The sequence below is a fragment of the Streptomyces gobitricini genome (genome assembly GCF_039532985.1).
GTDB classification, from domain to species: domain Bacteria; phylum Actinomycetota; class Actinomycetes; order Streptomycetales; family Streptomycetaceae; genus Streptomyces; species Streptomyces gobitricini.
On record NZ_BAAASR010000003.1, the window covers coordinates 90,373 to 147,342 of the forward strand.

The window sequence follows — 56,970 nt, forward strand, 5'->3', positions numbered from 1 at the left end:
CGCGTAACCCGCGTACGCGGGCGGGCCCGGCCACCGTCACGGTGGCCGGGCCCGCCCGCCTGCTTACGCCTGCTTACGCCTGCTTACGCCTGCTTACGCCTGCTTACGCCTGCTTACGCCTGCCCGGGGCCGCGCACCGGGATCGACGTGAACGTCGGGGCGGGGGCGGGATCCTGGAAGAAGTCGTTGCCCTTGTCGTCCACCACGATGAACGCCGGGAAGTCCTCGACCTCGATCCTCCAGACCGCCTCCATGCCGAGCTCCTCGTACTCGACGACCTCGACCTTCTTGATGCAGTCCTGCGCCAGGCGGGCGGCGGGGCCGCCGATCGAGCCCAGGTAGAAGCCGCCGTGCGTGCCGCACGCGTCCGTGACCTGCTTCGAGCGGTTGCCCTTGGCCAGCATCACCTTGGAGCCGCCCGCCGCCTGGAACTGCTCCACGTACGAGTCCATGCGGCCGGCCGTCGTCGGGCCGAAGGAACCGGAGGCGTACCCCTCGGGGGTCTTCGCCGGGCCGGCGTAGTACACCGGGTGGTCCTTGAGGTACTGCGGCATCTCCTCGCCCGCGTCCAGCCGCTCCTTGATCTTGGCGTGCGCGATGTCGCGCGCCACGACCAGGGGCCCGGTCAGCGACAGGCGGGTCTTGACCGGGTGCTTGGCCAGCTCGGCGAGGATGTCGTCCATCGGCTGGTTCAGGTCGATCCTCACGACGTCGCCCGACTCGTCGAGCTGCTCGTCGGTGGTGTCCGGCAGGAAGCGCGCCGGGTCGGTCTCCAGCTGCTCCAGGAAGACGCCCTCGGCGGTGATCTTCGCGACGGCCTGGCGGTCGGCCGAGCACGACACGGCGATCGCGACGGGCAGCGAGGCGCCGTGGCGCGGCAGGCGCACCACGCGCACGTCGTGGCAGAAGTACTTGCCGCCGAACTGCGCCCCGATGCCGATCTTCTGCGTCAGCTCGAAGACCTTCTTCTCCAGCTCCTCGTCGCGGAAGCCGTGGCCCAGCTCCGAGCCCTCGGACGGCAGGGCGTCCAGGTAGTGGGCGGAGGCGTACTTGGCGGTCTTCAGCGCGAACTCGGCGGACGTGCCGCCGACGACGATCGCCAGGTGGTACGGCGGGCACGCGGCCGTACCGAGGGAGCGGATCTTCTCCTCCAGGAACCTCATCATGGAGGCCTCGTTGAGGACCGCCTTGGTCTCCTGGTAGAGGAACGACTTGTTGGCGGAGCCGCCGCCCTTCGCCATGAAGAGGAACTTGTACGCGCCTCCGTCGGTCGCGTACAGCTCGATCTGGGCGGGGAGGTTGGAGCCGGTGTTCTTCTCCTCCCACATGGTGAGCGGCGCCATCTGCGAGTAGCGCAGGTTCAGGTTCTGGTACGCGTCGTGGATGCCGCGCGAGAGGGCCTTCTCGTCCTCGCCCTCGGTGAGGACGTTCTGGCCGCGCTTGCCCATGACGATCGCCGTGCCGGTGTCCTGGCACATGGGCAGCACACCGGCGGCCGCGATGTTGGCGTTCTTGAGCAGGTCGAGCGCGACGAACTTGTCGTTGCCCGACGCCTCCGGGTCATCGATGATCTTGCGCAGCTGGGCGAGGTGCGCCGGGCGGAGGTAGTGCTGGATGTCGTGGATCGCCTCTTCGGCGAGCGTGCGCAGCGCCTCCGGCTCGACCTTGAGGAACGTACGGCCGTCGGCCTCGAAGGTGGAGACGCCCTCGGTGGTCACCAGGCGGTAGGGCGTGGTGTCCTCCCCCAGCGGCAGCAGATCGGAGTACGCGAACGCAGGGTTGGGCGGGCGGGAGACAGGGGGCATTACGGCCATTCCTCACTCGGCAGACGGCGACGCGGCCTCCGTTGGCAGCGCGCCCCCAAGCGTAGAACGCCCGGAGCCGCCCCCACCTGTGAGGTAAGGCTCAGTTCCGGGTGCGTACGTCTGGTCGCGATGTATCGCGTTTGGCTAGGCTGGAGGCGTGGACCTCGAGAAGCAGCCCCAGAAGCCGCCCGCGCCCGCCGACCCCGCGTTCCGGGACTCGGACGCCGCGCTCCGCGCCTCGGACGCCGACCGGGACCGGATCGCGGACATCCTCCGGGACGCCCTGGCCGAGGGCCGGATCGACGCGGAGGAGCACGGGGAGCGCATCGACGCCGTCTACCGGGCCAAGACGCTCGGTGAACTGGGACCGCTCGTGCGGGACCTGCCCGCCGCCCGCCCGCGCCCCGAGGCGCCGGGGCGCCAGTCGTACGCGTACGCCGCCGAGGACCCGGCCGCCCCGGCCGACAAGCTGATCGCCGTCTTCTCCAGCGCCACCCGCAAGGGGCGCCGGCGGCTCGGTCGGCGGACCCACGCGTTCTCGCTCTTCGGCAGCGTCGAGATCGATCTCACCGAGGCGGTCTTCACCCAGCGCCTGACCACCATCGACGCCGTCTCGGTCTTCGGCAGCGTCGAGGTCCGCGTCCCCGAGAACATCACGCTGAGGGGCGGCGGTACCGGTGTCTTCGGCAGCTTCGAGGTGGACACCCTGGAAGCCGCGGACCCCGAGGCCCCGGTCGTCGTGGTCAACGGATACGCCGTCTTCGGCAGCGTGGAGGCCCGGCCAGGGCGCGGGCGTCGCATCGCCGACCTCCATCACAAGTTCCGTAAGCACTTGGGTGGTTGATGAGCCACGGCCGGTTTCCTCCGGTCGGAATCCCGCCCCCTGGACCGGGGCGCCACGCAGTGCATAGGCGCGCGCACAGCGGGTAGGGCTTGCTGCATCGTCTCTCGCTCGCGAAGCCGTCGTCAGGAGTAGACCGTGCTGCAACTGCCGCCCCAGCCCCTCCAGGTCGCCGCCGCCGCCCCCTCCCAGCGTCTTCCGGCGCGGGAGGACCAGGCCGGTCCGTGGCACTCGGAGGCGGTGTGCCGCCGGGACGAAGCAGGCCTGTTCTTCGCCCCGTCCAAGGAGCCCACGGCCGCCCGGCTGGCGCGGGAGGAAGCCGCGAAACGGGTCTGCGCCCGCTGTCCGGTCATGGTCGAGTGCCGGGAGCACGCGCTGCTCCAGCCCGAACCGTACGGCGTGTGGGGCGGCCTGACGGCGGCCGAGCGGCGCGTCGTGCTGGCCCGGCGCAGGCGCCGCGAGGTGGAGCTGAAGAAGGCCTCCTCGACCGGTCCCCGCATCGCCGCCGCCGGCTGACCCCGGCTGGTCTCCTCCGCACCCCCGGCTCTCCTCGGCACCTCCGGCCGGTCCGGCACCTCCGGCTCTCCTCCGCACCTCCGGCCGATCCCGGCACCTGCGGCCGGTACCGGCTTCCTTCCGAGGGCTTCCGGCTCTCCTCCGGCACCTCCGGCTCTCCGCCCGATCCGCCCGGTTCGGCCGTGCGGCTCGTCCCCGGCGTACGGGAGAGGGGCGCCCCCACCGCACATGGGGGCGCCCCTCTCCGTGTCCGTACTCCCGCGCGTACCGCGGCCGCGGGCTACTTCGCGCGGTCGAAGTCGATCTGGCTGTACGCGCGCAGCTTCGACAGCCGGTGCGTCGAGTCGATCTGCCGGATCGTGCCCGACTTCGAGCGCATGACCAGCGACGAGGTGGTCGCCGTCTCGGCGCGGTAGCGCACCCCGCGCAGCAGTTCGCCGTCCGTGATGCCGGTCGCGACGAAGAACACGTTGTCGCCGCTGACCAGGTCGTTCGTGGACAGGACCCGGTCCAGGTCGTGGCCCGCGTCGATGGCGCGCTGGCGCTCCTCGTCGTCCTTCGGCCAGAGCTTGCCCTGGATGACGCCGCCCAGGCACTTGATCGCGCAGGCGCTGATGATGCCCTCGGGCGTACCGCCGATGCCCATCAGCAGGTCCACGCCCGTGCCCTCGCGCACCGCCATGATCGAACCGGCCACGTCACCGTCCGAGATGAACTTGATGCGCGCACCCGTCTCGCGGATCTCCTTGACGATGCCCTCATGGCGCGGGCGGTCCAGGATGACGACCGTGACGTCCTCGGGGGAGGAGTGCTTCGCCTTGGCGACGCGGCGGATGTTCACGGACACCGGGGCGTTGATGTCGACGTAGTCGGCGGCCTCCGGGCCGGTGACGAGCTTGTCCATGTAGAAGACCGCGGACGGGTCGAACATGGTGCCGCGGTCGGCGGCCGCCAGTACGGCGATCGCGTTCGGCATGCCCTTGGCGGTGAGCGTGGTGCCGTCGATGGGGTCCACGGCGATGTCGCACTCGGCGCCGGTCCCGTCGCCGACGCGCTCGCCGTTGAACAGCATCGGGGCTTCGTCCTTCTCGCCCTCACCGATCACGACGACGCCGTTCATGGAGACGGTGGACACCAGGGTCCGCATGGCGCGTACCGCCGCGCCGTCGGCGCCGTTCTTGTCCCCACGGCCGACCCAGCGGCCGGCGGCCATGGCGGCGGCCTCGGTGACCCGGACCAGCTCGAGGGCCAGGTTGCGGTCGGGGGCCTCGGGAGAGACCTCGAGCTCGGACGGCAGATGATTGTCGGTCATCGGAACGCACCTTTCTGTACGGCGACGGCCGCAAGTGAAGAGGGTGCTGCGACTCTATCGGTAGGTCGACATATTGAGCAGAGGGGCCCACGTATGAGCAGGCCACCCTGATGCGACCATAGGGGGCGTGGCAGGTATGCGTGGCAAGCAGACAGTGCGCGGGATGTTCCAGTCGATGGCGGTCATCTGCGCCGCAGCGGGCGTGATCTATCTCTTCGTTCCGCACGACGACAAGGCGGACCCGATCAAGCCGGTCGACTACCGGGTCGAGCTGGTGACCGCGCAGCGCGCGGCCCCCTACCCGGTGCTGGCGCCGGAGGGCCTCCCCGGCGGCTGGACGCCGACCTCGGTCGCGTACGACCGCGAGGGCGGCAACGCCTGGCATCTCGGTTTCCTGACGCCGGACCGGCAGTACGTGGCGGTGGAGCAGTCGACGGCGGTGCCGGAGAAGTACGTCGTCGAGGTGACCCACGAGGCGCGGGACACCGGCCGGACGCGGCAGGTGGCGGGCAGGGCCTGGCAGTACTGGGAGGGCCCGAAGTACGACGCGCTGGTCCTGCGCGACAAGGGCGTCACGACGGTCGTGACCGGGACGGCGACCCAGGAGCAGCTCGGGCGGATGGCGGCGGCGCTCCAGCCGGCGAAGAAGGGCTGAAGGGCTGAAGGGCCGGCGGGCGGACTCCGCCCGGCGCGGCCGGCCCGGCGAACGGCGACGGCCCCGGGCACCAGGGGGGATGGTGTCCGGGGCCGCCGGTCGGTGGGCCGTCGGGTCAGACGGTGGTGATGACCTCGTCGTAGGCGAGACGGGGGCTGCGCGGGAACGAGGCGCCCTCGCCCGGCTTGCCGATGTTGACGATCATCAGCGGGGTGTGGTCGCCGTCGAGGAACTCCTTCTGGACGCCCGCGAAGTCGAAGCCCGTCATGGGGCCTGCGGCGAGGCCGGCGGCGCGGATTCCCACGATGAAGTACGCGGCCTGCAGCGCGGCGTTCAGGCCGGCGGCCTGCTCGCGGGCCGGGCGCTCGGCGAAGAACACGTCCTTGGCCTGCGGGAAGTGCGGGAACAGGCTCGGGAGCTCCTCGTGGAACTCGTTGTCGGCCGCCAGGATCGCGACCAGCGGGGCCGACGCGGTCTTGGCCTGGTTGCCCTCCGCCATGTGCGGGATCAGGCGCTCGCGGGCCTCCGCGGAGCGGACCAGGACGACGCGCAGCGGCGACTGGTTGAAGGCGGTCGGCCCGTACTTGACCAGGTCGTAGATCGCCTGGACCTGCTCCTCGGTGACCGGCTCGTCGGTGAAGGTGTTGGCGGTGCGGGCCTCGCGGAAGAGGAGGTCCTGGGCGGCGGGGTCAAGAACGAGGGACATGCTGGTGCCTTTCGGACGTGCAAAGGATCAAGCGATGTGCTCCACCGTACGCCCGAGATAGGTTAACTTTCAACTAAGCGGGGTCGGGGCGCCTCGTGAGACCCCTCACACGCCGGTCCCGGGGGCTCACTCCCCCTGGTCCACCGGGGCCTCCTGCTCGGCCAGCGCCGCGTCCAGACGGGCGCGGACGCCCTCCAGCCAGCGGCGGCACACCTTGGCCAGCTCCTCGCCCCGCTCCCACAGCGCCAGCGACTCCTCCAGCGTGGTGCCACCCGCCTCCAGCCGGCGGACGACCTCGATCAGCTCGTCACGTGCCTGCTCGTACCCGATCGCGGTTTCCGTCGTGTTCGCTGCCATGCGGACCACCCTACGGGCGGGGTACGACAACGTCGGCGGCCACGCGCACGGACAACTCCCCCTCGGCGACCCGCGCCCGCAGCTCCTCGTCCGGTGAGACCTCCTCCGGCGACCGCACCACCGACCCGTCCGCCCGCTGGAGCACCGCGTACCCCCGCTCCAGCGTCGCCGCCGGCGAGAGCCCCACCACGCGCGCGTGCGTGTGCCTCAGCTCGGAGTCCGCCCGGTCCAGCAGGTGGCCCAGGACACGGCGGCTCCGCGCCAGCAGGGCGTCCACCTCCGTCTCCCGCTCCTCCACCATCCGCTGAGGGTGCTCCATGACCGGCCGGGCAAGCGCGTGCGCCAGGCCCCGTTCCTCACGGTCGAGCAGGCCCCGCACCGTGCGCAGCGCCCGGTCGCGCAGGCCCCGCACCCGGTCCAGCTCCTCGCCCACGTCCGGGACGACCTTCTTGGCGGCGTCGGTCGGGGTGGACGCCCGCAGGTCCGCCACCAGGTCCAGCAGCGGGGAGTCCGGCTCGTGCCCGATCGCCGACACCACCGGCGTACGGCACTCGGCGACGGCCCGGACGAGCTGCTCGTCCGAGAACGGCAGCAGGTCCTCCACGCTGCCACCGCCCCGAGCCACGATGATCACGTCCACGTCCGGCAGCTCGTCCAGCTCCTTGACCGCCCCCACCACCTGCGGAACGGCGTGGACGCCCTGCACCGCCACGTTCCGCACCTCGAAGCGGACGGCCGGCCACCGCCGCCGTGCGTTCTCCAGCACGTCACGCTCGGCGGCCGACGCGCGGCCGCACACCAGGCCGATCAGCTGCGGCAGGAACGGCACCGGCTTCTTGCGGTCGAGCGCGAACAGCCCCTCCGCGCCCAGGGACCGCTTCAGCATCTCCAGCCGGGCCAGCAGCTCCCCGATCCCCACCGGCTTCATCTCGGTCGCCCGCAGCGACAGCTGCCCGCGCGGGGCGTACCACTCGGGCTTGGCGCGCACCACGACCCGGGCGCCCTCGGCGACCACGTCGGCGACCGCGTCGAACACCTGCCGGTAGCAGGTGACGCTCACGGAGATGTCGTACGACGGGTCGCGCAGCGTCATGAACACGACGCCCGCGCCGGGCCGCCGCGACAACTGGGTGATCTGCCCCTCCACCCAGACGGCACCGAGCCGGTCGATCCATCCCCCGATGAGCCGCGACACCTCACCGACGGGCAGGGGAGCTTCGGCAGACGTATTGAGACCCATGGAGCGAGCGTACGCGCCCGCTACGACAACGCCCCCGCCCCGGCCGGGACAGGTCCGCGCCACGGTCCTGCGCCGGCAGGCGGCTCCGCCGCACCCCTGCCGTGACCGTGCGGCCACGCTCGTGGAGCGCCGCGCCGCCACGTCGGCCTCGCCCGTGTCGCAGGCCCCCAGCCGCCCCCGCGCCCACCGGCCCCCGCCCGCCCGTCCGCGCCCATCGGCCCCCGCCCGGACGCCCGCGGCCGCGCGGCCTACACCGCCCGGTTCCGCCGTCCCCGCCGCACCGCGAGCACCAGCAGGCCCACCGCCAGCCACAGCGCGCCCACCACCAGGGCCGGGGCGGCCGCCTCGACGATGACGGCGACCAGGATCACCGCGCCCACCACCGGCAGCACCACGTGCCTGAGCCGGTCCGGAGGCGCCCCCGTCCCCGACCTCCGTACCGCGAACCACCCCACCACGCTCGCGTGGAGCAGCACGAACGCCGTCAGCGCCCCGATGTTCACCACCGACACCAGGCGGTCCATCCCGTCACCGCGCCGCGCCGCCCACACGGCCGCCACCATCGTGACCGTGGCCGCCAGCAGCAGTGCCACGCGCGGCACGCCCCCATCCGTACGCGCCAGCACGCGCGGCAGCCGCCCGTCGCGCGCCATGGCGAACAGCAGCCGCCCGGCCGCCGCCTGCCCCGCCAGCGCCGCGAACGCCGCGCCGATCGCCTTGCTCGTCGCCACCAGGTCGTGCAGCCACCCGCCGACCGAGGCGTTCACCGCGTCGTAGAACGCCGACCCCTGCCGCGCCGGATCCGCCGCCAGCTCCGCCGACGACACCGGCTCCAGCAGCGCCACCAGGTACGTCTGCGCCACGAACAGCACCCCTGCCAGCGCCAGGCAGCACAGCACCGCCCGCGCCACCTTCGCCGAGCCCCCCGTCACCTCCTCCGCGAACGAGGCGATCGCGTCGAAACCCAGGTACGACAGCACCGCCACGGACACGGCCCCCAGCACCGCGGCCGACGAGAACCCGGCGTCCCCGGTCAGCGGTGACAGCCATCCGCGCTGCGCCCCGTCCCGTACCAGCACCACGACCGCCGACACCACGAACACCAGCAGCACCACGAGCTCCAGCCCCAGCACCGCGAACCCCACCCTGGCGGCCGCCCGCACGCCCCCCAGGTTGAGCAGCGTGGTGAGCACCACCGCGAGCGCCGTCCACACCCACCGGTTGACGGCCGGTACCAGCGCCTCCATGGCGATGCCCGCGAAGAGGTACGCCACAGCCGGGATGAGCAGGTAGTCGAGCATCACCATCCAGCCCGCGACGAACCCCGGACCTTCCCCCAGCCCCTTGCGCGCGTACGCGAAGACCGACCCCGCCTGGGGGGCCACCCGGACCATCTGGGCGTAACTGAACGCGGTGAACGCCATCGCGACCGTCGCCACCAGATAGACCAGCGCGACGGCGCCGTGCGACCGGGCGTCCAGGGTGCCGAAAACGCCGACCGGCGCCATGGGGGCGATGAAGAGCAGCCCGTAGACCACGAGGTCCCGGAAGCCCAGCTCCCGCCGCAGCCCGGTGTGCTCGTCCGTCCTCCGCGTACGGGTGGTGCCGGTCATGCCCCCAGTCTCAGCCGCCCGGCGGATCTCCCGCTCCTTATGAGCGCCCTTACGATGGGGACATGACTGCTACGCCTGCCAGCCCGTCGTCCGACAAGCGCGTCCTCCTCGCCGCTCCCCGTGGCTACTGCGCGGGCGTGGACCGTGCCGTGATCGCCGTGGAGAAGGCTCTGGAGCAGTACGGCTCGCCGATCTACGTCCGGCACGAGATCGTGCACAACAAGTACGTCGTACGGACCCTGGAGAAGAAGGGCGCCATCTTCGTCGACGAGACGGCGGAGGTCCCCGAGGGGTCGATCGTGATGTTCTCCGCGCACGGCGTGGCGCCGACCGTCCACCAGGAGGCCGCCGAGCGCCGGCTCGCGACGATCGACGCGACCTGCCCCCTGGTCACCAAGGTCCACAAGGAAGCGGTCCGGTTCGCGGGGGAGGACTACGACATCCTCCTGATCGGTCACGAGGGACACGAGGAGGTCATCGGCACCTCCGGCGAGGCCCCGGACCACATCACCCTGGTGGACGGCCCGGACGACGTGGAGAACGTGACCGTGCGGGACGAGTCGAAGGTCGTCTGGCTCTCCCAGACCACCCTCTCGGTCGACGAGACCATGGAGACGGTCGACAAGCTGAAGGAGAAGTTCCCGAAGCTGATCTCCCCGCCGAGCGACGACATCTGCTACGCGACGCAGAACCGCCAGACCGCCGTCAAGCAGATGGGCGCCGAGGCGGACCTGGTCATCGTCGTCGGTTCGAAGAACTCCTCCAACTCGGTCCGCCTCGTCGAGGTCGCCCTCGGCGCGGGCGCGAAGGACGCCCACCTGGTGGACTTCGCCGAGGAGATCGACGAGGCGTGGCTGGAGGGCGTCTCCACGGTCGGTGTCACCTCCGGTGCCTCCGTCCCGGAGGTACTGGTCGAGGGCGTCCTGGAGTGGCTGGCGCGGCGCGGCTTCGAGGACGTGGAGATCGTGAAGGCCGCCGAGGAGTCGATCACCTTCTCGCTGCCCAAGGAGCTCCGCCGCGACCTGCGCGCCGAAGCGGCCGCTCTCAGCGAAAAGCAGTGAGCGAAAGGCGGTAACCGTCAGCGCCTCGCCGTAACGTTGAGTCCATGAACGTCTTCGGAGTGGACATCGGCGGGTCGGGGATCAAGGGCGCTCCCGTGGATCTGGAGCGCGGAGATCTGGCCGAGCCCCGCCACAAGGTACTGACACCGCACCCCGCGACACCCGACCGTGTCGCGGGGTGCGTCGCTGAGGTCGTCGAGCATTTCGGCTGGTCGGGCCCGGTCGGCGTCACCTTCCCCGGTGTCGTCACCGGCGCCACCATCCGCACGGCGGCGAACGTCGACAAGGGCTGGGTCGGCGTCGACGCCGCGGCGATGCTGGGTGAACGGCTGGGCGGGATGCCGGTCACCGTCCTCAATGACGCCGACGCCGCCGGAATCGCGGAGATGACCTTCGGCGCGGGACGCGACCGCAAGGGCACGGTGATCATGCTGACCTTCGGTACGGGCATCGGCAGCGCGGTCTTCACCGACGGCGGGCTGGTGCCCAACACGGAGCTGGGGCACCTGGAGCTGGACGGCCACGAGGCGGAGAAGCGCGCGTCGACGAAGGTCAAGGACGACAAGGACCTGAGCTGGGAGGACTGGGCGCAGCGGGTGCGGAAGTACCTGGCCCACGTGGAGATGCTCTTCTCGCCCGAGCTCTTCATCGTGGGCGGAGGCGTCAGCCGCAAGGCGGAGAAGTTCCTGCCGCTGATCAAGGACATCCGCGCCGAGATCGTCCCGGCGGAGCTGCAGAACAACGCGGGGATCGTGGGCGCGGCGATGGCCGCCGCGGCCCGCTGAGGCGCCGGAGGCCGGAGGCCGGAGCGCCGGAGACCGGACCGCCGGCGCCGAACACGACCCGGGCGGTGGGGCGGACGGGCGGCCGTGCCCGGGCGGCCGGAGCGTCAGCGCTGGGTGGCCCGGGCGGCGGTCGTGGTCCGCTGCCGCCGCCCCATCTGCCGCACCTTGCGTACGGAGGCGATGAGGCCCGCCACCAGCGTGCCGCCGTACAGCCAGCCGGCGTGCACGGCGAGCGTGGTGACCACCGCCATGATCCGGCCGCCCAGACCGCCGGTGCCCCCGGCGATCGGTACGACGCCCGCGGCGAACGCGATGGGCACGCTGATCGGCGCGGTGACCAGGTCGGCCTCCCGTACCCACAGCGCGGTCAGGGCGCTGACGGGCAGGAAGAGCAGCCCGTACACCAGCGGGGAGCCGTCGAGGAGCAGCCGGTCGAGGCAGCCGAGCAGGAACATCGTCGCGGCGGCGAACAGCCCGGCGCCGAGTCCGGTCAGGCGGGGCGCGGGCAGCCTGCGCAACGCGAGCACCACGGGCGGCACGGCCCGCCCCCGGGGCCGGCCACCCGGCCGCCGGGGCCGACCGCCGGGCGTGCCGGGCCCGCCGGACGAGCCCCCCGTGCCGCCGGCCCGGCCACCGGGCGCGGCCTTGCCGCCGGGGGGCCGGGCGGGAGACCGCGCCGGACGTGTCCCGACGGGGCGGGTACCCGTGCCGTCGATGAGCGCGCCCTGCGGCACGGCGCCCGGGGCCGCGGGGGCCACGGGGGCCACGGGGGCCGTCGGGCCCGCCGGGGCCTGCGCCCGCTGCCGGCGCTGGGGGGAACTGTTCCTGTGCTGCTCCACCCGCACAACGTAGGTCGGAATGGGCCGGGAGTCCGGCATGGGACACGCACTTTGAGTGACCTTGGCCAAGAGTTCGCCCAACGGCCGCCGTCACTGCCCGCTCCGCCACGCCCGTAAACTGGGGGGTCGGCCCACCATCCTCACTTCTAGGGAAGTCGCCAACGTGTCGCTCACGATCGGAATCGTCGGCCTGCCGAATGTCGGCAAGTCGACCCTGTTCAACGCCCTGACCAAGAACGACGTGCTGGCGGCCAACTACCCGTTCGCCACCATCGAGCCGAACGTCGGCGTCGTCGGCGTGCCCGACACCCGTCTCACCAAGCTGGCCGAGATCTTCAGTTCGCAGCGGGTCCTCCCGGCCACGGTCGACTTCGTCGACATCGCGGGCATCGTTCGCGGCGCGAGCGAGGGTGAGGGCCTGGGCAACAAGTTCCTGGCGAACATCCGCGAGTCGGACGCGATCTGCCAGGTCATCCGTGCCTTCAAGGACGAGAACGTCGTCCACGTCGACGGCAAGGTCTCGCCGAAGGACGACATCGAGACGATCAACACCGAGCTGATCCTCGCCGACCTCCAGACCATCGAGAAGGTCCTGCCGCGCCTCCAGAAGGAGTCCCGGATCAAGAAGGACGTCGCGCCGAAGGTCGCGGCGGTCGAGGCGGCCAAGGAGATCCTGGAGAGGGGCGACACCCTCTTCTCGCAGGGCATCGTCCAGGGCTCCGAGAAGGCCGAGCTGCTGCACGACCTCCACCTGCTCACCACCAAGCCGTTCCTCTACGTCTTCAACGTCGACGAGGACGAGCTCACGGACGACACCTTCAAGGACGAGCAGCGCGCCCTGGTCGCCCCGGCCGAGGCGATCTTCCTCAACGCCAAGCTGGAGGCGGAACTCGCCGAGCTCGACGACGAGGACGCCATGGAACTCCTCCAGTCCGTCGGCGCCGAAGAGCCCGGCCTGGCCACCCTGGCCCGCGTCGGCTTCGACACCCTGGGCCTCCAGACCTACCTGACGGCCGGCCCCAAGGAGTCCCGCGCCTGGACGATCAAGAAGGGCGCGACGGCCCCCGAGGCGGCCGGTGTGATCCACACCGACTTCCAGAAGGGCTTCATCAAGGCCGAGGTCATCTCCTTCGCCGACCTCGTCGAAACCGGCTCGGTCGCCGAGGCCCGCGCGGCGGGCAAGGCCCGCATGGAGGGCAAGGACTACGTCATGCAGGACGGCGACGTGGTGGAGTTCCGCTTCAATGTGTAGCGGGTGACTTAGCGTCACTCCGCTGACCTGGCAAACATGCAGGTCAGAGAGGGCCCAGCTCTTCGGAGGCGGGCCCTTTCTACTTTCCCGTGCTGGGATGGTGCTGGGTTGGGATGAGGACTCCCGTGCCGAGTTCCGCACGGCGTGCCTCGTGGCGGACGTGAGGTGGCGATTGCTGCGTCGGTCGGCAGGTGTGGACGGAGGAGGCGCCTCGGCTGCTGGCACTTGCTGGTGTCGCGTACGCGCAGGCGATCGAGCATGCGTGACTGGGCGCCGGCTTCGACCTGTGTGAGGGTGCTGGGTATGGGTGCTCTGCCGGGAGGTGCACCCGGCTCAGAGATATCCAGAGGCATTGCCCCGCGTGAAATGGTCGCAGCGTCGCTAGCCTTGTGCTGCTGTCCCCCTGATGCCGGCAGATGTCAGACGTCTTTGATCCGTACGCGATCACCGCACAATTTCGACCAGTCGTCGCGATCCGAGGTCAGTACGAGGACGGGTGCCGGGGAGCGAAGCGCCATCGCGGTGACGAGGGCATCAATGGCGTACTTGTGGCCATGTAGGCCGCCGGCGTCGCTCAGCAGTTGCACCGAGGTGAGGCTGTCCGCCTGGGTGACGTCTTGGACCTGAAGGCGGGAGAGGAGCCAGCGCAGCCGGGCGGTATCCGTCTTCCCGTAGTCGGCCTCCACCACCGTCAGGGCCGACACGAGGACGGGCACGCCCACGCGCCGAGCAGCCTCGATCCGGATGATCATCTGGCGGTCGTTACGCAGCAGCAGCGACAGTGCCTGGGAGTCGAGCACCAGGGACCTGACCGCGGGTTCCTTCACGCGGCGCTGTCGTTCGACGCGTAGGGCGCTGGTGCGTCACCGAACAATTCGCTCTGCGCGGCCTGCACTTCGGCCTCGCTCAACGGCTCGTGCTCGTCTTCGTAGGCGGCCACGATCTCGGCGAGGCCGTCCATGGCCAGCTGATGCCGTACCGCCGCCGTTACGTACGCGGACACGCCGCGCTTGCCGGTACGTGTGCGCAGAGCACCGAGGAGCTCCGAGGGCATCGAGACGGAGATGTTCTCCGTGCCGCCGGGGCGGGGTGACTTCATGGGATCAATCTAGTACAGAAATTATTACAGCGCCGAGGTTCTGTGCGGCTTGCATGCTTGACGCATAGTGTTGGCGCTCTGGATCTTCTTGTGCTGTGTCGAGAATCCCGTGCTGGGATGGTGCTGGGGTGCGCCCACAGAACCGCAGGTCAGGCCGGTTGTGGGGGAGTTCCGCTTCAACGTGTGAGCGGATCGTTGCCATGCGCTAGGTGACTCGTCAAGTGCGCAGACGGTAGGGGGCGACCTCCGAGGAGGTCGACGCCTACGTCACGTCGTCACCGTGCCGGATGGGTGCTGGGGAACCTGGCGCTGAGTCAGTTGGAGTCAGGTGCCGTAAACGGTGGAGCGATGTCCGACGTGAATGACCCAGACCACCAGTTCTCCGTTGTCGATCGTGTAGACGACGCGGTAGTCGCCGACTCGCAGCCGGCGACGCTCGGGCTGGGACACCAGAGCGGTGGTGTTGAAACCGAGGGGGTCGCTCTCCAGCTCGGTCAGCTTGGCCAGGATGCGGAGCGCCATGTCGCGGGGGATCTTGCGTAGCTCCGCCTGGGCTTCGGGTCGGAAGGCGGTGCGGTACTCACTCACCGCGTGCCAGCGTCTCCCTCATGATGTCCTCGATCGGGATGCCGGGCGCCGGGTTGGCCATGCGCTTGTCGATGATCCGGTTGATCTCGCGCTCTTCCCATTCCTGGTACTTGCGCAGCACCTCGATGGACACCACTGCGGCGACTTCCTTGCCTCGGCGCGTGATGACCGTGGGTACGTCGTCGCGGTCCGCGCGCTCCACGACCTCGGCCAGGTGGGCGCGCACGTCGCGGATGGACTCTATGGGCAGCGGCTGTGTCATGAGCCCAAGGGTACCGAGTGTCGCATGTGTACACAACGTCCACGGCGCCTCTGTGGCGCTCTGTCGCTCACGCTGGTTGCGCTGGTTGTGCGCGCACCGTGCTGGATTGGTGCTGAGATTTCCCGAAGAACCGCCGGACCCCTGAATCTTTCGACAGGTGGCCGCTCCGCCCGGGAGTGCTGATAGTGGTACGTTATCCAGTACCGCTACTGGGAAGGGCAGGTCATGTCCATAACTGCGAGCGAAGCCCGCAAGGCGCTCTTTCCGCTGATCAAGAAGGTCAACGACAACCACGAGGCCATCGAGATCGTCTCCAAGCACGGTAATGCGGTGCTCGTCTCGGCCGAGGACTATGCGGCGCTACGTGAAGGCTCCTACCTCCTGCGCTCTCCAGCGAACGCTCGCCGGTTGCTCAAGGCGTACGAGAACGCTCTGACCAACATCAACGTGTCCGAGCGGGAGCTGATCGACCCCGACTCGCCGGATGCGGCACATGAGGGTGCCGGATGAGGCTCGTCTTCGAGGGCCAAGGCTGGGAGGACTATACGTCCTGGCTCAAGCACGACCGCAAGATGCTCGCTCGTATCAACAAACTTATCGAGGACGTCAGGCGTGATCCCTTTTCGGGAATCGGCAAGCCTGAGCCGCTTAAGTACCACTTGCCGGGGGCCTGGTCGCGACGGATCGATGACGAGCACCGCCTCGTCTACCTGGTGACGGACAAGGAGATTGTCATCCTCGCCGCCCGGTACCACTACTGATCGGTGAGCGATCGGTCTGGCTCTTTGCGCGATATCGCGATCTGCCCTAAGGGCTCATTTTCGATTCTCCGTTTCTCATGGCTGCGAGGACTGGCGAGCGGGGGCGGGCGGACCAGGGAATGGTCTTGCCCGAGTCCCAGGGCAGCAAAAGGCCCCCCTGTCGCGGTGTGCGGCGAAGGGGAGCCTCGTAGAGCCGACCGTTTACCGGATTAGATTCCGTTCTGGTCGTCCTCGTCCCATGAGCGGGGTTCGGCGGGCCGGCGCGGGCTGTGTGAAGAGTCCCAGAAGTGGGGAGACTGCGTGCCGTCCTCGCTCGTCTCCCACCTGTCCTGGCCCCGGTCCCATTCGTTTGCGCTGCTCTCCGCCGTCCTCGGCGTGAACGTGCTCGCACCCGGGTCCACGTCCGTATCGGTGAACGGCGGGCCTCCCGGGGCCGGGGGACGGGGCGACCAGGCACCCGTGGTGTTCCCCTCGCCCGAAGGCTCATCCTCCGGGCCCTCGTCGGGGGCCAGGCCAAAGACCCGCCTGATCTCGTCGGCGGCCTCGTCCAGCCCTTCCGATTTCAAGAACCGCATCACGCGGTGTGCGAGCACCGTGTGCCCGTCCATGTCCGGCTTCAGGCCCGCTTCCGTCAGCAACAGGCGCAGTCGATCCGAGACCCCTACTTCCTCCTCGCGGTCGAACACCCCTCCTCCGTGGCCGTCCCCGCCCCACAGCGGGCCCCCGACAGTCGCTTCGTCCCGCGCGCCCACGGGTGGGACGAGCAGGTGGCGGAAGAGCTCGGGCACCTCCTCGTCGTTGGCCGCCGCCGCGACCCGGGCGAGCGGGCCGATCATGTCGACCGCCTTCTCGATCTCGTTCTCGTGGCGGGCGAGCCACCACACCACCGCGCTGCCCGCGCTCTTGAGCACGTCGTCACCGAGGTAGCGCCGCTTGTTGCGCTCGTGCTGTCGCTCGTACTCCCAGATCTCCTCGTCCTTGCGAAGGTCGTTCAGCTTTCGCAGGCGTTCGCGGTCGGCGGGGGCGAGGGTCAGCGTCACATCGGCCGCCATAGCCTTCACCCTTCCGCTCAGGTCCGGGAGCAAGATGCCCAGCTGCCCCTCCAGGAGGTACCGCGCGAAGCTCGCCCGGTCGGGTTCCTCGTGGCGGACGACCGCCAGGGCCCGGCTGACGACCGAGGACGCGGCGAGGGCCGGGGAGGCGCTGTCGGACCGGCCGGCGTGGTCGGGGACCGGCTTCCACCACACGGTGGCGGAGAAGAGGAAGTCGTAGCCGTCCGTCGCGCTCGGCAACGCCGCGTCGATCACCCGTGTCTCCTGGTACGGCTGCTCCGTCGGTGCCGCGGGCGGCTCGGGTTCCCCGGGCTCGTCCGGGTCGGCCGACGCGCGGCCACCGCTGAGGACCGTCATCACGAGCAGGAGGGAGCCGGAGGCCGTGACCATGGACATGAAGCCCCACAACCACGCCGACCAGTGCAGAAAGCTTCCGAGCACAACCGGTGCGAGGCCGCAGAGAGCGACGAACAGCAGGCTGGGAGAACGGTGTTTCATCGTTCCTCTTCCGTGGTCCGTGGTTCGGCGCCCGCACGCTCCGTACTCTCCGTGCGGGCGTACTGCGCGTGGTCGATGTGCTGCCAGAAGAGGGTGGCGACGGCTGCCCGGGACGGGTGGCGCGCGGGCCGTGCCCAGTCGCAGGCGATGACGTAGAGGCGGTGGAGAGCGGCCGTGCGGCCGTGCGTCGCCCCGACCATCACGTCCAGCGCCATCTCCTGCGTACGGTCGTCCGCCACGGTGTCCAGCCAACTGCTCACCAGCGGGTTCCAGAGATCCGTCGGCGGTTGGGAGAACACCGTCTTCCAGCCCAGGAACAGGTCCGACCAGCGGGGCGGGTACGGTGCTCGGTCGCTCCTCAACAGCTCTGTGAGCAGGCGGAGATGGAGATCTCCCCCGGGTGGCCCCCGACGCGTCCGGTCCCGCAGGCGGTCGATCAGCAGCCGGTAGAGCCGACGGTCGCGGCTGGCGAGGTCGAGAAGCGCTTCCCGGGCCCCGTGCGCTGCCTCCCCCCTCCGTACGGCGAGGTGGTGGAGTCGCACCATCGCTTGATCCGGGTGCGTCGCGCCGATGCTCTGGCGACAGGCGGTCGTGATGACACGGGCCAGGCCGTCCGGCAAGGAGCCGGGCCTCGCGACGCACTCGTACATCCGCCTGCGGAACCATCCCCCGAGGTTCTCGTGGCTGAGACCGAGTTCGAGGGCCGTCACGGCTCGCGGATCGCCGGACGCCTTGGCCGCGCGGTTCGCCCAGCGCGCCGCGAGGTCGAAGAGGTGGTCCGGCCGCCCAACAGCCAGAGACCGCTCGCCGAAGCGGACGACGACGTCCACCTGGTCGGCGGTGGTCAGGCCGTCCAGCCCGGCGGCACAGTCGATCCAGTCCCTGAGGTCGTCGCGTACCCCGGGGAAGTTCGCCCAGAAGTACGTCCGTACCGCGTCGGCGTAGGCCAGCCGCTCGAAGCGGAGCCGTCCGTCCGGGGCCCGCTCGATCCCCAGCCCTTGCAACCGCTCTCCGAAGTCCGTCCGCGCGAACTCGGAGGTCACCTCCTCCTTGTGCCCCACCTTCTTCATCAAGCTTTGCCATGCCTCATAGACGGTGTCGGCGCGAGCCCCCTCGAACACTGCCGCCGCGAGCAGCAAGGCCCGCTCGGGCACGGTGCGGACTGCGATCATCTGCCGACCCACCTCACCGGCACGGTCGGTCACCGCGTGTAGCGCCTGGTCGAGCCATCCCGAGAAGTCGGTGCCGAACCGGCCGCTGTCGCGGGCGGCCTTCACCAGCCCCGCGAGCCGCGCCAGTTCCCGCATGGGGGAGCGGTCACACAGGCGCTGGAGGTCGGCGCTCCCCAGGTCCGTAGGGTGGAAGGCCATCCGGTCCATGCGGAGGTACCGGGTGACGACGGCGATGCCCCGGGGGCGCTCCAGCTTCACCATGTGCGGTTCGAAGTCTGGTGCATGGGCGTGCTCCATGACCGACGGCAGGACGACGACCATGTGGGCCCCCGCCTCCTGGACCTTTGACCGGTGTACGGCCAGACGGCGCTGGGCCTTGGTGTACTCCTCTTCATCGGTGATCCCGGAGAGGTCGAGAAGGAAGCGGTCCCCCTCACCGGGGGCGAGTGGCTTCTCGTTCCTGTCCTCGTCCTTGGCCGTGGCGGGAAGCTCCTCGACCCGAGCCCTCTCCTCGTCGGCGCTCCCGTCCTCACCGAACCCGTGCAGCAGCATGATCGCCGCCGCTCGGCGGCCACTGCCGGGCGGTCCCTCCAACAGCACCACCGATCCCGGTTTCTCCAAGTGGTCGACCGCAATGCGGTAGCCCCTGGGGGGAACGAACCGGTCGGCCAGGCGCACCCGGTCCTCGCGGGCGATCCGGAGGTACTCGACCCCTTTGCGAATCGTCCAGTCCGTGCCGGCGCCGTAGAAGACGTACTGGTGCCCCTCGCCGTTGTTCACCGGGGCGCGCGGATCGTTGACGGTGACGCGGTCCTGCCCGGTCATCGCCCGTCGTCCGAGCGCCGGCGCTCGCGCTCGAAGCGCTGGTGGACCGTACCGCTGTTGTCGCCAGCCGTGAACTGGACCCCGGTGTTGTCGCCCTCGAAGTGAGGCGCGTTGTACTGGTGGCCCCGGCCGGTGTTCACGGGACCCTGCGGCTCGTTGACGAAGGTGCCGGACAGGTCTCCGTTGAGGTTACCGATGCCGCCGCGCACGCGCTGTTCGACGTCACGCGTCCGCATCCTGGTGTGCCCGGAGTCCCGGGCCGACTTCTCGCGGGACTTCGCCTCCGTCCGCTCCCGCGCCGCACTGGCGTCGCGGTCCTCCTCTCCCAGGCCGGGCAGCAGCCGGGCGAGGGTGTCCCCGAGCGCCGTCAGGTCCGACTCGGCGTTGCGGTGGTCGAACCGCCTGTACTGGCAGTCCGCGAGCTCCAGCAAATCGTCCGGAAGGACGGTCCGGTCGATCCGCGTGGCCTTTCCGACGAGCACGGGGATCACCAGGATCCCGCGGTCGAGCGCGGTCTGGATCTCGCGACGGGTCCAGTCCTGCTCGGCTTCCAGGGCGGGGCGGCCGTCGGGCCCCCGCACCTCCGCCCAGCGCGGGCCGATCACTACGAGGAGGGCTTGGCACCCCTCTACGGCCCTGATCAGTTCCACCGGGAAACGGCGTCCGGGCTCGATCGAGTTGCTGGCGAAGAAGATCCGCTCGTTGCCGAACCTCCGGGCGAGGTCCCGAGCGATCATGGTCGCGGCGGATTCCTCGTCGCCTGTCCGGTAGTTGACGAAGACGTCGGGCATGAAGGTTCCCTTCGTGGGAGAAAGACGGGTGAACGGGCACGGCGCTGTGGAGCGGGGTCCCGGTTCACCCGAGCCATGAGGTACCGACCGTGTGACGGCATGGCGCGTCCACGGGAGGGCATGGGATGAAGGGGCACCGCCTGTGCGCCACCGGCCGCGTACAAACCCGAAAAAGCCGGGGGCGCGATGCGACGCGTCGGGCGGAGATCAGAGAGCCCGCCGGGGATCGTGGGATGTGGAAGGCCGGAAGGCCGGAAAGACCGGGTGGTCCGGGCGGCTCGAGTCCGTGTCGGTCGTGGGGCGGCTGTCAGCCGTGCGCGGGGGCGAGTGTGCGTGCCAGCGCGGGCTGCAGGTCACGCACGGCGCGGCTGCTCCGAAACCGGGACAGTTCTCGTGCGAGACGCCGGACGTCACTGTTCACTGTCGCCGAGGGTACGGCCGGCATCACTCCCAGGAGATCCCCGGCGATCGCGCACGCGTGCTCGACCTCCCCGGAGGCGGCATGGGCCAGGGACCTGCGGAAGCCGTACCGGGCGCGGGTACGCAGCGCGTGAGGCGGGAGGCGGCGGTACTCCCGATCGAGTACCTCGGCGGCGGCCTTGGGGCGCCCGAGGTCGTGCAGGCACCAACCGGTCGACATCGCCGCCGGATCGCTTACGTGGGAGGTGCCGATCACGGGCTCGGCGCCGTTGCGGGCGCCATCGTCGGCGAGTAGTTCCCGCGCTCTGTCGAGGCTGCGGAGGCAATCGACTTCGTTGCCGGCAAGTGCGTGCCCCTGGGCCTCCCGTTGGGCCGCGAGTCCCCGGATGCGCGGCGGGAGCTCGCTGCCCTGGGCGCGGCGGGCCAGGGCGATGGTGCCAGTGGCGTCCCCGCCGTACATCGTGACCAGGGCGCGACGTACCAGTGCGTAGGAACGGAGGTACGGGTCACCCCCGGCGTGCGCCAGTTCGGCGGCCTCGCCCGTCCAGCCGAGTGCCGCGTCGCTGTCCCCGGCCTCCTGGGCCATCCAGCCGGTGAACTCCGCGAACCGCGAGGCGAGGAGGAGCGCGGCGGCCCGGGAAGCGGACCGGGCGTCGGAGGCCAGACCGGCGATCACACGGGTCTGCGTCTCCAGCAGGGGCAGCAGGATCTTGGGAGCGGTGGACTGACCGAGCTTCCGCAGCTGGTCGAACTGCATGCGGTAGGAGGCCAGGAGGGGTTCGTCGGCGGAGGACAACGCCTGACCGCCGAGTTTGAGGCCGAGGTCGATCAGTGCTCCCGTACCCGCCGAGAGGACCGCCCGGCGCCCGACGAGCCAGCGGCTCGGGCCGGCGGAAGCTTCGGCGGTGCTCGAATCCGAGTCCGCTTCGGGGCGGGTGACCAGGCGCTGCAGCTCGCCGTCCGCGCCGAGGAAGGCGTCGCACCGCCGGGCCAGTTCGGGGGACGCGGAACGCTCCCCGCGCTCGACCTTGCTGAGGTGTCCCTTGTCGTAATTGAGCGCCACGGAAAACTCGGTCAGCGTCAGCCCCGCTTCCACTCGTAAACGGCGAAGTTCCGGGCCGAAACCTAAAGTCGTGCTCATAATCAACCTCCCCTTGGATAGCGACCACGAGAGCCGTCCGCCCTCACGAGAGCCGTCGTCCGACGGTCAGGTCGACGCAAAGCCGGACGGTGAACACCCGCTGTAACGACGTCGTTTCGCTTCGCGTCTTAAAGTGAGTCTGGCACGACGCGCGTCTGGAGAATCGGGGTTCGCTGGTGTTGCCCGTTGCCTCTTTCGTTCTCCGTTGTTCCCTGCCCACCCCTCGGTGTGGCCGGGATCGTCCATGATCGGGACGAAATGGTCGAGAATGACAGGATCACGAGCGGGCCCGGCCGTTCACGAAGTCGCAGCGCTCGATTGCGTAGTCGTAGTCGGTCTCCTCGGGTGCCGGAACGGCATCGGTCACCTCTCCGGGTGTAGGTCGGTACGGTCGTGCTCGGATGGCTGACGCCTCGTCACCTGTCCTCATCCGGTGGTTATCCGTACCGTGCTGGGGTTGCGTTGGGATGTCGCGGGGAGCGCCGTCTGCCGCGCCCGGTAGCCGTAAGGGCTGATCGGTGTCCGATTTCCTGGCCGTCTTCCCCATCTCGATCGAGGGCCCTGGGGGCACCTTGGGTTGCGATGTCGCGCGAAGGCGGGGCCTCGCCGGGGTAACCGGCAGTGTGGGCGCGGCTGGATGCGCTGGACCGCGATGGGCTGCTGGCGGTGTGCGCCCCGACCGAGTACGAGGTTCTGTACTCGGCGCGCGGAAGGCCCGAGGCGCTGCGGCTGCGCACCCTGCTCCGTGGGTTCGACGGCCTGCCCTGCGATGACGAAGAGTTCGATCGGGCGCCGGAGATCCAGGTCCTGGCCCTGAGCGCCGGCTTTCATCGGGCGCTGTCGCTGGCCGACGTCCTCATCGCGGCGACTGCCGAGCGGCATCGGGCCACGGTCCTGCAATACGACGGCGACTTCGACATGATCGCTTCGGTCGGCGGGCTGCAAGCCGAGTGGGTCGTGGAGCCCGGCACCGCCGACTGAGCCGGGGAGACGGATGCCGTGCCAGGTATGCCACGGCAAGTGAAGTCGGGATCCGCTCGGCCGGAGCCGGAGCCGGAGCCGGAGCCGGAGCCGGAGCCGGAGCTTCGAGCACCCGTCTGCCGGCGTCCGCGGACGCCGGGTAGCGTCCTTGGCGTCGACGTTGTCGCCGCTCCGGCCCGCCGTCGTGGGGGCACGCTCCGTGCGTCACACGGAGAGGGTGACCTCGTGGATCTCGTCGGCGGCGTGGCCCGTGCGTTCGTGGACGCGCTGCACCGCTTCGGGCGAGGGGCCGGTGGACAGGCAGTACACCGTGCCCGACTCAGGGTCGGCCCAGGCGTGCTCGAAGTGCACCCCTTCTTCCTTCTCTATGGCCAGGTCCGCCTGGTGGGCCTGGTTCAGCTGCTGGGACGTGATGCCCTTCATCCCGTGGTGGACGTCCATGTACGTGCCCATGGCTTCCGCACCTCCGGCCTGCTGTTCGTTCTCGGCCCCTCTTCCATGCTGCACCCGCGGGAGCCGGGCGGCGCGGCGTCCGGTCAGCGGGCGGCCAGGCCCGTCTTCGCGCCCGCGCCGCACAGGGGGACCACCGCGCTGCCGGTACGCGGTGCGGCGCTGATCGCCGCCCAGCAGGCCACGCCCGTCGACTCGACGAACAGCCCGCGGGCGGCCAGGTCGAGCTGCGCGGTCCGGATCTGCGCCTCTGTCACGGTGAGGAAGGTACCGCCCGACTCGCGGACCGCCCGGAGGATCTGGCGGGCCCGCGGGGGGTCCGGGATGGCGATGCCCTCGGCGAGGGTGGGGCGCACCGGCGCGGAGGCGGTCAGCTCGTCGGCGCCCGCGCGGAACGCCTCCGCCAGCGGTGCCACCGCCTCCGCCTGCACGGCCACCAGGGCGGGGCGGGACCGGATCAGGCCGTGCTCGTACAGCTCGGCGGTGGCGAGGGCCGCGCCCAGGAGCAGGGTGCCGTTGCCCACGGGGACGACCAGGGTGTCCGGCAGCCGCCCGCCGAGGTCCTCCCACAGCTCGTACACGTACGTCTTCGTGCCGTGCAGGAAGTACGGGTTGAAGACGTGCGAGGCGTAGAAGGTGCCCGGTTCGCCGGCCGCCTCGCGGGCCGCCCGCGCCGCGGCCTCGCGGTCCCCGGGTACGACGACGAGCCGCGCCCCGTGCGCGCGGATCTGCTCCAGCTTCTTCGGGGAGGTGCCCTCGGGGACGTACACCGCGCAGTCCAGCCCCGCGCGGGCGCAGTACGCCGCCATGGCGGTGCCCGCGTTGCCGCTGCTGTCGGCGATCACGCGGCGTGGGGCGAGGCGGCGGGCGAGTTCCGCGAGCATCACGGCGCCGCGGTCCTTGAACGACAGGGTCGGCATCAGGAAGTCGAGTTTGGCCGAAACCGTGTCGGTGAGCCGGACGAGCGGAGTGCGGCCCTCACCGAGGGAGCAGTGGGGATCGGAGAGCGGCAGCGCCTCCTCGTAGCGCCACAGCGAACCGGTCCGGCCGGAGAGCGACGCCAGGGACACGGGCGCGGCTCGGTAATCCAGGTCCCAGGGGCCCTGGCATTCGCGGCAGCGCCAGGTCAGCGCCGATACGGATGATCGCGCACCGCATCGGGGGCACAGGTAGCTCGCCGACATGGTCATGAAGGCCAGCATGTCATTTGTGCGGCGGGGCTGTTACCGGCGCGTCAGAACCCTTGTGGGATTCCTATGGATCGGTCAATCTTTCGCTCGGCAGGCGAATTCCGGCAACGCCGCGTACCCAGCGGCGCTGTTTGTCATGCACCTGCTAAAACCCCCACAGTAGCGCACCACCAATGAGGAGGACCCCTCACATGTCAGTGATGCGTACCCCGCGGCGAAGACTGGCCGCAGCCGGCGCCACCGTCGTCGCCGCCCTCGCGCTCGGCACCCTCTCCGCCCTCCCGGCCACCGCGGCCGCGGCCGCCCCGGAAGGTGTGATCGAGAACGCCGGAGCCCCCGGCGCCGTCGCGGGCAGCTACATCGTCACCCTCGACGAGTCGGCCGCCGACGCGGAGTCGAAGGCGGGCAAGGCCGTCGCCGCCCGCTACGGCGCGAAGATCCAGAGGACGTACACCTCCGCCCTGAACGGCTACGCCGTCGAACTCTCCGAGGCCCAGGCCAAGAAGCTCGCCGCCGACCCGGCCGTCGACTCGGTCGTGCAGAACCGCGTCTTCACGATCAACGGCACGCAGCCGTCCCCGCCGTCCTGGGGCCTGGACCGGATCGACCAGCGTGCCCTGCCGCTCGACCGGAGCTACACCTACCCCGAGCCTGCGGGCGAGGGCGTCACCGCGTACGTCATCGACACCGGAGTACGCATCACCCACAGCGACTTCGGCGGGCGGGCCACCTACGGCTACGACGCCATCGACAACGACAACACGGCGCAGGACGGCCACGGTCACGGCACGCACGTCGCCGGCACCGTCGCCGGGTCCTCCTACGGTGTGGCCAAGAAGGCCAGGATCGTCGGCGTCCGCGTCCTGAACAACTCCGGCTCCGGCACCACCGCCCAGGTCGTCGCCGGTATCGACTGGGTGACCAGGAACGCCGTCAAGCCGGCCGTGGCCAACATGAGCCTGGGCGGCGGCGTCGACTCCGCCCTCGACACCGCCGTACGCAACTCCATAGCGAGCGGTGTCACCTACGCCATCGCCGCGGGCAACGACGGCCGTGACGCGTCCAACTCCTCGCCGGCGCGGGTCGGCGAGGCCATCACGGTCGGCTCCACCACCAACACGGACGCCCGCTCCAGCTTCTCCAACTACGGCAGCCTGGTGGACCTGTTCGCGCCCGGCTCCTCCATCGCTTCCGCCTGGAACAACAGCGACACCGCGACCAGCACCATCTCCGGTACGTCGATGGCCACGCCGCACGTCGCGGGCGCGGCCGCCCTCTACCTGGCGAACAACCGCACGGCCACCCCGGCGCAGGTCGCCACCGCGCTCACCTCGTCCGCCACCACCGGCGTGGTGAGCAACCCGGGCACCGGCTCCCCGAACCGCCTGCTGTACGTCGGTGACGGCGGCACCACGCCGCCGCCCGGCAAGCGCTTCGAGAACACCGCCGACTTCGCGATCAACGACAACTCCACCGTCGAGTCGCCGGTCACCGTCAGCGGTGTGGCGGGCAACGCCCCGTCGGCCCTCCAGGTGCCTGTGAACATCGTCCACACGTACATCGGTGACCTCCAGGTGCAGTTGGTCGCTCCTGACGGCACCGCGTACACGCTCAAGGGCTATGGCACCGGCGGCAGCGCCGACAACATCAACACCACGTACACGGTCAACGCCTCCTCCGAGACCGCGAACGGAACGTGGAAGCTGCGCGTGAGCGACAACGCGAACTACGACACCGGGAAGATCGACTCCTGGGCCCTGCAGTTCTGAGCGTTGAGCGAGTGAAGAGGGGGGCGGTCGTCACCATGGCGACCGCCCCTCCCTTGTGGGGGAGAGCGAGCCGCTTCCCCTGCCTCACCCGCATACCGCCTCCTGTCGCCGACCGCGTACGATGCGCCAGCCGCAAGCGCATTCGATTCGCCTCGCCCCCGACAGGAGCACCGAGAGCCGTGGAACCGTCCTCCCAGGGAGCGCCTGAGAGCAGCCCGCCCCAGGGAACCCCCCACGGGGCCCCGCGCGGAGTCCCGCAGGGCGCCCCGCAGGGCTGGCCCCCGCCGCAGCAGCCGTATCCCCCGGCGTCTCCGCCGTTTCGCGGCATGCCCGGACCGCCGCCGCCCTCGGCGAACGTCAACGGCCTCGCCATCGCCTCCCTGGTCACCGGCATCGTGTGCCTGCTGCCGCCGCTCGGCATGGTCCTGGGCGCACTCGCTCTCGGGCGGATGAGGAAGCGGGGCGAACGGGGCAGGGGCATGGCCATGACGGGCATGGCCCTCTCCCTGGTCAGCACGCTCCTGGTGGTGGCCGGAGCGACCACCGGGGCGTTCCGCGACGTCTACGACGGCATGCGGGAGGCCGCCGACGAGGCGTCCCGTACGCGCTCGGCCTTCGACCTGCGCAAGGGGCAGTGCTTCAACAGCCCGGGTGGCGCGGCCGGGACGGAGGCCCTCGACGTCACCCTCGTCGACTGCGCCGAGCCCCACGACGGCGAGGTGTCCGGGAGCTTCAGGATCACCGAGTTCGAGGAGTGGCCCGGCGACAAGCCCATCGAGCCGGCCGCAGAGCGGCGCTGCGAGGTGCTGAACAGCGCCTACGCGCTGGACGGCTGGGCTGTCCCGGACAACGCGTGGATGTACTACTACCAGCCCAGCAAGGAGAGTTGGGCGATCGGCGACCGGGTGGTGACCTGCGCCTTCGCCGCCGACAAGGGCAAGCTCGCCGGGTCGGTGCGCAGCGACGAGGAGACCCTCGACGAGCACCAGGTCGCCTTCCTGAAGCAGGTCAACCGGATCGACGCGGCCCTCCTGGAGGAGCCGGAGGCCGATGTCGAGGAGGACCGGCAGGCCAACGTGGCGTGGGCCCGGAAGGTGTCGGCGACGCTGAGCGGAACGGCCGCGAGTCTGCGGGCCCACCCGTGGCCGTCCGCTGCGCGGCAGCCGGTGGCGGATCTGGTCGCGGAGCTGGAGGCGGCCCGGAAGCACTGGGTGAAGGTGGCGGCCGCCACGGACCCGGACGCCTTCTGGGAGCACTACGCACCCGCGTACGACGCCCTCCCCGCCGACCTGGGGCTGAAGGCGCGCGGGGCTCTGAAGCTGGATGTCACACCGCCGGCGGACAGTGCGGGCGGCGCGGACAGCGCGGGCGGCGCGGACGGCATGAACGGCGCGGACGGCATGGACGGCGCGGACAGTGCCGGTGGGGCGGGCGGCTCCTGAGCGGTGTGGGCGGGGGCCGGGGCCTGGATCGAGGGCCTGGATCGAGGGCCGGGAGCCGGGGGGCCTGGGCCTGAGGCCCAGGTGTGAGGTCCGCGCCCGGGGCGTCGGTCCCCGGGCCGTACCCATGGTGAGCTGGTGCTCAAACGGCCGTCATCACTTCGGGTGAAACTCTGGCCCACGCTTGCGGCAGGCAACCGTCGGTTGCCAGTCTGTTGCTGTCTGTCAACCTGATGGGAGTGGCCCGTGACCTTCGGTGAGCAGCCCGCTTATCTGCGCGTTGCGAGCGATCTCCGGGAAAAGATCGCCAATGGTTCGCTCCCGCCCCACACCCGGCTCCCCTCGCAGGCCCGCATCCGGGAGGAGTACGGCGTCTCGGACACCGTCGCGCTGGAGGCTCGCAAGGTCCTGATGGCCGAGGGGCTCGTCGAAGGCCGTTCGGGGTCGGGGACGTACGTCCGGGAGCGGCCCGTGCCCCGCCGGATCGCGCGCTCCGGCTTCGGTCTGACGGCCGGCGCCAACCCCTTCCGGCAGGAGCAGGCGGCCGAAGGGGCGCGCGGCACCTGGGAGTCCAACAGCGAGCAGGAGCCCGCGAGTGCCGCGATCGCCGAGCGCCTCGGCATCGAGCCGGGGGACCGGGTGATGCGCACGCGGTACGTCTTCCGGGACGCCGGGGAGGCGATGATGCTCTCCACCTCCTGGGAGCCGCTCGCCGTCACCGGGCGCACGCCCGTGATGCTGCCGGAAGAGGGGCCGTTGGGCGGCTGCGGGGTCGTCGAGCGGATGGCCGCGATCGACGTCGTCGTGGACAACGTGGTGGAGGAGGTCGGCGCGCGCCCGGGGCTTGCGGAGGAGCTGCTGACGCTGGGCGGAGTGCCGGGGCACGTCGTGATGGTGGTGGAGCGGACCTATTACGCGTCCGGGAGGGCGGTCGAGACGGCGGACGTGGTCGTGCCGGCCGACCGCTACCGCATCGCCTACCACCTCCCGGTGCGGTGACCGAGGCCGGTCGACGGGCATTCCGCCGCCGCGTCCGCCGCGTCGGCCGGGCACTGAGAACGCGCCGGCCCTCGCGCTGTTCCGCACAAGGGGGCGCACCCGGCCGGGTGCGCCCCCTTTCCGCTCCCGTTCCATGGCCGGATAGGTACCTCTTTGTGAAAACACGTATCCGCTCAGTAAAGGTCTGGCGTAAGCTCAGGCATATGCGGATCGCTGTTTCGTGGGGATGCTTAGAAGTGTGCAGGCCGGCGGAGGGTGAGGCGTGATGAGTGAGAGTGGTGCGGTCCTTCCCTGGCTGGTGATCCGGCAGGACGACAACGGCAACCACTACCGCGTGGGCAGGTACGCGACGAGGGACGAGGCGCAGAAGATCGCCGACAGTCTCGATACGCGCGGGCACCAGCAGCTCTACTGGGTGGAGCGCGTCGGTCAGCCCGCGACCTGACCGCGGCGAGAGCCTTGCCCGGAGCGCGTTACGCTCCGGCGCATGACAGATCGTGTGGTGGTGGCCGGGGCCGTCTTCGACGAGGGACGGCTGCTGGCCGCGCGCCGTAGCGCCCCTCCGGAGCTCGCCGGCCGCTGGGAGCTGCCGGGCGGCAAGCTGGAGCCGGGAGAGACCGCGGAGCAGGCTCTCGTGCGCGAGCTGCGCGAAGAGCTGGGCGTGGAGGCGGAGCCGGGTGAACGGATCCCCGGCGAATGGCCGCTGGCGCCCGGTTACGTACTCCAGGTGTGGACGGTCCGGATCGTCTCCGGTGAGCCGCGCCCGTTGGAGGACCATGACGAGCTGCGGTGGCTGTTCCGGCATGAACTGGACACCGTCGACTGGCTGGATCAGGACCGTCCCGCCGTCGCGGAAGCCGCGTGCCGTCTCCCCGTCGGCACCCCTCCCGGGCTCGCCGGCGGAGCGCCCCCCACTCGGACCTGACGGACCGCCGGCCGTCTGCCCCGGGTCCGGCCGTGGCGTCGTACGGACCGCCAGACCGCCAGACCGCCCGCCCGCCTGCCGGTCCCGCCTGCCCGCCAGACCGCCCGCCCGGGCCGGGCCCCGGTCGCCGCGTGCCGCTCACCCGGACCCGGCCCCTTCTCCGCCTCCGCGCGAGCGCCCCCCCGCGGGCCGTGGCACCGCCCTCGGGTGGTGCGAGTGGAGTCGGTGGTGCGGCCGGGGGTGTGCCGGGTGGGTCGGGTGCCGGAGGAAGGGGGCCGGCCGGGGTCTCAGGGCGGCGCGTATCGGCTCCGACGGGCTGTGACCAGGTGCGCCGGAGTGCGCCGGCGGGTGCGAGAGGTGGGCACGTGGCGAGGAGCGCGCGGTGGAGGTGTACGCCGTTCGTGCCACGATGCGCCCGCTGTGGCGATAGCTCGCCCCAAATATCGGGTATGTGGTGATTAACCCACCGAAATTGGACGTGGGTCCGCCGCTGGGTATGGAAGTGGTCGGCGTGATCGACACCGAGGGCGAGTGCGCCGAGTGGATCTTCCCGGCTGAGCTCGACGCCGTACGCGCCGCCCGTCACGCGGTGCGTGACACACTGCGTACCTGGCAGCTCGACTCGGCGATCGTCGACGTCACGGTGTTGCTGGTGAGCGAGCTGGTGACCAATTCCCTGCGCTACGCCTCCGGTCCCATCGGGGTCCGGCTGATCCGGCTCCACCCTGATGACGGACCCCTCCCGCCCTCTCCGGCGCTCCTCGTCGAGGTCTCCGACCCCCTGCCGGATCCTCCCCTGGAACGGCCTGCCGGCCCGGACGACGAAGGCGGGCGGGGGCTGCAGCTGGTCGCCTGCTCCGCCCGCCGCTGGGGGACCCGAAAGGGCAGGTCGGGCAAGACCGTGTGGTTCGAGCTGGCCCTGCCTGGTTAGAAGAGGGAAGGGACAACGATCACCTTCGGGCTCGGCTCAAAACGAACGAGACCACCCTGTGATCGTGAACGGCGTGCCGCCGGGGGCCGTAGTGCTGAATACTGCGGGAATGGCCGGTCCGGTGCGGTGAGCTGGAGGGGACGGTCGCGTGAGCGAGATATCTGAGACGGCGAACAGCGTCGTGTGGCAGAGCAGTCCACCTGGCTCGATCTACGACTACATCAGAGTCGCCTCCTTCTCGATCGGCCCCGACGGGCTGGTCGACCAGTGGAGCCTCCGTGCCGCCGACCTGTTCGGCATCGCCGCCGAGGAGGTCAGGGGCAAGGACCCGGTCGAGGCGTTCCTGCCGGCCGAGCTGCGGTCTCGCGGCCACCGCAAGGTCGCCGAGATCCTCGACGGCAAGGAGTGGACCGGACTGGTCCCCTTCCGGATGCCGGGGGAGCGGAGGCCGCGCGGGATCGCCGAGGTCTATGTGATGCCGAGCGAGACGGAACGCGGCGAGAGGGCCGCGCTCTGCATCGTCGTCGACGTACGCGCACTGCGGCGGATAGAGACGGACATCGCCGCCTCGCAGGCAATTTTCGGACAATCTCCCTTCGGCTTCCTGCTGTTCGACACCGACCTCACGGTCAAGCGGGCCAACCAGCGCTTCGCGACCGTCTTCGGCGGCTCCGCCGACGACCACCGCGGCCGCACCGTCCACGACTACCTCTCCCGCCCCGAGGCCGAGCGGATGACCGCCGCGCTGCGCCGGGTACTGGAGACCGGCGACCCCGTCACCGACCTCGAGATCATCGGCGCGGTGCCCGGCAGCACCGACCGCCGGCACTGGTCGATCAACCTGTACCGGGTGCACAGCGGATCCGGCCGGCCCGTCGGCGTCGCCGGCCTCGGCACCGACGTCACCCGCCGCCAGATCGCCGCCCGCGAAGCCGCCAGCGCCCGTCGCAACCTGGCCCTCCTCAACGAGGCCGGTGCCCGCATCGGCAACTCCCTGGACCTGGAGACCACCGCCCGCGAACTTCTCGACGTCACCGTGCCCGGCTTCTGCGACCTCGCCTCCGTCGACCTCTACCAAGGGCTGCTCAGCGGCGACGAAGCCCCCCCGGGGCGTGCCGACGGGGCCAGCGCCGAACTGCGCCGGGTCGCCTTCGCCAGCGCCGTGTCCGACGCCCCGTTGCCGAACCCCGGCGCCGCGCCCGGCTGCTGCGAGACGACGCCCATAGACGTCGGCGCCATCCACCGCTACCCCTTCACCTCGCTCTGCGCCGAAGCCCTGCGCACCGGGCGGCCGACCACGATGCCCGGCGCCGAAGGCAGCCTCGTACAGTCCACGCTCGTCGTGCCGATGGTGGCGCACGACACCGTCGTCGGACTGGTGCAGTTCTCCCGCACCAAGGGCAGCGAACCCTTCGGCGAACGGGACGGGGCGCTCGCCGCCGAACTGGCCGCCCGCGCGGCGGTCTGCATCGACAACGCCCGCCTCTACCGGCGGGAGCACGAGCGGGCCCTGATCCTCCAGCGGAGCCTCCTCCCGCCCGGCGACCCGGAGGCCGCCGGTCTGGACATCGCCTGCCGCTACCTGCCCGGCAACACCGCCACGGAGGTGGGGGGCGACTGGTTCGACGTCATCCAGCTGCCGGGCCACCGCACCGCCCTGGTCGTCGGCGACGTCATGGGGCGCGGACTGCGGGCCGCCGTCGCCATGGGCGAACTGCGCACCGCCGTCCGTACCCTGGCCCAGCTCGACCTGGAGCCGGCCGAGGTGCTCTCCCACCTCGACGAGATCGCCCGGGGCCTCGGCACCCCCACCGGAGGCGGCCAGGCCTCGCGGGTCGCGGACACCGCACGCGGCCCGGAGCTGTCCGAGGTGTACCTCGCGACCTGCGTCTACGCCGTCTACGACTCCGTCACCCGCCGCTGTACGTTCGCCAACGCCGGCCACCTGCCCCCGGTGGTCGTCGAGCCGGGCGAGGCGGCGCTGCTGCTGGACGTCCCGCCCGGGATGCCCCTGGGGGTCGGCGGTGAGCCCTTCGAGGAGGTGGAGGTCGAACTCCCCGAGGGCGCGCTGCTCGCCCTCTACACGGACGGGCTCGTCGAGTCCCGCGACCACCCCCTCGACGAGGGCATGCAGGCCTTCCGCAGCGCGCTGACCGACCCGATCCGGCCGCTGGAGGACGTCTGCGACCACGTCCTGAACACCCTGGACACCCGGCACGGCGAGGACGACATCGCCCTGTTGATGGCCCGTATCCAGGGGCTGCCGACCGAGGCGGTGGGTGACTGGCGGCTGCCTCGCGAGCCCCGTTCGGTGGGCCGGGCCAGGGAGCTGGCGCGGGCGCAGCTGACGGCCTGGGACCTCGAACCGCTCGTGGACACGGTCGAACTGCTCGTCAGCGAGCTCGTCACCAACGCCCTGCGCTACGGCGAGGGCGAGATACGGCTCCGGCTGCTGCGCGACCGCACGCTGGTCTGCGAGGTGTGGGACGCCGGCCTGGTCCAGCCCCGGCGGCGCCGTGCCCGGGACACCGACGAGGGCGGCCGCGGGCTCCAGCTCGTCGGTCTGCTCAGCGCGGGCTGGGGGTCCCGCCGCACCCCGCGCGGCAAGACGGTCTGGTTCGAGCTGGCCCTCCCGGACGGTGACGCCACCGCGGAGCCGACCGTCGACCAGTTGCTGAGCATGTTCTGACGCTCGCCGGCCGGCCGGCCCGTCGCCGGGGCGGGACGGGGCGGGGGCCGGGCGCCGAGCCGGGGGGGGGCGGGCCCACGGGTGGGCGCCCGAGCCGTCGGAGCGGGCGCGGGCGCGGGGTCGGGCCGCCGCCTACAGCGCCGCCGGCCGGGCCTCGATCCCGGCGCGGTCGCCGAGCCCCTCCCACTGCTCGAACGGGGCGTCCGACGAGGACACGGCCGGCTCCTGCTTGCTCGGGGCCTTGGCTTCCTCCCGCCGTACCCGCAGGTGGGAAACCGGGTCAGAACCGGCCGCCACCGCCCAGCCGGCCGCGAGTGCCCCCGCCGCCGAAGCGGCCGGGCCAGCCGCCTGCACCGGAACTTCCGCCGAAGTCCCAGCCGCGTACCGGGCCGTACCCGCCGTACCCCTCGCCTCCCCGGCCGCCACCGCCGAGCAGCCCGCCGAGGAGGATGCCGCCGAGCACCGCACCGCCCAGCCCGCCGCCACGCCCCGGGTCCGGCGGACCGCCCGGCCCGAACGCTCCGCCGTACCGGACCACGTCCTGCTCGGCGAGGCTCCACGCCTGCCGGGCCAGTACGTCCGCCTGCCGCGCCTCGGCCAGCGCCTCCGCCACGTCACCGGAGCCGCCCGAGCCATCCGCGTCACCTGGACCAGCCACATCACCCCCGCCCCCGGCGTCACTCCCGCCCCCGGCGTCACCCGCGCCCCCCAAGCCACCCCCACTACCTGAGCCACCATCGCCCCGAGCACCCCCCACGCCACCACCCGGCATGCCGTCCGCCGCTGCCGCCAGGTTCCGTGCCCGCTCCAGCCGTCGGTCCGCCTCCGCCAGCCGGGTACGGGCCCGAGCGCCCACCGCCCCCCGGTGCGTCGTGATGTAGTCCGTCGCCGCCCCGACGGCCGCCCCGGCCGTGAGCAGCACATGATCGAGGAGCGCCCGGGCGTGCCGGGTACCGCGTTCTTCCCGCGCGCCCGCCAGCGCCTCGTCCAGCGCGGCGTCCGCCTCCCCGACCCGGCGCAGCGCGTCGATCGGGTCGTACCGCCCGGCCTCCACCGCACGGCGTACGTCGGTGACGACCGACTCGGCACGCGCCGCCCGGCCGCGCAGATCGGCCGCCGTCACTCCTCGCGCCGTCCCCTTCAGCACCCCGCTCAACAACCTGCCCGCGTCGGCCAGGTCCCCCTCCGTGTCGGCGAGGGCGACCGGCAGCCTGCCCGCGGCCTCCGCCAGTTCCCCGGCGCGCCGGTCGACGGCGTCGACGAGCCGCGCCGCCTGGTCGAGAGCGGCCTCGGCGGCCCGTACATGGACCGCCGCCGCGGCGTTGTCGCCCGCCTCCACCGCCTGCCGGGCCCGTCCCAGGTTGGCCGAGACGAACAGCAGCCGGTCCCTCGCCTGCTCGACGCCACCCGCCACCGGCACGGCGGCCGAGTCCGCGTACCGTTCGCGCATCGCGACGAGCGTCGCGTCCGCCAGCTCCGCCCGGCCGCTCACGTCGCGGAACGCCGACTCCGCCGTGGCGAGGGCCTCCGGTGCCGTCCGCTCCAGGGCGCGCAACCGGTCGAACGCCTCCGCCTCGGCGTCCAGCCGCCGGTCCGCGTCGCCGCAGCGCGTGGTGATCTCCTCAAGCATCCGGCGACGGGTCGCCTCGTCCTCCGGGTACGCGTCGTCGAGTCGCCGGCGCAGCCGGAAGGCGGCGGTCAGCTCGCCCCTTGCGTACGCCACCGCCTCGGTGAAGGGCCGGGCCGCCTCCTCCCCGAACCGGGCGACGGCGAACCCCAGTTCCTCCTCGCTCGTCCGGACGGCGTCGTCCGCGTCGACGAGCGCCCGTCGCGTGCGGGCGTCCAACTCCTCCACGGAGGGCTCGGGGGGCGCGCCCCACCGGTCCCGCCCGCCGTGCGGTGTGGTGCGCGTGGCGGTCCGCCGCCGGCGTTTGGCGTACGCGTACGCCGCGGCCGTGCCGGCCCCGACGAGCAGCGCCACGGGAAGGATCAGGTCGGTACCCGGACTCCGCCCGCCGCCCGGGTCCACGGTGCCCGGGGTGACGGCGGGCCGGGGGACCGGCCGTCCGGCGAGTACGGCCGCGTACCCGTGCGCGGCACCGGTCGCGGCGCCCGCCCGGTCGTCCTGCCGCAGCGCCGGCTCGTTCGCCGTCCGCGCGGCCTCGTCGAGCCGGGCCCGGCCGAGGCCGGGCGCGGGATCGGCGGAGTACGCGTACTGCCGGCCGTGCGTGGCGACGGCGGGCAGTACGTCGTCGGCCCCGGGCCCGCTCCCGGCCGCGGTGGTGCCGGCCCGGTCCTGCGCGGGGCGGCCGGGGGAGTCCCGCACGTACACCACGGAGAGCTGGACGCGGGGTTCGTCGACGCGGGCTTCGTCGTGGAGCTCGTCGAGGGCGCGGCGGATCTCGCGCTCGCCGCCCTCCGGCGCGGTGACCCTGTCGGTGTCGCCGCCCTGCCGGGACAGGTCGACCCGATCCTCGGCGTGCGCCCCGCCCGGCGCGCCGGGCGGGGCAAGCCACCTCGCCGTCACCAGCACACCGAGGAGGACGACAGTGAGGCAGGACCGGGGGGCTCTCCGTGTCACATTCGTGAGGCTATGACGGCATCTGTCCGTACGCGACCCGGCGTCGATGGTCACTGTCAGTGGTGGACGCTAGTGTGGAAAATCGTTCGGCACAGCTGACGGGGGGAGCTGGACGTGAACGTTCGCGCGCTGCGGGCCAGGGCCGGATCCGCGAGTCCGAGGCTCGAGTGGCCCAAGCGGATCGCGCTGGTGGCCGCCCTGCTGTTGGTGCTGCCCCCGCTCGCCGCCTGGGCGGCGCTGCGGGTCGGCTACGCGGGGGACCTGCGGGACGGGACGAAGACCCGCGGGGAAGGACGCCATCCGGCTCGGCCACGCCTGGGCGGACGGGTGGAAGAAGGGCGCCGGTCTCGCCGTGCTCGCCGCACGGACAGAGAGGACCGGCATCCGGGACCTGTACGTGCGCGTCGACTCCGCGGCCGAGGAGGAGGGCTGGGCGGCGTACAGGGCCGGCTGCCCCTAGGAGGCCCCTGTGGCGGGAGGGCCTCCGGCCGGGACGGAGCCGGGCGGCGGCTACACGGCCGCCCGCCCGGCGGGGTCAGGGCCTCCGGCGGGACGGAACCGGCCGGCGGGTGGGGGTCAGGGCCTCCGGCGGGGTCAGGGCCTCCGGCGGGTGATCTTGTTGCCGAGCCAGACGAGGGGGTCGTACTTACGGTCCACCGCCCGTTCCTTCAGCGGGATCAGCGCATTGTCGGTGATCTTGATCTGCTCGGGGCAGACCTCCGTGCAGCACTTGGTGATGTTGCAGTAGCCGAGCCCGTGGTCCTCCTGCGCGGTGCGTTTGCGGTCGAGGCCCGCCTCCGCCGCCGCGTCCAGGGGGTGCATGTCCAGTTCGGCGATGCGCATGAGGAAGCGCGGCCCGGCGAAGGCCGGTTTGTTCTCCTCGTGGTCCCGGACCACATGGCAGGTGTCCTGGCACAGGAAGCACTCGATGCACTTGCGGAACTCCTGGGGGCGCTCCACGTCGATCTGCTGCATCCGGTAGTCGCCCGGAGCCACGCCCGGCGGCGGTACGAAGGACGGCACCTCCCGCGCCTTCTCGTAGTTGAACGACACGTCCGTCACCAGGTCGCGCACGACGGGGAAGGCCCGCAGCGGGGTCACCGTGACGACCTCCTCCCGCGAGAACACCGACATCCGCGTCATGCACAGCAGCCGCGGCCGGCCGTTGATCTCGGCGCTGCACGAACCGCACTTGCCCGCCTTGCAGTTCCACCGCACCGCCAGGTCGGGCGCCTGGGTGGCCTGGAGCCGGTGGATGATGTCGAGGACGACCTCGCCCTCGTTCACCTCGACGGTGAAGTCCTTCAGCCCGCCGCCGTCGATGTCGCCCCGCCACACCCGGAAGCTCGCGTCATAGCTGGTCACTCGTACAGCTCCTCTTCGGCGAGGTACTTGACCAGCTCCTCCTTGTCGAACAGGGCGAGCAGGTCGGGACGGATGGGTTCGGTCGTGGTGCGTTCGAGGGCGATCTGCCCCTCGGCGGAATCGGGGTCGGCGATGCGGCACAGCAGGTTCACCCGCCGCCACGCGCGCTCCATCGCCGGGCGGTCCTCCCGGGTGTGCCCGCCCCGGCTCTCGGTGCGCTCCAGCGCCGCGCGCGCCACGCACTCGCTGACCAGCAGCATGTTCCGCAGGTCCAGCGCGAGGTGCCAGCCGGGGTTGAACTGCCGGTGTCCCTCGACGCCCGCGCCCCGGGCGCGCAGCCGCAGCTCGGCCAGGTTCCGCAGCGCCTGCCGCATCTCCTCCTCGCGGCGGATGATGCCGACCAGGTCGTTCATCGTCTGCTGGAGCTCCTGGTGCAGGGTGTACGGGTTCTCCGGCCGCTCCCCCGCTCCCGCGGCGCCCTCGCCGCTGAAGGGGCGCAGCGCCTCGGCGGCCGCCGCGTGGACCTGGACATCGGGCACCGGCGGGCGGGCGGCCAGGTCCTTCGCGTACCGAGCCGCGTACAGCCCCGCACGGCGGCCGAAGACCAGCAGGTCGGACAGCGAGTTCCCGCCGAGCCGGTTGGAGCCGTGCATGCCGCCCGCGACCTCACCGGCCGCGAAGAGCCCGGGCACACCGATCGCCTCGGCGGTGTCCGACTCGACCGCGACGCCGCCCATCACGTAGTGGCAGGTCGGGCCGACCTCCATCGCCTCGGCCGTGATGTCGACGTCCGCCAGCTCCTTGAACTGGTGGTACATCGACGGCAGCCGGCGCCGGATCGTCTCGGCCGGCATCCGCGTGGACACGTCGAGGAAGACCCCGCCGTGCGGGGACCCGCGCCCCGCCTTCACCTCGGAGTTGATCGCCCGGGCGACCTCGTCGCGGGGGAGCAGTTCGGGCGGACGCCGGTTGTTGTCCGGGTCCTCGTACCAGCGGTCGCCCTCCTCCTCCGACTCCGCGTACTTGTCCTTGAAGACGTCGGGGACGTAGTCGAACATGAACCGCTCGCCGTCGGAGTTGCGCAGCACCCCTCCGTCACCGCGCACCGACTCCGTGACCAGGATGCCTTTCACCGACGGCGGCCAGACCATCCCGGTCGGATGGAACTGCACGAACTCCATGTTCACCAGCCGCGCGCCCGCCAGCAGGGCCAGGGCGTGCCCGTCGCCCGTGTACTCCCACGAGTTGGACGTCACCTTGAACGACTTGCCGATCCCGCCGGTCGCCAGGACGACCGCTGGTGCCTCCAGCACGAAGAAGCGGCCGGACTCGCGTTCGTAGCAGAAGGTTCCGCAGACCCGGCCCTCGTCGTCCTTGAGGACCCGGGTGACCGTGCACTCCTGGAAGACCTTCAGCCGGGCCTCGTAGTCCCCGAAGGCGCGGAAGTCCTCCTGCTGGAGGGAGACGATCTTCTGCTGGAGCGTACGGATCAGCTCCAGACCGGTCCGGTCGCCCACGTGGGCGAGCCGCGGGTACTCATGGCCGCCGAAGTTGCGCTGGGAGATGCGGCCGTCCTTCGTCCGGTCGAAGAGGGCGCCCCAGGTCTCCAGCTCCCACACCCGGTCCGGCGCCTCGCGCGCGTGGAGCTCGGCCATCCGCCACTGGTTGAGGAACTTCCCGCCGCGCATGGTGTCGCGGAAGTGAACCTGCCAGTTGTCCCCGGCGTTGGCGTTGCCCATGGAGGCGGCGATGCCGCCCTCGGCCATCACCGTGTGGGCCTTGCCGAACAGCGACTTGCAGATCACGGCCGTACGGGCGCCCCGCTCGCGCGCCTCGATGGCCGCCCGCAGCCCCGCCCCGCCGGCGCCGACCACGACGACGTCCCACTGCTGCCGTTCCGCTTGCGTCATCGATGAGCACCTTTTCTAGAAGAAGCGCGGATCGTCGAAAGCGCCGACGGCGAGCAGGTAGACGTAGAGGTCGGCGAGCGCGACGCTGAGCAGCGAGGCCCAGGCGAGCTGCATATGGCGTGCGTTCAGTTTCCCGACCCAGCCCCACAGCCGGTAACGGACGGGGTGCTTGGAGAAGTGCTTCAGGCGGCCGCCCACGATGTGCCGGCAGGAGTGGCAGGACAGGGTGTACGCCCAGATCAGCCCGATGTTGACGAGGAACAGCAGCGTCCCGAGGCCCATGTGGCCCCACTCGTAGGACGCGTCGCGGAACGTCAGCACGGTGTCGTAGGTGAGGATGCCCGCGACCGGCAGCGCGGCGTAGAAGAAGTACCGGTGGATGTTCTGCAGGACCAGCGGGAAGCGGGTCTCGCCGGTGTACGTCCTGTGCGGCTCGGCGACCGCGCAGGCCGGGGGTGACGCCCAGAAGCCCCGGTAGTAGGCCTTGCGGTAGTAGTAGCAGGTCAGCCGGAAGCCGAGCGGGAAGATCAGGATCAGCAGGGCGGGGGACAGGCTCCACCAACTGCCGAAGATCTCCCAGTTGGGGCCGCCCTTCATGGGCACGCAGTTCTCGGCGAGGCAGGGTGAGTAGAACGGCGAGACGTAGGGCGCCGCGTAGTAGTCGCCGTTCGCGAAGGCCCGCCAGGTCGAGTAGACGACGAACGCCAGCAGGCCGGCGGCGGTCGCCGCGGGCGCCAGCCACCAGCGGTCGGTGCGGAGGTGGCCCGCCGCGATGGTCGCGCGCGAGGGGCCGTGGACGCCACCGCGGCGGTTGCGGGCGGCGGTGGCCGGGTCGGTGTGGGTGCCGGTGTCGGGCGGAGGTTGTTCGGTGCCTGTGGCCAACGTAGGTCTCCTAGGGCGCGTGCCGGTGGTGGCGCGTGCCGGCCGGTGAGGGTGTTGCCGGTTGCGGATTCTGGTGCCGACCGGGCCCGGGTCGCGGGTGCGGGTGCGGGTGCGGGTGCGGGTGCGGGTGCGAGTGCGGGCGCGGATGCGGGCCGCGTCCGGGGCACCGAGGGCGCGTGGCCGCCGGTACGGAGCGGGGGCGCCCGAAGACCCCGGGCACGCGGCGGTACGGCCGGCCGAGCGGGCGGGGGCGCGTGCGGGTACGGCGCCGGACGCGCTCCGGACGGGCGGGCGGGCCGCCGGTGCGTCCCGGTCCGCTGCGTCCGGTCCGGCGGCGTGGCCGGCTGCAGCGTGCCCCGCGAGGGCGGACCCCGTGAGGCCCGCCCGGCGCCCCTCGCCCGTTGCGCGACGCCGGTCCCGGCGCGCCGGGACCGTACGTACCACCACACCGTGGGGCGCGGCCCCCGGCCCATCGCCACCGGGCCCGAGAGGGTCAGCAGGCGGGCGGTCACCCGCTGTCGCCCGCGGCACCGCCCGTGCCCCCACGCCCGTCAGGGGGCGCGGCGGTCCCGCGCGCCCAGGCCCTCGTCGTCCGAGTCGGTCCACAGGGAGCTGTCGTACGGGGTGTCCGAGATGGTGACCAGGCCGTCGGGCCGCCCGACCGCCATGGGGACGGGCTTCTCCTCCCGCTGCCGGGCGAGGTTCCGTTCCAGCTGGATGACCGAGCGGGCCAGCTCCTCGAGGCGGCGCTTGACCTCGGTCAGATCGTCTTCGAGTGACATGAATTGCCCTCACTTCCGCAATAGCGGGTGGCAAACACGCGCCTGAGAGTGTCGCGCGTCACATCCCCCATTGTGAAGCCATGTGCACGGATTCCACTCTTCCGATCCTTGGGCCGCACGGGTGGTGTTGGCGCGCGATGTCGCCGTGTCGCTGCCGCGGGGCCCTGTCGGTCGTTTTCAGTGTATGGGCAATAGGTGTGATCATCTCTAAATTCCACAAAACAGGACGAAGAGGTACAAGACATGTCCCACGTCGGCACCCCTCGGGGGAGGACATGCTCCCGGGGCCCCCGCTCCCGCGGACTCCGGTCCGCCGTCCTCCTCACCACCGGCGTACTCGCCGTCTCCGTACTGAGCGGCTGCAGCTCCCCCGAGGAGGAGAGCGACGCCAAGGCCGTCCCGCAGGACATCGCCCCCGCCGCGCGCGCCAAGGTCGCCGACGGCGGCACCCTGCGCTGGGCCGTCGACGCCATGCCGACCACCCTCAACACCTTCCAGGCGGACGCCGACGCCACCACCACCCGCATCACCCAGGCCGTGCTGCCCGCCCTCTTCACCCTCGACGACCGCGGGCGCCCCCAGCGCAACGCCGACTACCTGGAATCCGCCGAGATCGTCGAGCGCGAGCCCAAGCAGGTCGTCCTCTACAAGCTCAACCAGCAGGCGGTGTGGAGCGACGGCCGCGAGATCGGCGCTCCCGACTTCGTCGCCCAGTGGCGTGCCCTCAGCGGCAAGGACTCCGCGTACTGGACCGCCCGCAACGCCGGCTACGAGCGCATCGAGAAGATCGAGCGCGGCGCCGGGGACCTGGAGGTCCGGGTCACCTTCAACAAGCCGTACACCGACTGGCGCGCCCTGTTCTCGCCGCTCTACCCCAAGGACGTCATGGGGACCCCGGCCGCTTTCAACGACGGTGCCCGTACGCGGCTGGCGGCGTCGGCCGGGCCCTTCCAGCTCAAGGGCCTCGACGCCCGCGGCGGCACGGCGACGCTCGTGCGCAACCCTCGCTGGTGGGGGCAGCCGGCCAAACTCGACACGATCGAGCTCCGCGCCGTCCCGCGCGCGGCCCGCGCCGCCGCGCTCGCCACGGGCACGATCGACCTCGCCGAGGTCGACCGCGCCACGGCGGACCGGATCGCCCGCGCGGCGAAGGCCGCCGGCGGCGGCGCCAAGGCCGATCCCGCGCCGCCGGCGCCCGGCCCCGATCCCGCGAAGGCCCGGCTCGCCGAGGCGGCACGGCTGAAGAAGCAGCAGGTGCTCGCCGCGTACGCCGCCGAGCAGAAGGCGCTGCGCGGCTTCGTGGTCCGCAAGTCCCTGGAGCCCGCGTACACGCAGCTGGCGCTGAACGGCGAGAGCGGTCCGCTCTCCGACGAGCGGGTCCGCCGCGCGGTGGCCCGCGCCCTCGACCGCCAGGAACTCGCGGAGGCGGTCCTCAAGCCGCTCGGGCTGCCCGCCCACCCGGTCGGCAGCCACCTGGCGCTCGCCGGGCAGCAGGCGTACGCCGACGGCAGCGGCGCCCTCGGCGGCCAGGACACCGAGGAGGCCCAGGAACTGCTGGCCGACGCCGGCTGGACGCGGGGCGGGGCCCGCAAGCCGGCCGCCCCCAAGGACGGCACCAAGGCGGGCGCCGAGGCCTCACCCGCCGCCCCGCCCGCCACGGGAGGCAAGAACGGCGCGGAAGGCGACGTACCGTCCGACGAGGGTCTGTACATCGTCGGCGACGACAAGCCCGCCAACGACGGCGACGCCAAGCCCGCCATCGGAGGCAACGACGCCCCGGAGGGGACGCACGTCCTGGCCCCCGCACCCGCCGCGGCCGCCCAGGGCGTCGCCCTCCACCGCCAGGCCGAGATCCTGGCGCGGGCCGAGGGCCCACAGCGGGCCGAGGCCACGGCGGAGCGCCGGCCCGAGGCGCTCGGGGACACCGACAAGGGCGCGGTCGGCGCGCCCAAGGCCCAGGTCGGTGGCGCGCCCGGAGCCTACGCCCCTCGGGGCACCGCGGCTCCCGCCCCCGCGGCGGGTGCGGCCGCCGGTCCGCTGGGCAAGGACGGCGAGCCGCTGACGCTCCGCTTCGTCCTCCCCGCCGGCCCCGACTCCGAGGCGCTGCGCACCGTCGGGGACAAGATCTCCGCGATGCTCGGCCGCGTCGGCATCGGCACCGAGATCGTCAAGGTCCCCGACGAGAGCTACTTCAAGGACCACGTCGCCTCCGGCGAGTACGACCTGGCCCTGTACTCCTGGCCCGGGACCGCGTACCCGGCCACCGACGGGCGCCCCATCTTCGCCAAGCCCCAGCCGGCCGCCGACGGCTCACTGCTGGTGGAGCAGAATTACACCCGGGTGGGCACGGACCACATCGACCAGCTCTTCGACCAGGCGGCCGCCGAGCTGGACGAGAAGGCCGCCCGTGACCTGGTGAAGCAGGCCGATGCGCGGATCTGGGCCGCCGCCGGCTCCATCCCCCTCTTCCAGCGTCCGCAGCTGGTGGCGGCCAGGCCGACGGTGGTGAACGCGGGGGCGTTCGGATTCGCCACCCCCCGTTACGAGGACATCGGCTTCCAGCGGAAGTGAGCCCAACCTCAGAATCCGCTCAAGTCGCTTGCCCGCCGGTGCCGCCGGCGGGCAAGCTCCGATGCGGACCATGACCCGGGCCACACTGACGCACCCCAGTGCACCGCAGTACACGGACCCGTACCCGCCCCGGTACGCGTATCCGTCCCCACCCCTCCACACAGCCGTTCGATCTTCTCCGGACGGGCCGGGAAGCCTTGTGCGCGTCGGCCCCGTACCATGGACACAGCCGTGGCGCGTCCGCCCGGCGGGCGTACGAGGAACAAAGAGACGCCGCACCCACGATCCGAGAGAAGCGCCAGCCACTCATGCCCACGCGCCACGACATCCGTAACGTAGCCATCGTCGCCCACGTAGACCACGGCAAGACGACCATCGTCGACGCCATGCTCAAGCAGGCCGGCGCCTTCGCCGCCCACCAGCTCGACTCGGTCGACGACCGCATGATGGACTCGAACGACCTGGAGCGTGAGAAGGGCATCACGATCCTGGCCAAGAACACCGCCGTGAAGTACCACCCCAAGGACGGCGGGGCCCCGATCACGATCAACATCATCGACACCCCCGGCCACGCCGACTTCGGTGGTGAGGTCGAGCGCGGCCTGTCGATGGTCGACGGTGTGGTGCTGCTGGTGGACGCCTCCGAGGGCCCGCTGCCGCAGACCCGCTTCGTACTCCGCAAGGCCCTGCAGCGCCGGATGCCGGTCATCCTCTGCATCAACAAGACGGACCGCCCGGACTCCCGGATCGACGAGGTCGTCAACGAGACCTACGACCTGTTCCTGGACCTCGACGCGGACGAGGAGCAGATCGAGTTCCCGATCGTCTACGCCTGCGGCCGTGACGGCATCGCGTCGCTGACCAAGCCGGAGGACGGCACGGTCCCGGCCGACTCCAGCAACCTGGAGCCGTTCTTCTCCACGATCCTGGAGCACATCCCGGCTCCGGTGTTCGACGAGGAGGCCCCGCTCCAGGCGCACGTCACCAACCTGGACGCCGACAACTTCCTCGGCCGCATCGCGCTGCTCCGCGTCGAGCAGGGCGAGCTGCGCAAGGGCCAGACGGTCGCGTGGATCAAGCGCGACGGCACCGTGGCCAACGTCCGCATCAGCGAGCTGATGATGACCGAGGCGCTCACCCGCAAGCCGGCCGAGGTGGCGGGCCCCGGTGACATCTGCGCCGTGGCCGGCATCCCGGACATCATGATCGGTGAGACGCTGGCCGACCCGGAGAACCCGATCGCGCTGCCGCTGATCACGGTCGACGAGCCGGCGATCTCCATGGTCATCGGTACGAACACCTCGCCCCTGGTCGGCCGTGGCGCCACCGGCAAGGGCGCGGACAACAAGGCGGCCGTCAAGGACCGCAAGGTCACCGCCCGCCAGGTGAAGGACCGCCTCGACCGTGAGCTGATCGGCAACGTCTCGCTGCGCGTCCTCGACACCGAGCGCCCCGACGCCTGGGAGGTGCAGGGCCGCGGCGAGCTGGCGCTGGCCATCCTGGTCGAGCAGATGCGCCGCGAGGGCTTCGAGCTGACCATCGGCAAGCCGCAGGTGGTCACCAAGGAGATCGACGGCAAGGTCCACGAGCCGGTCGAGCGCATGACGATCGACGTGCCCGAGGAGCACATGGGCGCCGTCACGCAGCTCATGGGCGTCCGCAAGGGCCGCATGGACAACATGTCCAACCACGGTTCCGGCTGGGTCCGCATGGAGTTCGTCGTGCCCTCCCGCGGCCTCATCGGCTTCCGTACCGAGTTCCTGACGCAGACGCGCGGCACGGGCATCGCCCACTCCATCCACGAGGGCCACGAGCCGTGGTTCGGCACGCTGCAGACCCGCAACAACGGCTCGCTCGTCGCCGACCGCTCCGGCGCCGTCACCGCGTTCGCGATGACCAACCTCCAGGAGCGCGGCGTGCTCTTCGTGGAGCCGGGCACCGAGGTGTACGAGGGCATGATCGTCGGTGAGAACTCCCGCTCCGACGACATGGACGTCAACATCACCAAGGAGAAGAAGCTCACGAACATGCGGTCGTCCTCGGCCGACTCGTTCGAGGCGATCGTCCCGCCGCGGAAGCTGTCGCTGGAGCAGTCCCTGGAGTTCTGCCGCGACGACGAGTGCGTCGAGGTCACCCCGGAGGCGGTCCGCATCCGCAAGGTGAACCTGGACCAGCGTGAGCGCGCCCGTGCCGCCTCGCGCGCCAAGAACGGCTGACCCCGGCCCCGTACCCCCGTACGGGCCCACGGCGCGGCCCCGGCCGGGCCGCCGAGCGGTCCCCGAGCCGCCGCCGAGTCGTCAACTCCCCGTCCGGGAAGGGCTGATCCCCTTCCCGGGCGGGGAGTTTTCGCTGTCCTGGCGCCGGGGCGGGCGGCGGGCACCCGCCGTCCCATACCAGAACGGGCCGGGGGACCCGCACCGGCCGGTTCGCGAGGGTCCCGGCCGACGGCGCGTCAACGTGTTTTCCCTGACGAAGCGTCCGGATATCGACCGTCGCTCTCCGGAACATGTGTTAACGGTCCGTTTCGCGGGTGTCTGTCTGTGATCGCTTTGTCCGGATTTCGGTCTTAGGGGCCTTGGTGATGTTGCCAAAACGAGACCCTTTAAGTGTGGTTTACGGCCCGGACGTACTTAATAGTTGGCTCCATTGAGCTCGGGTCAATGGGTCACGCGCTGTGGGGAGCGCCGACTCACGAGCACACTCGGGGCACTTGGGTCATCGCCGTCAGGGGTGTCGGCATGCAAGCTCGAAGTGCCCTTCTTGTAGTGACAAGTGGACTCATGAGGAGGAACCCATGCGCGGTGCCAAGAGCGCCAAGTGGGTCGCGGGCGCGATAGTCGTCGCCCTGGCAGCCACGGCCTGTGGCGGTGGCGGTAGCGACAGCAAGGCCAACGGTGCCAAGCAGGTCGTGATGGAGCTCGGTGAGCCCCAGAACGGTCTGATCCCGTCGAACACGTACGAGTCCGAGGGCTCCGAGGTCATGAACGCCCTGTTCACCGGCCTCGTGCGGTACGACGAGAAGAACGAGACCCAGCTCGACATGGCGGAGTCGATCGAGACCAAGGACAGCAAGGTCTGGACGATCAAGCTCAAGGACGGCTACACCTTCCACAACGGTGAGGCGGTCACCGCGCAGTCCTTCGCGGACGCCTGGAACTACGGCGCGAACCAGGACAACACGCAGGAGACGAACCCCCTCTACAACAAGATCGAGGGCTACGCCGACCTGAACCCCGGTCAGGGCAAGAAGCCCGCGACCGACACGATGAAGGGCCTGAAGGTCGTCGACGAGAAGACCCTCGAGGTCACGCTCACGGCTCCGTTCAGCGCCTTCAAGACCATGCTGGGCTTCAACGCGTTCTACCCGCTGCCGAAGGCCTTCTTCAAGGACCCGAAGAGCTTCGAGACGGCGCCCATCGGCAACGGCATGTTCAAGATGGACGGCAAGTTCGTCCGCAACCAGCAGATCAAGACCGTCAAGTACGACAAGCACCCCGACGCCGGTCAGGTCAAGATCCCCGGCGTCACCTTCAAGATCTACAACAACCAGGACACGGCCTACCGCGACCTGCTCGGCGGCCGCGTCGACATCATGGACACCGTTCCGCTGTCCGCGATGACCACCGCCGCCAAGGACCTGGGCGAGCGCTACATCCAGGGCACCGACTCCGGCGTCGGCTACATCGGCTTCCCGATCAAGTACAACAAGGTCTACGCGAAGCCGGAGATCCGCAAGGCGATCTCCCAGGCGATCGACCGCAAGGCGATCACCGAGAAGATCTTCGTCAACACCCGTACGCCGGCGGACGACTTCATCAACCCGCTGGTTCCGGGCTACCGCAGCGGCGCCTGTGGCGCGCCCTGCACCTTCGACCCGGCCGCGGCCAAGAAGGCCTTCGACGCCGCGGGCGGCCTGCCGGGCAACAAGATGGAGCTCGGCTACAACGCCGACGGCGGCCACAAGGACTGGATCGAGGCCGTCGCCGCGCAGCTCGAGAAGAACCTCGGCGTCGACGTCACCGTCAAGCCGTTCGAGCAGTTCCAGACCATCCTGAACGACCTCGGTGACAAGAAGTACGGCGGCGCGTTCCGCCTGGCGTGGTCCATGGACTACCCGCACCCGGAGAACTACCTGCGCCCGATCTTCTCCGAGGACGCCATCGAGCACGGCTCCAACTACTCGGGCTACGTCAACCCGGAGGTCGAGAAGCTCCTCGACCAGGGTGACACGGCGACCACCGAGGACGCCGCGATCAAGGCCTACCAGCAGGCCGACGACATCATCCTGAAGGACATGCCGTACATCCCGGTGTACTTCTACAAGCTGAACGCCGGCCTCAGCAAGAACATCAAGCCGGGCGTGCGGATCGACAACATGACCCAGATCGACTGGACCACGGTCAACCCCGCCTGACGGTTCGAAGGATCTCCCCAGGGAGATCCTGAGCAGTGGGGGTGACGGGGTTCTGCCCCGTCACCCCCCTTCTGCCGTCTCGTTGTCGATCACCCCTCACCCGGGCCGGGGTCCACTGGTGTGCCCTCTCCCGGTATCCGTACAACTGGAGACCTGATGGGTCGTTATGTGATCAGGCGTCTTCTGCAGGCGATACCCGTACTGCTCGGCGCGACAATTCTTATCTACTGCCTCGTCTTCCTGCTGCCCGGCGACCCCATCCAGGCGCTGGCGGGAGAGAAGAAGGCAGACCCCAACATCACCGCCATCCTGCGAGAGCAGTACCACCTCAATGACCCGCTCTACATGCGGTACTGGTACTACATCTCCGGCGTGCTGACGGGCGATTTCGGCACCGACTTCACCGGCCGGCCGGTGGCCGAGATCATGAGCGAGACGTTCCCGGTCACGCTCAACCTGGCGACCCTCGCGTTCCTCATCGAGGCGGTCGTCGGCATCATCGCGGGCGTCTTCGCGGCGCTCGGGCGCGGCAAGTTCCTCGACAACGTGGTGCTGCTGTCGACCCTTCTCCTGGTCTCCGTCCCGGTCTTCGTGCTCGGCAACGTGCTCCAGCTGGTGCTCGGCGTCAAATGGGCCGTCGCGCCCATCTCGTACGACTCCGAGGACATGACCACCCTCATCCTGCCGGCCGTGGTGCTCGCCTCCGCGTCGCTCGCGTACATCACCCGCCTGACCCGCACCTCCATGATGGAGACGATGCGTGCCGACTACGTGCGCACCGCCACCGCCAAGGGTCTGAGCCGGTCGCGGGTGATCGTGCGGCACGCCCTGCGCAACGCCCTGATCCCGATCGTCACCTTCCTCGGTGTCGACCTCGGCGCCCTGATGGGCGGAGCGATCATCACCGAGCGCATCTTCAACATCCCCGGTATCGGCGGCACTCTCTACCAGGCCGTGTACCTGCGCCAGGGGACGACCGTCGTCAGCATCGTCACCGTGCTCGTCCTCGTCTACATCGTCGCCAACCTGATCGTGGACCTGCTCTACGCCGTGCTCGACCCGAGGATCCGCTATGCCTGAGAACACCTCCACCACCGTCGAGGAGAGCGCGGTCCCGGTCGCGACCGCGGCCGGCAGCGCCGTCAAGGGCACGAAGGACAAGAAGGACAAGCCCGAGCGGGTCGCCAGCATGTGGAGCGACGCGCGGCGCGACCTGATGCGCAACTGGGTCTTCCTGGTCTCCGCCTCGCTGATCCTCATCCTGCTGGTCATCGCGGCGTTCCCGCAGCTGTTCACCAGCGGCGACCCGTACGCGAAGGGCTTCTGCGGCCTCTCGAACTCGGTCGTCCCGCCCAGCGGCGCCCACTGGTTCGGCTTCGACGTCCAGGGCTGCGACATCTACACCCGGACGATCTACGGAACCCGCAACTCCATCATCGTCGGCGTGATGACCTCCGTGCTGACCACGCTGGTCGGCTGCGTCCTCGGGATGGTCGCCGGTCTGCGCGGCGGCTGGCTGGACGTCCTCGTCTCCCGCTTCACCGAGGTCTGGTTCGCCGTCCCGACCATGCTCGGCGGTCTGCTGGTGCTGGCCATGCTCGGCACGGGCAGCGTCGTCACCGTCTCGCTGATCCTGGCGGTGCTCGGCTGGCCGCAGCTGTTCCGCATCATGCGCGGCGCGGTGATCACCAACAAGCAGAACGACTACGTCATGGCCGCCCGCGCGCTCGGTGCCAGTGGCTGGCGCATCGCGATGCGCCACGTCCTGCCGAACGCGCTCGCCCCGGTGCTGGTGATCAGCACCATCAACCTCGGCGTCTACATCTCGGCCGAGGCGGCGTTCTCGTACCTCGGCATCGGCGTCCAGTCCCCGAACATCTCCTGGGGCCTGATGATCAGTGACGGTCAGGACCGCTTCCTGAGCGCCCCGCACATGGTGCTCTTCCCGTCGCTGTTCCTGAGCGTCACGGTCCTGGCGTTCATCATGCTCGGCGAAGCTGTTCGCGACGCCCTCGACCCCAAGCTGCGCTAGGAGGGCGTACGTTGACCACCATCGACAAGAAGACGAGCGCGACGAGCGCCCCACTCCTCGAAGTGCGCGACCTGCACGTCGAGTTCCACACCCGGGACGGCGTCGCCAAGGCCATCAACGGCGTGAGCTACAGCGTCGAAGCCGGCGAGACGCTCGCCGTGCTCGGCGAATCGGGCTCCGGCAAGTCGGTCACCGCCCAGGCGGTCATGGGCATCCTCGACATGCCGCCCGGCCGCATCCCCAAGGGCGAGATCCTGTTCCACGGCGAGGACATGCTGAAGATGTCCGCCGAGGAGCGCCGCAAGATCCGCGGCCGCCGCATCGCGATGATCTTCCAGGACGCGCTCTCCTCGCTGAACCCGGTGCTGTCGGTCGGCTACCAGCTCGGCGAGATGTACCAGGTGCACCTGGGCCTGTCCCGCAAGGAGGCCAAGGCCAGGGCGATCGAGCTGATGGACCGGGTCAAGATCCCGGCCGCGGCGGCGCGGGTGAACGACTACCCGCACCAGTTCTCCGGCGGTATGCGCCAGCGCATCATGATCGCCATGGCGATGGCGCTGGAGCCGGACCTGATCATCGCGGACGAGCCGACCACCGCGCTCGACGTGACCGTCCAGGCCCAGGTCATGGACCTGCTCGCGGAGCTCCAGCGCGAGGAGAACATGGGCCTGATCCTCATCACCCACGACCTCGGGGTCGTCGCCGACGTCGCCGACAAGATCGCGGTGATGTACGCGGGCCGGATCGTCGAGCAGTCGCCGATCCACGACCTGTACAAGCGCCCGGCGCACCCGTACACCCGTGGCCTGCTCGACTCCATCCCGCGCCTGGACCAGAAGGGCCAGGAGCTGTACGCGATCAAGGGCCTGCCGCCCAACCTGATGAAGATCCCGCCGGGCTGCGCCTTCAACCCGCGCTGCCCCAAGGCGCAGGACATCTGCCGTACGGAGGTCCCGGCCCTGGTGCCGGTGACGGAGCAGGACGGCGGCGAGCTGCCGGGCCGCGGCAGCGCGTGCCACTTCTGGAAGGAGACGATCCATGGCTGAGCTCAGGAAAGAGGACGAGGCCGTGGACGCGACGCCGAACGTCACCGACGTGGGGACGGCCCAGGCGCCCACCGAGACCGGTGCCGTCGCGGCGATCGAGGCCCCGGCGGAGCGCGGTGAGCCGATTCTCCAGGTGCGAGGGCTGGTCAAGCACTTCCCGCTGACCCAGGGCATCCTGTTCAAGAGGCAGGTCGGCGCGGTCAAGGCCGTGGACGGGGTCTCCTTCGACCTGTACCAGGGCGAGACGCTCGGCATCGTGGGCGAGTCCGGCTGTGGCAAGTCCACGGTCGCCAAGCTGCTGATGATGCTGGAGACGGCGACCGCGGGTGAGATCTTCTACAAGGGCCAGGACATCACCAGGCTGTCCGGCCGCGCGCTGAAGGCGGTGCGGCGGAACATCCAGATGGTGTTCCAGGATCCGTACACCTCGCTCAACCCGCGGATGACGGTGGGTGACATCATCGGGGAACCGTACGAGATCCACCCCGAGGTCGCGCCCAAGGGCGACCGGCGCCGCAAGGTCCAGGAGCTGCTGGACGTCGTCGGGCTGAACCCGGAGTACATCAACCGTTACCCGCACCAGTTCTCCGGCGGTCAGCGCCAGCGCATCGGCATCGCCCGCGGCCTCGCCCTCAACCCCGAGATCATCATCTGTGACGAGCCGGTCTCGGCGCTGGACGTCTCGGTGCAGGCGCAGGTCGTCAACCTGATGGAGAAGCTGCAGGACGAGTTCAACCTGTCGTACCTCTTCATCGCGCACGACCTGTCGATCGTCCGGCACATCTCCGACCGGGTCGGCGTGATGTACCTGGGCAAGATGGCGGAGATCGGCACCGACGTGCAGATCTACGACCACCCGACGCACCCCTACACCCAGGCGCTGCTGTCGGCCGTCCCCGTGCCGGACCCCGAGGCCCGTGAGGGCCGGGAGCGGATCATCCTCACCGGTGACGTCCCCTCGCCGGCCAACCCGCCGTCCGGCTGCCGCTTCCGCACCCGGTGCTGGAAGGCGGAGGACAAGTGCGCCACCGAGGTGCCGCTGCTGGCGGTCCCGGAGCGCTTCCGGGGCTCCGACAGCCCGGCGGCGCACGAGTCGGCGTGCCACTTCGCCGAGGAGAAGGACGTCGTCCACGCGGCGTAGTGCGCGGCGGCTGTACGCGCGGTGAGGTGCCCCGGCCGAGACGACGGCCGGGGCACCTGGCGCGTCCGCGGGCGGCCGGGAGACGCGCATGCGGGTGGTGGCACGCCCGGACGGGCGGGTAAAGGGTGCGGTATCGCACCATATGCGGTGGTATGTGGGTCCAGGGCACCGAGGACCACGGGAGGCACCCATGCGCCGAGCCACCAGGCACGCCAAGTGGGCCGTATGCGCCACGGCCGTCGCCCTCGCGGCGACCGCCTGCGGAGGCGGCGGCAGCGCGGCCGGTGGCGCCGACGGGGTCCTCAGCTCCTCCTGGGGCGACCCCCAGAACCCGATCGAGCCGGCCAACACCAACGAGGTCCAGGGCGGCAAGGTCCTCGACATGCTCTTCCGCGGTCTGAAGAGGTACGACCCGAAGACCGGCGAGGCCCGCGACATGGTCGCCGAGAAGATCGAGACGACCGACTCGCAGAACTTCACCATCACGCTCAAGCCCGGCTGGAAGTTCAGCAACGGCGAACCGGTCACCGCCAAGTCCTTCACCGACGCCTGGAACTACGGCGCCCACGTCGACAACAAGCAGGCCAACTCGCCCTTCTTCAGCGACATCGTGGGCTACGAGGACGTCCACCCCGCCTCCGGGGCCGCCAAGGCGAAGACCATGCGCGGTCTGGTCGTCAAGGACGACCGCACCTTCACCGTCGCGCTGAAGGAGAAGTTCTCCACCTGGCCGGAGACCCTCGGCTACCAGGCTTTCGTCCCCCTGCCACAGGTGTTCTTCACCGACCACGACGCCTGGCTCGCCAAGCCCATCGGCAACGGCCCCTACACGGTCGAGTCGTACACCCGGGGCAGCGGCATGAAGCTGCGCCGGTGGGACGGCTACACGGGTGAGGACAAGGCGCAGAACGGCGGCGTGGACCTCGTCGTCTACACCGACAACAACACCGCCTACACCGACCTGATCGCCGGCAACCTCGACCTCGTCGACGACGTGCCCGCGCAACAGCTCAAGAACGTCCGCAACGACCTCGGCGACCGCTACATCAACCAGCCGGCCCTCATCATCCAGACGCTGGTCTTCCCGCTCTACCGCCCCGAGTGGAACAAGGCCGGGATGGAGAAGGTCCGCCGGGGGCTGTCCATGGCGATCAACCGCGAGGAGATCACCAAACAGATCTTCCAGAACACCCGCACCCCCGCCAAGGACTGGACGTCACCCGCCCTCGGCGACGACGGCGGCTACAAGGAGATCTGCGGCGACGCCTGCACGTACGACCCCGCCGAGGCCAAGCGGCTCATCGAGGAGGGCGGCGGTCTGCCCGGCGGCAAGGTGACGCTCACCTCGAACGTCGACACCGGCTCGCACCGGGCCTGGATGGACGCCGTCTGCAACAGCGTCAACAACGCGCTCGGCCGGGGCGCCGTCTGCACCGTCAACCCCATCGGCACCTTCGCGGACTTCCGCAACCAGCAGACCACGTTCGCGTTCAGCGGCCCGTTCCGCTCCGGCTGGCAGGCCGACTACCCGCTCATCCAGAACTTCCTGGAGCCGCTCTACTACACCGGCGGGTCCTCCAACTACGGCAAGTTCAGCAACAAGCAGTTCGACAGTCTCGTCGACAAGGCGAACCGCGAGGCCGACCAGGCGGAAGCGGTCAAGGACTTCCAGGCCGCCGAGGAGATCCTCGCCGAACAGATGCCGGCCATCCCCCTCTGGTACCAGAACGGCAGCGCCGGCCACTCCGAGCGGCTCTCCGACGTCAGTCTCAACCAGTTCAGCGTTCCCGTCTACGACCAGATCAAGGTCGGCTGACGCCCGCCAACTCCACCACCGGAGCCCCCATGGGACGCTACGTGATCCGGCGGCTGCTCCAGATGATCCCGGTGTTCATCGGCAGCACGTTCCTCATCTTCCTCATGGTGTACGCGCTCGGCGACCCGGTCGCGGCCCTCTTCGGCGACAAGGCGCCCGACCCGGCCACGGCCGCCCGCATCCGCGCGGACCTCCATCTCGACCAGCCGCTGTGGAAGCAGTACCTGCTCTACATGGGCGCGATCTTCCAGGGCGACTTCGGCACCGCGTTCAACGGCCAGCCGGTCACCGAGCTGATGGCCTCCGCCTTCCCCGTCACCCTCCGGCTCACCGTGGTCGCCATCGTCATCGAGATCATCATCGGGATCACGCTCGGCGTCATCAGCGGCCTCAAGCGCGGCCGCCCCCTCGACACCGGGCTGCTCGTCCTCACCCTCGTGGTGATCTCCGTGCCCACCTTCGTGTCCGGCTACCTCCTCCAGTTCCTCCTCGGGGTCAAGTGGGGCTGGGTACGGCCCTCCGTCTCCTCCGACGCCCGCCTCGACGAGCTGATCCTCCCGGGCGTCGTCCTCGCCCTCGTCTCCCTCGCCTACGTCACCCGCCTCAGCCGCACCTCCATCGCCGAGAACGTCCGCGCCGACTACGTCCGCACCGCCGTCGCCAAGGGCCTGCCGCGCCGGCGGGTCATCACCCACCACCTCCTGCGCAACTCCCTCATCCCCGTCGTCACCTTCATCGGAGCCGACATCGGCGCGCTGATGGGCGGCGCCATCGTCACCGAGCGGATCTTCAACATCCACGGCGTCGGCTACCAGCTCTACCAGGGCATCCTCCGCAACAACGCGCCCACCGTCGTCGGCTTCGTGACGATCCTCGTGATCGTCTTCCTGGTGGCGAACCTGCTCGTCGACCTGCTGTACGCGGTCCTGGACCCGAGGATCCGCTATGCCTGAGCCCGACCCGTACCAGAACCCGAAAGAAGCCATCGCCCCGACCGGGGCGGGCGGTGCGATGGACCTGGCCATGAGCGAGGCCGAGACCCTGGAAGGGGGCGGCACCGGCCGCCCGCGCAGCCTGTGGTCCGACGCCTGGCACCAACTGCGCCGCAACCCCGTCTTCCTGGTCTCCGCCCTGCTCATCGCCTTCCTCGTCCTGATCGCCATCTGGCCGCAGCTCCTCACCAGCGCCGACCCGCTGCGCTGCGACCTCTCCAAGTCGCAGGAGGGATCGGCCCCCGGGCACCCCTTCGGATACGACACCCAGGGCTGCGACGTCTACACCCGCACCGTGTACGGGGCGCGGGCCTCCATCACCGTCGGCGTCTGCGCCACCCTCGGCGCCGCGCTGCTCGGCAGCCTGCTGGGCGGGCTCGCCGGGTTCTTCGGCGGCTGGTGGGACGCGCTGCTCTCCCGGATCGCCGACGTGTTCTTCGGCATCCCCGTCGTCCTGGGCGGCCTCGTCTTCCTGTCCGTCGTCACCAGTTCCACCGTCTGGCCCGTGGTCGGCTTCATCGTGCTGCTCGGCTGGCCCCAGATCGCCCGCATCGCCCGCGGCTCGGTCATCACCGCCAAACAGAACGACTACGTCCAGGCCGCGCGGGCCCTCGGCGCCGGCAGCGGACGGATGCTCCTGCGCCACGTGGGGCCCAACGCCGTCGCGCCGGTCATCGTCGTCGCGACCATCGCCCTCGGTACGTACATCGCGCTGGAGGCCACCCTGTCCTTCCTGGGCGTCGGGCTGCGGCCGCCCACCGTCTCCTGGGGCATCGACATCTCCAACGCCGCCCCGCAGATCCGCAACGCCCCGCACATGCTGCTGTGGCCCGCCGGAGCCCTGAGCGTCACCGTCCTCGCGTTCATCATGCTCGGCGACGCCGTGCGCGACGCCCTCGACCCCAAGCTGCGGTAGGCCACCATGCTGCTCGAAGTGCGCGACCTGTACGTGGAGTTCCATACCCGGGACGGGGTGGCGAAGGCCGTCAACGGCGTCACGTACTCCGTCGACGCGGGGGAGACGCTCGCCGTGCTCGGCGAGTCGGGCTCCGGCAAGTCGGTCACCGCCCAGGCGATCATGGGCATCCTCGACATGCCGCCCGGCCGGATCACCGGCGGTGAGGTCCTCTTCCGGGGCCGGGACCTGCTGAAGCTCAAGGAGGACGCCCGGCGTACGGTACGCGGCGCGGAAATGGCGATGATCTTCCAGGACGCCCTGTCGTCCCTGAACCCCGTGCTCACCGTCGGTGACCAGCTCGGCGAGATGTTCGTGGTCCACCGGGGCATGTCGAAGAAGGACGCCCGCGCCAAGGCCGTCGAACTGATGGACCGGGTCCGCATCCCCGCCGCCGGGCAACGGGTCGGCCAGTACCCGCACCAGTTCTCCGGCGGTATGCGCCAGCGCATCATGATCGCCATGGCGATGGCGCTGGAACCGGCCCTCATCATCGCCGACGAACCGACGACCGCCCTCGACGTCACCGTCCAGGCCCAGGTCATGGAGCTCCTCGCCGAACTCCGGCGGGAACTCGACATGGGCCTCATCCTCATCACCCACGACCTGGGCGTCGTCGCCGACGTCGCCGACAGGATCGCCGTGATGTACGCCGGGCGGATCATCGAGACGGCGCCCGTCCACGACATCTACAAGGCGCCCGCCCACCCCTACACCCAGGGGCTCCTCGACTCCATCCCGCGCCTGGACCACAAAAGCCGGGAGCTGTACGCCATCAAGGGCCTCCCGCCCAACCTGACGGCCATCCCGCCCGGCTGCCCCTTCCACCCGCGCTGTCCGCGCGCCCGGGACGTGTGCCGCGCCGACGTACCACCGCTGTACCGGGTCTCCGAGGACCGGCGCAGCGCCTGCCACTTCTGGGAGGAGACGGTCAGTGCCTCCTCTTCTTGAGGTCCGTGAGCTCGTCAAGCACTACCCGCTCACCCGCGGCGTCCTGTTCAAGAAGCACATCGGCGCCGTCAAGGCGGTCGACGGGGTCTCCTTCGCCCTCGACCCCGGCGAGACGCTCGGCATCGTCGGCGAGTCCGGCTGTGGCAAGTCCACGGTCGCCAAGATGCTCGTCAGCCTGGAGCGGCCCACGTCGGGGCAGATCCTCTACAAGGGCGAGGACATCACCAGGCTGTCCGGCCGCGCGCTGAAGGCGGTGCGGCGGAACATCCAGATGGTGTTCCAGGACCCGTACACCTCGCTCAACCCGCGGATGACGGTGGGTGACATCGTCGGCGAGCCGTACGAGATCCACCCCGAGGTCGCGCCCAAGGGCGACCGGCGCCGCAAGGTCCAGGAGCTGCTCGATGTGGTCGGGCTGAACCCGGAGTACATCAACCGCTACCCGCACCAGTTCTCCGGCGGGCAGCGCCAGCGCATCGGCATCGCCCGCGGCCTCGCCCTCCAGCCGGAGGTCATCGTGGCGGACGAGCCGGTCTCGGCCCTCGACGTCTCCGTACAGGCGCAGGTC

50 protein-coding genes and 1 pseudogene (1 of these 51 only partly in view) are annotated in these 56,970 nt (G+C 70.7%); 28 read left to right on the forward strand and 23 right to left on the reverse strand.

Going from position 1 to position 56,970, the window contains the following annotated elements; translation table 11 throughout:
• Nucleotides 1–113: 113 nt before the first annotated feature.
• A complete protein-coding gene (locus ABD347_RS04430) occupies nt 114–1,805 on the reverse strand; it encodes a fumarate hydratase (protein WP_344356538.1) in 1,692 nt (563 codons plus the stop codon).
• A 157-nt stretch (nt 1,806–1,962) separates the two neighbouring features.
• Between ABD347_RS04430 and ABD347_RS04435 the strand changes: the two genes are divergently transcribed.
• Together ABD347_RS04435 and ABD347_RS04440 are read left to right on the forward strand one after the other, a co-directional pair.
• Nucleotides 1,963–2,649: a DUF1707 SHOCT-like domain-containing protein gene (locus ABD347_RS04435; RefSeq protein ID WP_344356540.1), complete on the forward strand. Its 687-nt coding sequence runs from the start codon at nt 1,963–1,965 to the stop codon at nt 2,647–2,649.
• Between the two features lie 135 nt (nt 2,650–2,784).
• Entirely contained in the window at nt 2,785–3,162 is a 378-nt protein-coding gene (locus ABD347_RS04440) for a WhiB family transcriptional regulator (protein ID WP_344356542.1), read from the forward strand.
• A gap of 280 nt (nt 3,163–3,442) precedes the next feature.
• Here the strand turns inward: ABD347_RS04440 and glpX are convergent, their stop codons facing one another.
• Nucleotides 3,443–4,474 (reverse strand): class II fructose-bisphosphatase, encoded by a 1,032-nt coding sequence (gene glpX / locus ABD347_RS04445; protein WP_031078366.1) that lies wholly within the window; start codon nt 4,472–4,474, stop codon nt 3,443–3,445.
• 136 nt (nt 4,475–4,610) lie between these two features.
• Between glpX and ABD347_RS04450 the strand changes: the two genes are divergently transcribed.
• Complete coding sequence (locus ABD347_RS04450; RefSeq protein WP_344356754.1) at nt 4,611–5,129, forward strand: DUF4245 domain-containing protein; 519 nt, start codon at nt 4,611–4,613, stop codon at nt 5,127–5,129.
• Between the two features lie 115 nt (nt 5,130–5,244).
• Here the strand turns inward: ABD347_RS04450 and ABD347_RS04455 are convergent, their stop codons facing one another.
• The 4 genes from ABD347_RS04455 to ABD347_RS04470 form a co-directional block, all read right to left on the reverse strand.
• On the reverse strand, nt 5,245–5,835 hold the full coding sequence (locus ABD347_RS04455; protein ID WP_344356545.1) for a malonic semialdehyde reductase: 591 nt from the start codon (nt 5,833–5,835) through the stop codon (nt 5,245–5,247).
• Between the two features lie 126 nt (nt 5,836–5,961).
• The gene (locus ABD347_RS04460) at nt 5,962–6,192 is read right to left on the reverse strand and encodes an exodeoxyribonuclease VII small subunit (RefSeq protein WP_344356547.1); all 231 of its coding nucleotides are present in this window, start codon (nt 6,190–6,192) and stop codon (nt 5,962–5,964) included.
• Nucleotides 6,193–6,202: 10 nt separating this feature from the next.
• Nucleotides 6,203–7,432, reverse strand: a complete 1,230-nt coding sequence (gene xseA, locus ABD347_RS04465; RefSeq protein ID WP_344356549.1) for an exodeoxyribonuclease VII large subunit — start codon at nt 7,430–7,432, stop codon at nt 6,203–6,205.
• A gap of 248 nt (nt 7,433–7,680) precedes the next feature.
• Nucleotides 7,681–9,045: an APC family permease gene (locus ABD347_RS04470; RefSeq protein ID WP_344356550.1), complete on the reverse strand. Its 1,365-nt coding sequence runs from the start codon at nt 9,043–9,045 to the stop codon at nt 7,681–7,683.
• A 62-nt stretch (nt 9,046–9,107) separates the two neighbouring features.
• Here ABD347_RS04470 and ABD347_RS04475 point away from each other — a divergent pair, with 62 nt between their 5' ends.
• Nucleotides 9,108–10,106: a 4-hydroxy-3-methylbut-2-enyl diphosphate reductase gene (locus ABD347_RS04475; RefSeq protein WP_344356552.1), complete on the forward strand. Its 999-nt coding sequence runs from the start codon at nt 9,108–9,110 to the stop codon at nt 10,104–10,106.
• A gap of 44 nt (nt 10,107–10,150) precedes the next feature.
• Nucleotides 10,151–10,891 carry a polyphosphate--glucose phosphotransferase gene (gene ppgK / locus ABD347_RS04480; RefSeq protein ID WP_344356554.1) on the forward strand — a complete coding sequence of 247 codons (741 nt, stop codon included), beginning with the start codon at nt 10,151–10,153 and terminating at the stop codon, nt 10,889–10,891.
• A gap of 104 nt (nt 10,892–10,995) precedes the next feature.
• Here the strand turns inward: ppgK and ABD347_RS04485 are convergent, their stop codons facing one another.
• Entirely contained in the window at nt 10,996–11,430 is a 435-nt protein-coding gene (locus tag ABD347_RS04485) for a DUF6542 domain-containing protein (RefSeq protein ID WP_344356557.1), read from the reverse strand.
• 463 nt (nt 11,431–11,893) lie between these two features.
• Between ABD347_RS04485 and ychF the strand changes: the two genes are divergently transcribed.
• Nucleotides 11,894–12,982, forward strand: coding sequence for a redox-regulated ATPase YchF (ychF, locus tag ABD347_RS04490; RefSeq protein ID WP_344356559.1), 1,089 nt, complete (start codon nt 11,894–11,896; stop codon nt 12,980–12,982).
• Nucleotides 12,983–13,401: 419 nt separating this feature from the next.
• Here the strand turns inward: ychF and ABD347_RS04495 are convergent, their stop codons facing one another.
• The 4 genes from ABD347_RS04495 to ABD347_RS04510 form a co-directional block, all read right to left on the reverse strand.
• On the reverse strand, nt 13,402–13,809 hold the full coding sequence (locus ABD347_RS04495) for a PIN domain-containing protein (protein ID WP_344356561.1): 408 nt from the start codon (nt 13,807–13,809) through the stop codon (nt 13,402–13,404).
• The gene (locus tag ABD347_RS04500) at nt 13,806–14,081 is read right to left on the reverse strand and encodes a hypothetical protein (protein ID WP_344356564.1); all 276 of its coding nucleotides are present in this window, start codon (nt 14,079–14,081) and stop codon (nt 13,806–13,808) included. The genes ABD347_RS04495 and ABD347_RS04500 overlap by 4 nt, the downstream gene beginning before the upstream one ends.
• A 324-nt stretch (nt 14,082–14,405) precedes the next feature.
• Nucleotides 14,406–14,669, reverse strand: coding sequence for a type II toxin-antitoxin system RelE family toxin (locus tag ABD347_RS04505; protein WP_344356566.1), 264 nt, complete (start codon nt 14,667–14,669; stop codon nt 14,406–14,408).
• A complete protein-coding gene (locus ABD347_RS04510; protein WP_344356568.1) occupies nt 14,662–14,931 on the reverse strand; it encodes a type II toxin-antitoxin system Phd/YefM family antitoxin in 270 nt (89 codons plus the stop codon). Before ABD347_RS04510 ends, ABD347_RS04505 begins: the two co-directional genes overlap by 8 nt.
• 225 nt (nt 14,932–15,156) lie before the next feature.
• On the opposite strand from ABD347_RS04510, the gene ABD347_RS04515 reads away from it, so the two are divergent.
• On the forward strand, nt 15,157–15,441 hold the full coding sequence (locus ABD347_RS04515; protein ID WP_344356571.1) for a type II toxin-antitoxin system Phd/YefM family antitoxin: 285 nt from the start codon (nt 15,157–15,159) through the stop codon (nt 15,439–15,441).
• Nucleotides 15,438–15,692, forward strand: coding sequence for a Txe/YoeB family addiction module toxin (locus tag ABD347_RS04520; RefSeq protein WP_344356572.1), 255 nt, complete (start codon nt 15,438–15,440; stop codon nt 15,690–15,692). Before ABD347_RS04515 ends, ABD347_RS04520 begins: the two co-directional genes overlap by 4 nt.
• 209 nt (nt 15,693–15,901) lie before the next feature.
• On the opposite strand, the gene ABD347_RS04525 is transcribed toward ABD347_RS04520, so the two are convergent.
• The 4 genes from ABD347_RS04525 to ABD347_RS04540 all read right to left on the reverse strand — a co-directional run bounded on the left by ABD347_RS04525 (nt 15,902) and on the right by ABD347_RS04540 (nt 21,591).
• Nucleotides 15,902–17,242, reverse strand: coding sequence for a hypothetical protein (locus ABD347_RS04525; protein WP_344356574.1), 1,341 nt, complete (start codon nt 17,240–17,242; stop codon nt 15,902–15,904).
• Nucleotides 17,239–19,239, reverse strand: coding sequence for a hypothetical protein (locus ABD347_RS04530; protein ID WP_344356576.1), 2,001 nt, complete (start codon nt 19,237–19,239; stop codon nt 17,239–17,241). The genes ABD347_RS04525 and ABD347_RS04530 overlap by 4 nt, the downstream gene beginning before the upstream one ends.
• Nucleotides 19,236–20,030: a toll/interleukin-1 receptor domain-containing protein gene (locus ABD347_RS04535; RefSeq protein WP_344356577.1), complete on the reverse strand. Its 795-nt coding sequence runs from the start codon at nt 20,028–20,030 to the stop codon at nt 19,236–19,238. The genes ABD347_RS04530 and ABD347_RS04535 overlap by 4 nt, the downstream gene beginning before the upstream one ends.
• A 307-nt stretch (nt 20,031–20,337) precedes the next feature.
• Nucleotides 20,338–21,591 carry a helix-turn-helix domain-containing protein gene (locus ABD347_RS04540; RefSeq protein ID WP_344356579.1) on the reverse strand — a complete coding sequence of 418 codons (1,254 nt, stop codon included), beginning with the start codon at nt 21,589–21,591 and terminating at the stop codon, nt 20,338–20,340.
• A gap of 621 nt (nt 21,592–22,212) precedes the next feature.
• Here ABD347_RS04540 and ABD347_RS04545 point away from each other — a divergent pair.
• Nucleotides 22,213–22,572 (forward strand): PIN domain nuclease, encoded by a 360-nt coding sequence (locus ABD347_RS04545; RefSeq protein WP_344356581.1) that lies wholly within the window; start codon nt 22,213–22,215, stop codon nt 22,570–22,572.
• Between the two features lie 204 nt (nt 22,573–22,776).
• Here the strand turns inward: ABD347_RS04545 and ABD347_RS04550 are convergent, their stop codons facing one another.
• Complete coding sequence (locus ABD347_RS04550; protein WP_344356583.1) at nt 22,777–23,025, reverse strand: SCO4226 family nickel-binding protein; 249 nt, start codon at nt 23,023–23,025, stop codon at nt 22,777–22,779.
• Nucleotides 23,026–23,108: 83 nt separating this feature from the next.
• Nucleotides 23,109–24,212, reverse strand: coding sequence for a threonine synthase (locus ABD347_RS04555; RefSeq protein WP_344356586.1), 1,104 nt, complete (start codon nt 24,210–24,212; stop codon nt 23,109–23,111).
• Between the two features lie 191 nt (nt 24,213–24,403).
• Here ABD347_RS04555 and ABD347_RS04560 point away from each other — a divergent pair, with 191 nt between their 5' ends.
• The 7 genes from ABD347_RS04560 to ABD347_RS04590 all read left to right on the forward strand — a co-directional run bounded on the left by ABD347_RS04560 (nt 24,404) and on the right by ABD347_RS04590 (nt 32,964).
• On the forward strand, nt 24,404–25,981 hold the full coding sequence (locus ABD347_RS04560; protein ID WP_344356589.1) for a S8 family peptidase: 1,578 nt from the start codon (nt 24,404–24,406) through the stop codon (nt 25,979–25,981).
• 326 nt (nt 25,982–26,307) lie between these two features.
• Nucleotides 26,308–27,423 carry a DUF4190 domain-containing protein gene (locus tag ABD347_RS04565; RefSeq protein WP_344356592.1) on the forward strand — a complete coding sequence of 372 codons (1,116 nt, stop codon included), beginning with the start codon at nt 26,308–26,310 and terminating at the stop codon, nt 27,421–27,423.
• A gap of 243 nt (nt 27,424–27,666) precedes the next feature.
• Nucleotides 27,667–28,419 (forward strand): GntR family transcriptional regulator, encoded by a 753-nt coding sequence (locus ABD347_RS04570; RefSeq protein WP_344356595.1) that lies wholly within the window; start codon nt 27,667–27,669, stop codon nt 28,417–28,419.
• Between the two features lie 265 nt (nt 28,420–28,684).
• The gene (locus ABD347_RS04575; protein WP_344356597.1) at nt 28,685–28,864 is read left to right on the forward strand and encodes an SPOR domain-containing protein; all 180 of its coding nucleotides are present in this window, start codon (nt 28,685–28,687) and stop codon (nt 28,862–28,864) included.
• 42 nt (nt 28,865–28,906) lie between these two features.
• Entirely contained in the window at nt 28,907–29,344 is a 438-nt protein-coding gene (locus ABD347_RS04580) for a (deoxy)nucleoside triphosphate pyrophosphohydrolase (RefSeq protein ID WP_344356600.1), read from the forward strand.
• Between the two features lie 502 nt (nt 29,345–29,846).
• Nucleotides 29,847–30,275, forward strand: coding sequence for an ATP-binding protein (locus ABD347_RS04585; protein WP_344356757.1), 429 nt, complete (start codon nt 29,847–29,849; stop codon nt 30,273–30,275).
• Between the two features lie 148 nt (nt 30,276–30,423).
• Nucleotides 30,424–32,964, forward strand: a complete 2,541-nt coding sequence (locus ABD347_RS04590; RefSeq protein ID WP_344356602.1) for a SpoIIE family protein phosphatase — start codon at nt 30,424–30,426, stop codon at nt 32,962–32,964.
• 132 nt (nt 32,965–33,096) lie between these two features.
• Here ABD347_RS04590 and ABD347_RS04595 read toward each other — a convergent pair.
• The 6 genes and pseudogenes from ABD347_RS04595 to ABD347_RS04620 form a co-directional block, all read right to left on the reverse strand.
• Nucleotides 33,097–33,246 (reverse strand): annotated as a pseudogene (locus ABD347_RS04595) (PspA/IM30 family protein); the annotation flags it as partial.
• Complete coding sequence (locus ABD347_RS04600; protein WP_425575574.1) at nt 33,245–35,545, reverse strand: TPM domain-containing protein; 2,301 nt, start codon at nt 35,543–35,545, stop codon at nt 33,245–33,247. The gene ABD347_RS04600 and the pseudogene ABD347_RS04595, both read right to left, overlap by 2 nt.
• A gap of 594 nt (nt 35,546–36,139) precedes the next feature.
• A complete protein-coding gene (locus ABD347_RS04605) occupies nt 36,140–36,910 on the reverse strand; it encodes a succinate dehydrogenase/fumarate reductase iron-sulfur subunit (RefSeq protein WP_344356605.1) in 771 nt (256 codons plus the stop codon).
• Nucleotides 36,907–38,820 carry a fumarate reductase/succinate dehydrogenase flavoprotein subunit gene (locus ABD347_RS04610; RefSeq protein WP_344356608.1) on the reverse strand — a complete coding sequence of 638 codons (1,914 nt, stop codon included), beginning with the start codon at nt 38,818–38,820 and terminating at the stop codon, nt 36,907–36,909. The genes ABD347_RS04605 and ABD347_RS04610 overlap by 4 nt, the downstream gene beginning before the upstream one ends.
• A gap of 15 nt (nt 38,821–38,835) precedes the next feature.
• Nucleotides 38,836–39,702: a hypothetical protein gene (locus ABD347_RS04615; protein ID WP_425575575.1), complete on the reverse strand. Its 867-nt coding sequence runs from the start codon at nt 39,700–39,702 to the stop codon at nt 38,836–38,838.
• A gap of 551 nt (nt 39,703–40,253) precedes the next feature.
• Nucleotides 40,254–40,484 (reverse strand): hypothetical protein, encoded by a 231-nt coding sequence (locus tag ABD347_RS04620; RefSeq protein ID WP_344356610.1) that lies wholly within the window; start codon nt 40,482–40,484, stop codon nt 40,254–40,256.
• A gap of 243 nt (nt 40,485–40,727) precedes the next feature.
• Here ABD347_RS04620 and ABD347_RS04625 point away from each other — a divergent pair, with 243 nt between their 5' ends.
• The 12 genes from ABD347_RS04625 to ABD347_RS04680 form a co-directional block, all read left to right on the forward strand.
• Nucleotides 40,728–43,055, forward strand: a complete 2,328-nt coding sequence (locus ABD347_RS04625; RefSeq protein ID WP_344356612.1) for an ABC transporter family substrate-binding protein — start codon at nt 40,728–40,730, stop codon at nt 43,053–43,055.
• Nucleotides 43,056–43,363: 308 nt separating this feature from the next.
• Nucleotides 43,364–45,271: a translational GTPase TypA gene (gene typA, locus ABD347_RS04630; RefSeq protein WP_344356615.1), complete on the forward strand. Its 1,908-nt coding sequence runs from the start codon at nt 43,364–43,366 to the stop codon at nt 45,269–45,271.
• Between the two features lie 578 nt (nt 45,272–45,849).
• On the forward strand, nt 45,850–47,469 hold the full coding sequence (locus ABD347_RS04635; protein ID WP_344356618.1) for a peptide ABC transporter substrate-binding protein: 1,620 nt from the start codon (nt 45,850–45,852) through the stop codon (nt 47,467–47,469).
• A 156-nt stretch (nt 47,470–47,625) separates the two neighbouring features.
• Nucleotides 47,626–48,549: an ABC transporter permease gene (locus tag ABD347_RS04640; RefSeq protein WP_344356621.1), complete on the forward strand. Its 924-nt coding sequence runs from the start codon at nt 47,626–47,628 to the stop codon at nt 48,547–48,549.
• The gene (locus ABD347_RS04645) at nt 48,542–49,501 is read left to right on the forward strand and encodes an ABC transporter permease (RefSeq protein ID WP_344356624.1); all 960 of its coding nucleotides are present in this window, start codon (nt 48,542–48,544) and stop codon (nt 49,499–49,501) included. The genes ABD347_RS04640 and ABD347_RS04645 overlap by 8 nt, the downstream gene beginning before the upstream one ends.
• Before the next feature lie 11 nt (nt 49,502–49,512).
• Nucleotides 49,513–50,547, forward strand: coding sequence for an ABC transporter ATP-binding protein (locus ABD347_RS04650; protein WP_344356627.1), 1,035 nt, complete (start codon nt 49,513–49,515; stop codon nt 50,545–50,547).
• Nucleotides 50,540–51,688 carry an ABC transporter ATP-binding protein gene (locus ABD347_RS04655; protein WP_344356629.1) on the forward strand — a complete coding sequence of 383 codons (1,149 nt, stop codon included), beginning with the start codon at nt 50,540–50,542 and terminating at the stop codon, nt 51,686–51,688. Before ABD347_RS04650 ends, ABD347_RS04655 begins: the two co-directional genes overlap by 8 nt.
• 190 nt (nt 51,689–51,878) lie before the next feature.
• Nucleotides 51,879–53,504 carry a peptide ABC transporter substrate-binding protein gene (locus ABD347_RS04660; protein ID WP_344356631.1) on the forward strand — a complete coding sequence of 542 codons (1,626 nt, stop codon included), beginning with the start codon at nt 51,879–51,881 and terminating at the stop codon, nt 53,502–53,504.
• Nucleotides 53,505–53,533: 29 nt separating this feature from the next.
• Nucleotides 53,534–54,457 (forward strand): ABC transporter permease, encoded by a 924-nt coding sequence (locus tag ABD347_RS04665; RefSeq protein WP_344356633.1) that lies wholly within the window; start codon nt 53,534–53,536, stop codon nt 54,455–54,457.
• Nucleotides 54,450–55,412, forward strand: coding sequence for an ABC transporter permease (locus ABD347_RS04670; protein WP_344356635.1), 963 nt, complete (start codon nt 54,450–54,452; stop codon nt 55,410–55,412). The genes ABD347_RS04665 and ABD347_RS04670 overlap by 8 nt, the downstream gene beginning before the upstream one ends.
• A gap of 6 nt (nt 55,413–55,418) precedes the next feature.
• Entirely contained in the window at nt 55,419–56,402 is a 984-nt protein-coding gene (locus tag ABD347_RS04675; RefSeq protein WP_344356637.1) for an ABC transporter ATP-binding protein, read from the forward strand.
• Nucleotides 56,386–56,970, forward strand: the 5' portion of a protein-coding gene (locus ABD347_RS04680; protein ID WP_344356639.1) for an ABC transporter ATP-binding protein. 468 nt of this gene lie beyond the right edge of the window; 585 of the gene's 1,053 nt are visible here — the first part of the coding sequence; the start codon lies at nt 56,386–56,388; its stop codon lies off the right edge, out of view. The genes ABD347_RS04675 and ABD347_RS04680 overlap by 17 nt, the downstream gene beginning before the upstream one ends.

What these genes read in the sequence shown, in the direction of transcription:
- ABD347_RS04555 (WP_344356586.1), bottom strand. Translation starts at nt 24,212, where the DNA reads ATGACCATGTCGGCGAGCTACCTGTGCCCCCGATGCGGTGCGCGATCA.
- ABD347_RS04655 (WP_344356629.1), top strand. Translation starts at nt 50,540, where the DNA reads ATGGCTGAGCTCAGGAAAGAGGACGAGGCCGTGGACGCGACGCCGAAC.
- ABD347_RS04635 (WP_344356618.1), top strand. Translation starts at nt 45,850, where the DNA reads ATGCGCGGTGCCAAGAGCGCCAAGTGGGTCGCGGGCGCGATAGTCGTC.
- ABD347_RS04550 (WP_344356583.1), bottom strand. Translation starts at nt 23,025, where the DNA reads ATGGGCACGTACATGGACGTCCACCACGGGATGAAGGGCATCACGTCC.
- ABD347_RS04510 (WP_344356568.1), bottom strand. Translation starts at nt 14,931, where the DNA reads ATGACACAGCCGCTGCCCATAGAGTCCATCCGCGACGTGCGCGCCCAC.
- ABD347_RS04670 (WP_344356635.1), top strand. Translation starts at nt 54,450, where the DNA reads ATGCCTGAGCCCGACCCGTACCAGAACCCGAAAGAAGCCATCGCCCCG.
- ABD347_RS04640 (WP_344356621.1), top strand. Translation starts at nt 47,626, where the DNA reads ATGGGTCGTTATGTGATCAGGCGTCTTCTGCAGGCGATACCCGTACTG.
- ABD347_RS04675 (WP_344356637.1), top strand. Translation starts at nt 55,419, where the DNA reads ATGCTGCTCGAAGTGCGCGACCTGTACGTGGAGTTCCATACCCGGGAC.
- ABD347_RS04470 (WP_344356550.1), bottom strand. Translation starts at nt 9,045, where the DNA reads ATGACCGGCACCACCCGTACGCGGAGGACGGACGAGCACACCGGGCTG.
- ABD347_RS04430 (WP_344356538.1), bottom strand. Translation starts at nt 1,805, where the DNA reads ATGCCCCCTGTCTCCCGCCCGCCCAACCCTGCGTTCGCGTACTCCGAT.
- ABD347_RS04620 (WP_344356610.1), bottom strand. Translation starts at nt 40,484, where the DNA reads ATGTCACTCGAAGACGATCTGACCGAGGTCAAGCGCCGCCTCGAGGAG.
- ABD347_RS04535 (WP_344356577.1), bottom strand. Translation starts at nt 20,030, where the DNA reads ATGCCCGACGTCTTCGTCAACTACCGGACAGGCGACGAGGAATCCGCC.
- ABD347_RS04500 (WP_344356564.1), bottom strand. Translation starts at nt 14,081, where the DNA reads ATGAAGTCACCCCGCCCCGGCGGCACGGAGAACATCTCCGTCTCGATG.
- ABD347_RS04580 (WP_344356600.1), top strand. Translation starts at nt 28,907, where the DNA reads ATGACAGATCGTGTGGTGGTGGCCGGGGCCGTCTTCGACGAGGGACGG.
- ABD347_RS04625 (WP_344356612.1), top strand. Translation starts at nt 40,728, where the DNA reads ATGTCCCACGTCGGCACCCCTCGGGGGAGGACATGCTCCCGGGGCCCC.
- ABD347_RS04660 (WP_344356631.1), top strand. Translation starts at nt 51,879, where the DNA reads ATGCGCCGAGCCACCAGGCACGCCAAGTGGGCCGTATGCGCCACGGCC.
- ABD347_RS04515 (WP_344356571.1), top strand. Translation starts at nt 15,157, where the DNA reads ATGTCCATAACTGCGAGCGAAGCCCGCAAGGCGCTCTTTCCGCTGATC.
- ABD347_RS04540 (WP_344356579.1), bottom strand. Translation starts at nt 21,591, where the DNA reads ATGAGCACGACTTTAGGTTTCGGCCCGGAACTTCGCCGTTTACGAGTG.
- ABD347_RS04530 (WP_344356576.1), bottom strand. Translation starts at nt 19,239, where the DNA reads ATGACCGGGCAGGACCGCGTCACCGTCAACGATCCGCGCGCCCCGGTG.
- typA (WP_344356615.1), top strand. Translation starts at nt 43,364, where the DNA reads ATGCCCACGCGCCACGACATCCGTAACGTAGCCATCGTCGCCCACGTA.
- ABD347_RS04475 (WP_344356552.1), top strand. Translation starts at nt 9,108, where the DNA reads ATGACTGCTACGCCTGCCAGCCCGTCGTCCGACAAGCGCGTCCTCCTC.
- ABD347_RS04645 (WP_344356624.1), top strand. Translation starts at nt 48,542, where the DNA reads ATGCCTGAGAACACCTCCACCACCGTCGAGGAGAGCGCGGTCCCGGTC.
- xseA (WP_344356549.1), bottom strand. Translation starts at nt 7,432, where the DNA reads ATGGGTCTCAATACGTCTGCCGAAGCTCCCCTGCCCGTCGGTGAGGTG.
- ABD347_RS04455 (WP_344356545.1), bottom strand. Translation starts at nt 5,835, where the DNA reads ATGTCCCTCGTTCTTGACCCCGCCGCCCAGGACCTCCTCTTCCGCGAG.
- ABD347_RS04460 (WP_344356547.1), bottom strand. Translation starts at nt 6,192, where the DNA reads ATGGCAGCGAACACGACGGAAACCGCGATCGGGTACGAGCAGGCACGT.
- ABD347_RS04610 (WP_344356608.1), bottom strand. Translation starts at nt 38,820, where the DNA reads ATGACGCAAGCGGAACGGCAGCAGTGGGACGTCGTCGTGGTCGGCGCC.
- ppgK (WP_344356554.1), top strand. Translation starts at nt 10,151, where the DNA reads ATGAACGTCTTCGGAGTGGACATCGGCGGGTCGGGGATCAAGGGCGCT.
- glpX (WP_031078366.1), bottom strand. Translation starts at nt 4,474, where the DNA reads ATGACCGACAATCATCTGCCGTCCGAGCTCGAGGTCTCTCCCGAGGCC.
- ABD347_RS04565 (WP_344356592.1), top strand. Translation starts at nt 26,308, where the DNA reads ATGCCCGGACCGCCGCCGCCCTCGGCGAACGTCAACGGCCTCGCCATC.
- ABD347_RS04560 (WP_344356589.1), top strand. Translation starts at nt 24,404, where the DNA reads ATGTCAGTGATGCGTACCCCGCGGCGAAGACTGGCCGCAGCCGGCGCC.
- ABD347_RS04525 (WP_344356574.1), bottom strand. Translation starts at nt 17,242, where the DNA reads ATGAAACACCGTTCTCCCAGCCTGCTGTTCGTCGCTCTCTGCGGCCTC.
- ABD347_RS04575 (WP_344356597.1), top strand. Translation starts at nt 28,685, where the DNA reads ATGAGTGAGAGTGGTGCGGTCCTTCCCTGGCTGGTGATCCGGCAGGAC.
- ABD347_RS04665 (WP_344356633.1), top strand. Translation starts at nt 53,534, where the DNA reads ATGGGACGCTACGTGATCCGGCGGCTGCTCCAGATGATCCCGGTGTTC.
- ABD347_RS04450 (WP_344356754.1), top strand. Translation starts at nt 4,611, where the DNA reads ATGCGTGGCAAGCAGACAGTGCGCGGGATGTTCCAGTCGATGGCGGTC.
- ABD347_RS04520 (WP_344356572.1), top strand. Translation starts at nt 15,438, where the DNA reads ATGAGGCTCGTCTTCGAGGGCCAAGGCTGGGAGGACTATACGTCCTGG.